Genomic DNA, 54,585 nt, shown 5'->3' with positions numbered 1-54,585 from the left:
CCCTTGTCCAGCACCCTTTCCAGGATGTCGGCGAGGCTGGAGGTGCTCTGCCCGTACGGCGCCGGGGCGGCTCGGGACGGGAAGGATCCGAGTCGGCCGGGTAGTGGCTCAGACACGATGTCGGCCTCGCTTCCCTGTCAGGGAACTGCTGCGTCAAGGAGACTGCTGCGTCAGGGAATCTGCTACGTCAGGGAATCTGCTGGCGGAACTCGGCGATCTCGGTGAGGCGGTCGATCAGCTCGTCCTCGCGGCGGTCGAAGGTGTCCTCGTCGATCTCGCCCTTCTGCAGGCGCCGCTCCAGGTCGGCGAGCTCTCGCCACACCGGGGCCGGGTCGTAGTACTCGTCCTTGGCCTTCTCCTCGACCCGCTGGGCGGCCCAGACGACGGCCCGTACGGGGGCGGTCGGCAGGGTGAGCAGACTGGTCAGCAGTCCCATGGTTGCTCCTTCCTGGGTTGGGGGTCGCACCGGGTTGGAGGTGGCGGCACCGGGTCACGCGACGAAGCTGTACGGGGGCAGAGGGCCGGTGAGCCGGAAATCCACCCCGCCCTGGATCCGGCCGGCGAGGCCGGCCTGCGCCGCCAGGAAGTCCTCCGTACGGTCATGGGGCACGAGCAGCGACAGATTGAGGAAGTCGGGGCTGGAGGGCGGATGAGTGGTGTGCTCCCGGCCGTAGGGGATCAGCGTCTCAGCGATGTCCGCCGCCAGCGCGTCCTGGCGTTCCTGCACCTCGCGGGCGACCAGTTCCCCGAGGGCGAGAGGCAGCTGCGGGTCCTGCGCGCCTGCCCGGATCCGCTCGTTGAGGTCGCTCGCTTCGGGGGAATCCCGCAGGATCTGGCGCAACAGCTCGTCCTCGTCGGCCTGGGACGCCCGCACGTGGTACTCGGCGCAGCCGTCGAGTCGCTCGAGAGTCGCCAGGTAGCGGTCGACGTTCGCTTCCAGTGCCTGGTGGACGGCCTGGTCGTCGGGGGCGAAGTAGCCGAACTGGAGCGGCAGTATCACGGCGTCGGACATGAGCCTTTCCAGTACCTCCTGATGCGCCTGGAGGTCCCTGCGCTTGGGGCGGATCTCCTCGGAGATCTCGCTGACCACCGCGCACAGGGGGCCCGCGGTGACCGTACGCAGGGGCGCGGGGTGGGAGCCCACACCCGTCAGGTCGTCGAGGCGCTGGGGATGGTCCTTGGCCGTGATCGCGTACACGTAGAGTGCCATCGCCTACTCCCTTTCCCGGCGGGCCGGGCGCCGGGCGGGACGCCTCTTCCTGGGCGCCGCTTCTTCCTCGGCTTCCTCCTCGTCGGGTTCGTCGCGCTTGGAGGAGCGGCCGGTGAGGGATTCGGACACGGCGTCGACCGCCCCGCTGAGCGCGCCCTTGGACTTTCCGCGGGCGCCCCCTTCCATCATGTCGCCGACGACCTCGGGGAGCTGGGCGGGTGACTTCCGGCCCGCTTCGAGGTCGAGCCGGTTGCACGCTTCGGCGAAGCGCAGGTAGGTGTCGACGCTGGCCACGACTATGCGGGCGTCGATCTTGATGAGTTCGATGCCCACCACCGAGATACGGACGAAGACGTCGATGACCAGCCCTCGGTCGAGAATGAGCTCCAACACGTCGTAGAGGCTGCTGCCGCCCGTACCGCCTCCACCTCGGCTTACGCTGCCGCCGCTCTGCGGCACCATGGTCATGGCGCCTCCTTTCCCGGACCACCCTCCTCAGGTCGGCCGGTCGATCATGCCTCGGCTGTACCGGCGGGTCCGTTCGTAGGAGACCAGCCGTCCCTGGGCATCCAGGGCGACCCGATAGCTGGCCATCACGCTGGTGGTGTCGGGCACGCGTTCCAGTTCCACCACCTCCACCTGCGCCTCCCAGCCGTCGTCGGTCGGCTTGAGCGACGAGACGGAGTCGGGGGATCTGCCCAGCAGTTGAGCCAGTTGCCCGGCTGCGGAGCGCATCGCCGTGGGCGCGTCCGGAACCTCTGGCCGGCGCTTGGGGGAAGTGCGGCGCGCCGGACGGGACGGTTCTGCTGCGGCCATGTGGTCACTCCCCTGGGGGAACCCCGCTCGCTGACACTACATTTTCATCATATAGGGAGATTTCTCCCGGATTGGGGGTAGCCGGTGTAGCGCGGAACATCCAGCCGCGGCAGGCAAGCGCGCTGGTGAAGGGAGAGCAGCTCATGCAGGACACGACCAAGATCGCGCTTGCGGCCGCCATGGCCGGGGGCTACGTACTGGGACGCGCCAAGAAGGGCCGCCTCGCGTTCACTGCGGCGACATACCTCGCCGGCCGCCGTTTCGGCCTTCAGCCGGGCCAGCTCATGACACAGGGCCTCAGCAAGCTCAAGGAGATGCCCCAGTTCGCAGAGTTCGGCGACCAGCTTCGCGGCGAGGCCCTGGACGCGGGCAAGAAGGCGCTGGGGGCGGCGGCGAATCGCAAGCTCACCGGTCTCGCCGACTCGCTCCACGACCGGACCCTCGAACTGACCGGCGAAAACGAGCGGGAGGACGAGGAGGAGCCGTACGAGGACGAGGAAGAGGACGCGTACGACACGGAAGACGAGGACGAGGAAGGGGGCGAGGAGGGCTCCACGGAGCCGGAGGCCGAGGAGGAGGGGGAAGCGGAGGAAGAGGAGCCGGAGGAGGACGAGGCGGAGGAATCTTACGAGCCGGATGCGGAAGAGGAAGAAGCGGAAGGCGAGGACGACGAGGAGGAGGGCGAGGAGGACCAGGAAGAGGAAAAGCCGCCGTCCCGCAGTCGTGGACGGTCACCGACCCGCTCCCGGACCCGCACTCGTACCCGCACCGCCGCTCCCGCCCGAGGGACTTCCCGGCGATCGAGCACCTCCACATCCAGGACCCCCGCCAAGAAGCCCGCGGCAAAGAAGACGGCGGCGACGAAGCCGGCGGCCAAGAAGGCCGCACCCAAGAAGGCCGCGCCGAAGAAGAGCTCCGCGGGAAGGACCTCGACGCGCTCCGCGGCCGCCAAGAAGGCGCCACCGTCCAGGACCGCCGCCAAGAAGACGGCGAAGAAGGCACCGGCGAAGAAGACCGCCGCGCGTGCCCCCGCACGCAAGACGGCGGCCAGTAAGCCGGCGGCGAAGAAGACGTCGGGCCGCAAGCCGTCCACACGGAGGTAGGTCATGGCACAGTCAAGACGCTCCGGGGCGCAGGACTCGCAGTCGGGACTGGACCAGCTCCTCACCGAGCTGACCTCGTTCCTGCAGGCCCAGGCCGAGCAGCTGGCGGACAAGGCGTCCGACAAACTCGGGGAAGTCACCGATCAGCTCCAGGACGTGGCGCAGGGCGACGGGAAACTCTCCGACGTCGCCGGTATCGGGGGGCGGATGCTGCGCGGCGACTCACCCACCAAGGCGATGGCGGGCCAGGGCCTCAGCAGCCTCAAGGACAAGATCACCGGCGCCGCCTCCCAGATCTTCGGCAAGGGCAAGAAGGGCCGCAAGAGCGGCGGCAAGGTCGTCAACATCGTCGAGTTCATCGATGTGGGCCTGCCGCTGCGGACCGTGTACGACCACTGGACGCAGTACGAGGAGTTCAGCGGCTTCGCCAAGGGTGTTCGTGACGTCTCGCGCGACGACGACACCACCAGCGACTGGAAGGTCAAGGTCGGCCCTTCGACGCGCGGCTGGAAGGCGACCGTTCAGGAGCAGATACCCGACGAGCGGATCATCTGGACCTCCGAGGGTGCCAAGGGAACCACCCGCGGCTGCGTCAGCTTCCACGAACTCGCCTCGACCCTGACCCGTGTCGTGGTCGTGGTGGAGTACTACCCCTCCGGCTTCTTCGAGAAGACCGGCAACCTGTGGCGCGCCCAGGGTCGCCGCCTCCGTCTGGACCTCAAGCACTTCCTGCGGCACGTCTCACTCACCACCGACGAGCCGGAAGGCTGGCGCGGCGAGATCCGGGACGGCGAAGTGGTTCTCAGCCACGAAGAGGCCCTGGAAGAGGAGGGCGAGGACGAAGAGGCGGACGAGTTCGAGGAAGACGAAGAGACCGACGAGGCCGACGAGGATGAGCCCGAGGAGGACGAAGAGGACCCTGACGCGAGGTACGACGACGGCGACGAGGAGTACGCGGAGGAGGACGACCTCGACGATGACGAGGCCGACAGCAGGGACCGTCCGCGCCGCCGGTAGCGACGAGCAGGCGGCCTGAGGGACGGGCCGGTCCCGGAATCCCGGAGGAGGGCGGACGTGTACGTCCGCCCTCCTCCGGCGCTCAGCGCTCAGTTCTCAGTGCTTCAGCGTGTCCTTGGCCTTCTGAGCCGTCTGCTTCGCGTCGCCCGCCATCTGCTCGCGGGCGCCCTTGGCCTGCAGGCTCTCGTTGCCGACAGCTTCGCCGGACGTTTCCTTCACCTTGCCCTTGGCCTTCTTGGCCATGTTCTTGACCTTCTTGCCTGCCGCCATCGATCTCACCTCTCACACCACCGCGCGGCACGGTCCCCCGGACAAACTCGCCTGTCCCGGTTTAGTCGCTAAGCGAATTATCCCCCCATATGGGAATCGCTCACCTGTCGATCCGCACTGTTCAGAACTGCAGGCCCCAGGAGCCCAGCGTGCCTCCGTTGAAGAGGTTCCGGTCGGTCACCCGGAGTGTCCAGGTACCGGCCGCCGCTTCGGCGGAGGCGTCCAGGACATAGGTGGCGTTGACATCGTGGTCACTGCCACCGGTGGTGCGGGCCTTCAGGTCGTAGACGGTGCCGTCCGGCGCGGCCAGCCTGATCTCCAGGTCGGCGACGAAGGTGTGCTGGATGGCCACCTGGACCTGGAGCTGCGAAGGCGCGTTGCCGGGCACCCCGGTGACGGTGATCGGCGACTCGAGGGTGGCGAAGTCCTTGATCGCGTAGTCGGTCGGGTTCTCGAAGCGCGGGCCGGCGGGCGGGGTCACGGCGGTGCCGGGGCCGATGCGCAGGAGCCGGTTGGGCGAGCCGGTGCCCGGGCCGGTGACCACGCCGGTGGTGGCGGTGGAGACCAGGGTGCTCTGCACCTCGGCCGGGGTGGCCGAGGGGTGGTCGGCCAGGTAGAGGGCGGCGGCTCCGGCGACGTGCGGGGTCGCCATCGACGTACCGGAGAGCGCGTTGGCCGCGCTGTCACCGGTGAACCAGTCGGAGACGACGGCGGTGCCCGGTGCGAACAGGTCGAGGACGCTGCCGTAGTTCGAATAGGAGGCTCTGGCGTCGGTGGCGGTGGTGGCGCCGACCGTGAGGGCCTCGGTCACCCGGGCGGGTGAGCGGGTGCCGGCGTCCATCGAGTCGTTGCCGGCGGCCACCGCGTAGGTGACCCCGGAGGCGATGGAGTTGCGCAGGGCGGTGTCCATCGCGGCGTCCCCCGGGCCGACGATGCTCATGTTGGCGACCGCCGGTTTGACGGCGTTCGCGGTCACCCAGTCGATGCCCGCGACGATCTGCGCGGTCGTGCCCGACCCCTGGCTGTTGAGTACCCGTACGGCGACGATCTTCGCTTTCTTGGCGACGCCGTACACGCTGCCCGCGATGGTCCCGGCGACGTGGGTACCGTGACCGTGGGCGTCCTGGGCGATGTTGTCCTTGTCGATGGCGTCGTAGCCGTAGGACGCGCGTCCGGCGAAGTCGGCGTGGGTGATGCGGACGCCGGTGTCCAGGACGTACGCGGTGACACCTTCCCCGTCGGTGTCGTCCCGGGTGTAGCCGCGATCCAGCGGGAGGGTCCCCTGGTCGATGCGGTCCAGCCCCCAGGAGGGCGGAACCGGCTGGGTCGTGGCGATCGTGAAGGTCCGGTTCTGCACCACGGCCGCGACGGCCGGATCGGCGGCGAGCTTCCTTGCCTGCTTCTCGGAAAGGTCGACGGCATAGCCGTTGAGGGCCGCCTGGTACGTCCGCTCGATCTTCGCGCCGTACCCCTCGACGACCTCCCTGCCCGCCGGGGACAAGGACCGGGCGGCGTTCTTGTCGAGGACGACGATGTAACTGCCCGGGACGGCGCCTTCGGCCTCGGCGCCCTGAATGACCCCGTCGGGCGCACCGCCGGCAGTGGCCGGTGCCGCGCCGAGGGAACTCAGCGCGAGCGCCGTCGCGGCGATCACGCCTGCGCCGGTCAGCCCGCGCCTCACCATGTCTGCCGTTCTCCTCGCACGTCTCACCGGCACACCCCTTATTTTCATGCCCATGACAATGTCCGACACGCAGAGGCTGACGCACAGCCACTTGGGGCACAAGAGCACCGCGACGAGATCCGGACAGCGGGCCACGTGGGCAAAACGGATCAGACGCTACGCAATCAAGGGAAACGATCCGCGGATGTGTCGTACAGCGGTCACGACCTGGACGCATCTGCGCAGGAGTGTCACACAGGCTGCACACACCCTTTCGAAAGCCTCGCTACCTTTGCTCGCGGATCGCCTCCTCCGTGCATAAGTGAACACAGGAAGACCGTAGATGGACTACTGCTCCACATGTCGTCGGCATCTCAACGGCGCCCTCATGTGCCCCGGTTGCGGCGCCTACGCCCCCGACATCGCTCCCCTCGCCGACGGCTCGCCCGCACCGGCCGCCATGACGGCCGCGGCAGCGCGGCACGTCCCCGCGCGGCTGTGGAACGACGCGGATTCCGTCGCCGAGGAACTCGGTCGAACGCCGCAGGAACACCCGTACGACGGCCCGGACGCCCCCTCCCCCGCGCCGACGGGCCGGGCGGCGCGCCGTCGCCAACGGGAACGCTGGAAGAAGACGCAGCGCAAGGCACTGGTCGCCACCGCGGTCGCGCTGGTCGGCGGAGGTATGACCGTCGCCTCGCTGAACCGCCAGACCCCGGACCGCACCCAGGCCGCCTCCGCGCCGGACAGGGAAGTCATGGGGATGTCGGAGGAGGAGGTCACGGACCCCACTCCGGTCTCCTCGCCACCTGCGGACACGCGCCGGGCGGAGCACACCTCGTCGGCAACCCGCTCCTCCACCGCTCACACGACGCCCACGACGATCAGGCCGCACGAGCAGCGGGCCGGCACGCCCCTTGCCACGCCCGCGTCCCCGGCAAACCCGGCGAATCAGCAGTACAGCATCACGGTCCCTCTGACGAAGGCGGCGACCCCGGTCGAGGCACAGGTGGCGTCCACCGTCTCCGATGCCACGAACACCACCGCGGACAAACCGGCCTCCCCCGCACCCACGTCCCAGAGCACCGACACCACCAGCACCAGCACGAGTTCGGGTGCAGGCACGGGTACGGACGCGTCAAGCACGGACACCTCAGGCACGGGCACCACGTCGGCGACTCCCGCGCCGTCGGAGTCCGCCACGCCGGCCACGTCGCCGGAGATCTGCGTACTCGGACTGGTCTGCCTCTGACGACACTTCAGCGGGGCAGGGCGGGGCGATCCCGTGCGGCCGGGTCTGCCGCCGGCCACCCAGAGGCGAGGCCTCACCCGACGATGAGGTTCGTCGACCGACCCCGCGGCGGTCGATCAGCTGCCGAAGTGCCGGCGTGCGCCCTCGATGTGGCCGAGATAGCGGTTGGTCCATTCGCACAGGGCGTCGACCGTGGCACGCAGGGCGCGGCCCGGCTCGGTGAGGGTGTACTCCACTCGTGGCGGCACAGTGGGATACACCTTCCGGTCGACGAGGCCGTTGCGCTCCAGCATCCGCAGGTTCTGGGTGAGCATCTTGTGGCTGACGCCCTCGACCTCGTTCCGCAGCTCGCTGAAGCGCAGGGTGCGCTCTCCGAGCGCCTCGATGATCAGGAGCGCCCACTTGTTGGCGACATCCGAGAAGATCTCCCGCGCCAGGGAGTCGGCGCGCCTCAGGTCCGCGTCCTCGGGCAGGCCTTCGAGCAGTTGCTTGGTCGCCATCAGTTCCCCAGTCACCGAAAAGGCCGCGTTCTTCGAGGTTGACGTTCACTCTCCTACAGTTCCTGAGTAACCACAAGAGAGTCAGTCGCTCGTTCCAGCTTGCTTCGCGACGGCAGGCCTAGCCCACCTTGCGGCCCCGCAGGGGTTCCGTGTTCGCGCCGGCTCCCTGGCGCATGCCCTGCAGAAACTCCTCCAGCACCTCCACGGCCGTCCGCTCCGGTCGCCAGCGCAGTTCCGTGCGGGCTCTCGAGCAGTCCATGATCGGCAGTCGCAGCACGGCGTCGAAGAGATGCGGCGAGGCAGGCAGCAGGTGCAGGCCCCAGGCGGCGGCGATCGCCGTCCGGGCGGCGGGGCGCGGCAACGGCACCGGGCGCGCGCCGAGCATCTCGCCCAGCGTCTGTGCGTCGACGGGTGGCTCGCCCGCCAGGTTGAAGGCGCCGCGGACGTCGCTGTGCAGCGCGAGTTGGTACGCCCTGGCCGCGTCGTCGGTGTGCAGTGCCTGCACGCGCAGACCGGGGATGTCGGGCAGGACGGGCAGCAGTTCCGGGCGAGCCAGCGGTCCCGGGAGAAAACGGCCGCCGAATATCCGGCGCTGTTCGCTCGCCGACTCCCGCTTGAAGAGGAACGCGGGCCGCATCCGCACCACCCGGACACCGGGGTGCTCGTGTTCGAAAGCGTCCAGTGACCGCTCCAGGTAGGCCTTCTCCCGGCAGTACGCGGCATCGGGCCAGCCATGGGTCGGCCAGGACTCGTCAACGGCGTGTTCCTTGGGCCCCGGCGAGTACGCGCCGACCGACGAGGCGTGCACCAGTGCGGGAACCTTCGCGGCGGCCACCGCCTCGAACACCCGGATGCCGCCCAGGACGTTGGTGCGCCACGTAGCGACCGGGTCGTGCGTGGGCTGGAACGCCCAGGCCAGATGCACGACGGCGTCGGCCCCCTCGAACTCCTCGATCAGGTCCGAGTTCTCGTCCGCCAGATCCACCGCGGACCACTCGGTCCTGGCCGGCGACCAGTCGGGGATCCGCCGGGCCAGTCCACGCACCGAGCCCACCCCGGCATCCTCGGCCAGCAGCCGCACCAGACTGGTGCCCACATTGCCGGTGGCTCCCGTGACGACGATCCTGACGCCGGATTCACTGCTCACTGTCGGCTCCTCCAGGAGGGGTCTGACCCACGCTCGTAGCAGGGGGGGTGTGCGATGGCCGGGTACCCAGTGCCTGCGGATGCACGCGGACACACCGGCGCCGTACGCCGCCCCGAGAGCGGCCATGCCGTGCCGCCGGAATCGCTCGGACAGCGACCCCGAAGGGTCGTTCACATTTTCGATGGCTACCGAGGTCCGGCACCCCGGTTTGCCAGGCCTGAGCGGAGGCGAGGCTGGATTCATCAGGAAACGGGGCAGTCGGGAAGCACGGACACCGCCAACCGGGCCGTGCCGCGAGCAGTCAGGGAGATCAGGCAATGGCAGGACCAGCGCATACGGAGACCCACGGGAAACGGCCCGTGGCAACGCCACCGGCCGCCGGGCTCACCGAGGCACTGGAAGCCATCGGGACCGGGGCGTACCTCGTGGACGAGCAGGGTCGCATCGTCGCCGTCAACTCCCGCGCCGAGAAGTATCTGGACAGGCCGGCCAGGGATCTCTACGGCCATGACGCGCACGACCTGCTGCACCGCGACGGCCACGGCCAGCCCCTGCCGAGGACCCGCTGCCGTATGCGGCAGGCCTTCCACGCCGGGTACGCGGCCATGGGCGAGGAGGAGTTCTTCGCCCGCGGTGACGGCTCGCTGCTGCCCGTCTCGTGGCTGATAGCCCCGTTCAGCCCCAGTGGGCACGACCCAAGCACGCTCGTCCTCTTCCACGCCGCCCGGCCCGCGCGGGAAACGGATCCGCTGCCCGATCCGGAAGCCACGCTGCTGCCGGAGATCGAGCGGCTCGCGCTGCTGGCCGCGACCACCTCGCAGCTGACCTCCACTCTCGATGTGGACGAGGCCCTGCGGCGGCTGGTGACCCTGGTGGTGCCCCGGCTGGCGGACTGGGCCATCATCGACCTGATCACCGAGCGGGACGAGGTGTGGCGCACTGTCGTCGTCGAGGCGAACGACGACGGTCTGCTGCACCACGAAGAGCTGCAGGGCCCCATGCCACCGGTCCCCGAGGGATCCCCCATGCCCCTGTCCAGGGCGCTGCGTGGGGTCGCCTCGACACTGGCCGGCCCGCAGACCTACCAGGGGCCTCCCGATTCCGGCATCGCGGTCGAACAGCGACGCCTGTTCGACGCCACCGGCATCCACTCCGCGGCCATCGCTCCCATCCGCAGCACACGAGCGGTCCTCGGGGCCATGACCCTGGGGCGCGCCAAACAGCCCGGCGACTTCGGCGCCGCCGATCTCCCCCTGATCGAGGACATCGCCCGCCGGGCCGGCCTCGCGCTGGACAACGCTCGCCTCTACCAGCGCCAGCGCAAGGTCGCGGAGACCATGCAGAACCATCTGCTGCCCCAGATGCCGCGCGTGCCGCGGCTGCAGATGGCGGTCCGCTATCTGCCCGCGCCCGACGCCTCACAGGTCGGGGGCGACTGGTACGACGCCTTCTCCCTGTCCGACGGCGCCACCGCGCTGGCCATCGGTGATGTCGTCGGCCACGACCTGGAGGCGGCGGCCGGCATGGCGCAGGTGCGCAACATGCTCCGCGCCTACGCCTGGGCCCTGCAGTCGCCGCCCAGCCGGATCGTCGAACGCCTGGACGAGGCGGTGCTGCACATCACGGACGTCGCCATGGCGACCATGATCCTCGCGCGGATCGAAGAGGCCCACGACGGCCACTGGAAACTGACCTGGACCAACGCCGGCCATCCGCCGCCCCTGTTGATCAGCCACGACGGCCTGGCCGACTATCTCACCGAGGGCCACGGCATACTCCTGGGCACCGGAGCCCAGAAGCCCCGGACCGACGCCGCCACCCTGCTGCCGCCGGGATCCACCCTGCTCCTCTACACCGACGGTCTGATCGAGGAACCGGGCCACACCCTCGACGAGGGTCTCCACCGACTGCGCCGGCACGCCGCCGCCCTGGCTCATCGCCCTCTGGACTCCTTCACCGACCAGTTGCTGGGGCGGGTCAGGCCCGGCGCCAACGACGACGACGTCGCCCTCCTCGCCCTGCGGATGCCGAAGACCACATAGGCCCGGCGCAACGACGGCCCGGCGACGACGGCCTACCGGTCGTGGTGGGGCGGCGGCGGGGCGGTCGAGCCGCGGACGACGAGTTCGATCGGCGGTTCGCTCGCCGCGGGCAGGTCGGTATCGGGCGCCTCGATGGCCTGTACGAGGAGCCTGATACCTTCCCGTGCCGCCTCGTCGAAGGGCTGGCGCACGGTGGTCAAAGGAGGGTGGACGTAGGCGAAGACGGGGTTGCCGTCGAAGCCCACCACGCTGATGTCCTCCGGTACCCGGCGGCCCGCTTCCCGCAGGGCGTGGACGAGGCCGATGGCCATTTCGTCGCCCGCGGCGAATACCCCGGTCACGGAGGGGTCCGCGGCCAGCGTGCGGCCCGCCTCGAAGCCGGACTCGGGTGACCAGTCCCCCTCGATCACCGGAGGTTCGTACGCCCCCCGTGCCGCCAGCGCCGCACGCCAGCCCTCGGTACGGTCCTTCGAGGCGTACCACTGGCGCGGACCGGCGAGGTGATGGACCGTGGTGTGGCCCAGATCCAGCAGGTGATCGGTGGCCGCCCTCGCCAGTTCGAACGCGCCCACGCCCGCGGTCAGGGTCCGGGCGGAGGTGAAGGCCGGGGGTGCGCCCAGGAAGAGGAGCGGCACGTCGATCCGGACGGAGACCTCGCCCTCCACGATGGGTTCGGAGACGACGATGCCGTCCACGCCCTGCTCGACGAGTGAGTTCACGGCGCCGGCGATGCCTTCGGGCTGGCCGTCCGCCGTGTTGACCATGCGGAGCGCGTATCCGGCGTCGCGTACGGCTCTTTCGATGCCGACGAGAAGGGAGGCGGTGCCGTATCCGGCGGTGCCGAGGGCGACGACGCCGATGGACCGGCTGCGGCCTGAGGCCAGCGCCCGGGCGGCGTGGTTCAGCCGGTAGCCGAGTTGCTCCGCGGCTTCCAGGACGCGTCGACGAGCCTCTTCGGAGACGTACGGCTCGTTGTTGAGGACCCGCGACACCGTCTTGCGCGACACGCCGGCGACTCGGGCCACATCCGCGCTGCGCGGCGCCGCCGGAGCCGTACCGTGCGCCACTGCTCGTGTCATCGAATCTCCCGACCGACGCATGCCTCTGCTGAACGAGGCCCATGATATGACCGCGCGATCACCGACCGCGCGGCCATCTCTACGTAGCCGAAGGGGCGTGCGTCAAGTGCGTGGGGAGGATTTTCGACCTTCTGCGGTCTTCTCCGTGGTCGTTTCCGGAGTCTTCTCGGCGGTCGTTCCCGCGTTCCTCTCCGCGAGGTACGAGGACTCGATCGCGGCCAGGTTCGCGCGGAGTTCCTTCGGGGTGCCGGTCATGGTGACGCGGCCGCGGTGCAGGACGTACACGCGGTCCGCGATGTCCAGCACCTTGCGCACGTGCTGTTCCACCAGCAGCGCGCCCAGGCCGCCGTCCGCCGCCTCGCGGACGGCGCGCAGCAGGCGGTCGACCACGAGCGGGGCGAGGCCGAGCGACAGTTCGTCCGCGAGGAGCAGTTTGGGCGCCCGGCAGAGGGCGCGGGCCAGCGACAGCATCTGCTGTTCGCCGCCGGACAGCATGCCCGCGCCGACCTTCAAACGTTTGCCGAGTTCCGGGAAGAGGTCGACGGCCCGGTCCGGTGTCACCCGGCCGACCCGGAGGTTGTCCGTGGTGTCGAGCCGGGTGAAGATCGCCCGCTCACCGACGTAGGCGAGGCCTTCGCGGGCGCGCCGGTGCAGGGGGGCGTGGCCGGTGGTGCCCAGCCAGCTCACCTCACCGCCCATCGGCGGCAGGTCGCCGGACAGCGCCCTGAGCGTCGTGGTCTTCCCCGCGCCATTGGGGCCGAGCAGGGCGACGACCTCACCCGGCCGGACCTCGATGTCGAGGTCGCGGACGACTGGTCGGGTGCCGTATCCGGCGGACAGGGCGCGGGTCGCGATCAGGGGCGCGTCGGTGTCGTGCACGGGCAATCTCCTCGGGCCGGACGAGCCGGATCTGCCAAATCTGCCGGGCCTGCCGGATCTACCGGGCCTGCCGGATCTACCGGATCTACCGGGCCTGCCGGGTCTACCGGATCTGCCGGGCCTGCCGGGTCTACCGGATCTACCGGACCTGCCGGGCCTGCCGGATCTGCCGGGCCTGCCGGGCCTGCCGGGCCTGCCGGATCTACCGGATCTACCGGATCTACCGGATCTACCGGATCTACCGGATCTATCGGGCCTGCCGGGCCTGCCGGATCTTTCGGATCAGCGGCATCTGTTGGATCAGCGGGATCAGCCGGACGCCATGGCTGTGAGCATCTGGCGGACGTCGACGAAGGTCGAGCCGGGCTTGGCCCACTCGATCTTGCCGTCGCGGATGGTCAGTTCGGTGGCCGTGGTGCTGTGGATGCGGTCGAGTCCCTTGACGGGCAGGGCCGTCGAAGCGTTCCAGGTCAGCGGCGGGGTCAAGCCGCCGGTGTCGATGCCCGAGGTGGTGTCGAGTTCCTGCACCAACGCCTTGGCCGAGACGGCCGGGAGCTTCTTCGCCGCCTCGGTGAAGACCTTGAACGCCACCCAGGTGGTGCCGTTGGCGCCGTTGGTGGGGTCGATGTCCTTGTTGCCCTTGGTGGCTTCGAGGAAGTCTTTCCAGGCGGGGTCGGAGATCGGCGGGTAGTAGCCGGTGATCGGGGCCCCCTCCAGAGGGCTGCCGGCACCGCCGGTGCTCTCGGCCAGTTGCGGGGTGAGGTTGCCGACGACTCCGGCAAGCCTCGTCTTGGCGCCGGACTGCACGTACGACTTCACGAACAGGCCCGAGGCGGTACCCATGATGACGCTCACGCAGTCGCTGCCCTTGGTGGCGGCGGCCACCTGCGGAGCGAGGTCGGTGGCGGTGAGCGGCACCTTGATGTCCTTGGGCGCCGACCCTCCGGCGGAGACCACGCCAAGGGTGAGGAACTGCGAGACGACAGCGGCGGCGGCCACGTCGTAGCGCACGCCTGAGATCTTCTTGCAGCCCGCCCGCACCAGCTGTTGGCCGTGCGCGGCGAACACGACCGGGGTACCGCCGTTGACGGGGAACGACAGCGGGTTGGAGAACTCCGCGGCGGAGACGCCGGTCCCGCCGAGGTAGGGGATGCCGGCCTTCTGCAGGACGGGCATGTAGCGGTCGCCCGCGAGGCTGTAGGAGCCGACGACCGCGACCACCTTCTCGGCGACCGCCTGCTGGGCGCACTTCTCGGCCTCGTCGGGGTTGTTCTTCTCGTTGCAGGTGAGGACCTTCAGCGGGCCGCCCTTGATCCCGCCGTTGGCGTTGATCCACTTCTCGTAGGCCTGGGCGGTGAGCCGGACGCCGGGCTGGGCGCTGCCCTGGGTGTCCTCCGGCGTCCAGACCATCACCTTGACCGGCGCGCCCTTCAGGGAGGAGGTGCTCTCCGTGGAGCTGCCGGCGGCCTCTCCTCCGCAGCCCGCCGCGAGCAGAGCTCCGGTCACCGCGAGGCAGGTCGCTGCGGCGGTTCTGCGTCTGCGTGGGTCGTTCATGGTTCCTCCGCGGTGCTCGTCGTCGAGATGCGAACAGCATGGGGTGCGTTTTCGAGTTAGTGAAGTACTCTCGGCACAATTATTTAACTGAATACGCTGTCTCGTCTGATCTCGTCTGCTCTCGTCCTGTCTTTGGGAGGTTCCCCCGATGGACGACATCCTCAGGTTCGCGCTGCTCGGCCTGGGTCTGGGCGCGCTCTACACACTCACCGCGCACGGCATCGTGCTGGTCTACCGGGGCTCCGGGGTACTGAACCTCGCGCACGGCGCGATCGGGATGGCCGGCGCCTACGTTCAGTGGGAGCTGTCCGTACAGCACGGCGTGCCGTACTGGCCGGCCGTAGCCTGCGGGGTGTTCGCCTCCGCGCTGCTGGGGGTGCTCACCCATCTGCTGGTGCTCCGCCCGCTGCGCCGGGCGTCCACCCTGGCCCGGCTGGTCGGCACCCTCGCGGTGTTCATCGTGCTCACCGCGATCGCCGTCGAACGGTACGGCGACAGCCTGCAACTGGTGCCCGGCAAGCTGCCGACCCGGCTGCTGACGATCGCCGGGGCGACGGTGACCGAGGACCGCGTCTGGCTGCTCGCCATCGCGGTCGTCGTGACCGCGCTCCTCCATCTCCTCTACAAGCGCACCCTGTTCGGCCTGGGCACCACGGCGGTGGCGGAGAACGAGGGGGCCGCCGCCTCACTCGGCTGGTCCCCGGACCTGATCGCGACCGGCAACTGGGCCCTGGGCTCGGCGCTCGCGGGACTGACGGGCATCCTGATCGTGCCGGTCATCGGCCTGTCGGTGACCGGCCTGACCACCCTGCTGCTGAGCGCGCTGGCCGCCGCCCTGGTCGGCAGGTTCTCGTCGTTCCCCGTCACCCTGGCGGGCGGACTCGTCATCGGCGTCGTCCAGTCCGAACTGACCCGCTTCGGCTCCGACGTCACCGGGCTCGCCTCGTCGGTGCCGTTCCTCTTCATCGCACTGGTGCTGGTCGCGCGCGGTAAGGCGCTGCCGTTGCGCGGCACGTTCCTCGACCGGCTGCCCGCCCTCGGCTCCGGCAGGGTCCGCCCGCTGCCACTGGCTCTCGCCGTCGCGGTGGGGCTGCTGCTGGTGAGCCTGTCGACTCCGCTGTGGGCGGACGCGATCACCACCACCCTGGTGATGGCGTTGATCATCCTGTCGATCGTCGTGGTCACCGGTTACGCGGGACAGGTGTCCCTCGCCGCCTACGCCCTCGCCGGGACCGGCGCCTTCATCGCCGGGCACACGGCTGCAGACTGGGGCTGGCCCTTCGAACTCGCCCTCCTGGCAGGCGTGTTGGGTACCGTACCGATCGGCCTGCTGTTCGCTCTTCCGGCGGTCCGCACCCGGGGCGTCAACCTCGCCATCATCACGCTCGGGCTCGGCACCACCCTGGAGGCGATGGTCTTCCAGAACACCGACCTGTCGACGACGCCCGGCAGCGACGGCATCACCGTGGGCAAGCAGTCCCTCTTCGGGATCAGCGTCTCCGGCGTCGACCATCCGCAGCGGTACGCGGGCGTGGTGCTCCTGATGTTCGTCGCCGCCACGCTCGTGGTGGCCAACGTGCGGCGCAGCCGAACCGGCCGCCGCCTCATCGCCGTACGGGCCAACGAGCGGGCCGCCGCAGCCCTCGGCATCGACGTCCGCGCGGCCAAGCTCTACGTCTTCGGCCTCTCCGCCGCGATCGCCGCCCTCGCCGGAGTCCTCACCGGCTTCCGCTCGACCTCGGTGGTCTTCTCCGACTTCACCGGCTTCGAGTCCGTCACCGCGCTCGGGCTCGCCGTCATCGGGGGTGTCGGATTCCTCGTGGGGCCGCTGTTCGGCGCGACCTTCGCGGCCGGCACGGTAGGGGCCCGGTTCGGCGACCTGGTGGTTCCGGGGCTCAGCGAGTGGATGCCGCTGATCGGCGGGATCATCCTGGTGCTGACGCTGGTGGGCAACCAGGACGGTATCGGCAAGGAGCTCGGCAGACGGGCGGCGGGCGTGCACCGTGGACTGTCCGCCGGGCGCGGTGCGAGCATGCCGGAGGCCGCGCGGGAGGAGGCTGGACAGGCGGTGCGCCGCGCGACGCCACTCCCCCTCCACGTACGGGATCTGACCGTGCGTTACGGCGGTGTCGTGGCCGTCGACGGGCTCTCGCTGGACGTCGAGCCGGGCCGGGTCGTCGGTCTCATCGGGCCCAACGGGGCCGGCAAGACCTCCGCGATCGACGCGGTCACCGGCTTCACCAGGGCCGCGTCCGGCAGTGTGCGCCTGGGCGACCGGGACGCGACACGTCTGCCGGTGCATCGACGGGCCGCCGCCGGGCTCAGCCGGTCCTTCCAGTCACTGGAACTGTTCGAGGACATGACCGTCCTGGACAACCTGTACGCGGCCTGCGACCGGCCCGGCCGATGGACGTACCTCACGGACCTGATCCGCCCCGGCAGCCGCCCCCTGCCCGCCCAAGTACTGGTCGCCGTACGGGAGTTCGGTCTCCAGGACAGTCTGGACCGGCCGGTCGGCGACCTGTCGTACGGGGAGCGGCGGCTGCTGGCCATCGCCCGCGCGGTGGCCGCCTCGCCCTCCGTGCTGCTCCTCGACGAGCCGGCGGCAGGACTCTCGGACGACGAGACGCGGGAGCTGGCCCACCTGGTGCGGCGGCTCGCCGAGGACTGGGGCATGGGTGTGCTGCTCGTCGAGCATGACGTCGACATGGTCATGAGCGTCTGCGACCAGGTCGTCGTCCTGGACTTCGGACGCCGGATCTGTGCGGGTACGCCGGAGGAGGTGCGCCGCGATCCGGCGGTCCGGGCGGCCTATCTGGGCGACCTGGAGCCGGAGGCGTCGGCCTGAGACGCGTCGGAGGCGCTTCCCTGTGCGGGGAAGCGCCTCCGGCTCTCGCGACAAAACGTCCCGCCTGAAAACGTCCCGCTCAGGCGTCCCGCAGATCCGCGACGTATGGCTGATGCGACAGCAGCCCGCCGTCCACCCGCAGGGTGTGGCCGGTGATGAAGGCTGACTCGTCGGAGGCGAGGAAGACGACCGCCGACGCGACGTCCTCCGGGAGCCCCAGGCGCGGGGTGAGGTGATGGCGCAGCATCGCCTCCCTGATCGCCCCGTGCGCCGAGCCGGAACTGGCCGGCGTGACGATGAACCCCGGCGCGACGGCGTTGCAGCGCACGCCCTGTTTGCCGTACTGGGTGGCGACGTACTGCGTGAGGTTGATCAGGGCGGCCTTGGACGCGCCGTACGCGGGGTTGCGCAGATCGCCCGCGAGGCCGGACCCGGACGAGGTGTTGACGATCGAGCCGCCGCCTCGGGCGATCATGTGCGGTACGGCGGCCTGGATGGCGACCATCGTGCCGCGCAGGTTGATGCGCATCGTGTCGTCCCAGACCGCCGGGTCGGCCTCCACCACGGCGAGGTCCTGGCGGGCGGCGAGATGCGTGGCCGCCGCGTTGTTGTGCAGGACGTCGAGGCCGCCGTACGTCTCGACCGCCGTGGCCACCATGGCCCGTACGCTCTCCACGTCCCCCAGGTCGACCGGAACCGCCGTCGCGTCGCCCCCGGCGGCACGGATCTCCTCCGTGACCGCCTTGGCGCCGTCGAGGTTCAGGTCGGCTACCACCGTGTGCGTGCCCTCGGCGGCCAGGCGTCGTGCGGTGGCGGCGCCGATCCCGGACGCGGCTCCGGTGACGATCGCGATCTTTCCCTCGAGTCGCCCCATGGCCGAACCGCCTTCCCTACTTGGTGAGTTGACTGCCGACGATCGACACGAAGGAGACGCATTCGCCGGGTCCGCCGCCGAGGTTGTGCGTCAGGGCGAGCGAGCGCCCCTCGGCCACGGACCTGGCGGTCCGCTCGGGCGGTGCCTCGCCGCGCAGTTGGAGCCAGGCCTCGAACATCATGCGCAGGCCCGAGGCGCCGATGGGGTGGCCGAAGGCCTTCAGGCCGCCGTCCGGGTTGACCGGCAGCGTGCCGTCCAGGTCGAACGCCCCGCTGGTGACGTCCTTCCAGCCCTGGCCGCGCGCGGAGAAGCCCAGGTCCTCCATCAGCACCAGCTCGGTCGGTGTGAAGCAGTCGTGGACCTCCGCGAGCGCGAGTTCGGCGCGCGGGTCGGTGACGCCGGCCTGGCGGTAGGCCTCCTGCGCGGAGGCGACGACTTCGGGGAAGGTGGTGAAGTCGTAGGCCGGGTCGAGGAGTCCGTCCGCCGGACCGGCGACGAAGGACAGCGCCTTCACGAAGATCGGCCTGTCGGTGTACCGGTAGGCGTCCTCGGCGCGTACGACGATCGCCGCCGCCGAGCCGTCCGAGACTCCCGAGCAGTCGAACACGCCGAGCATGCCCGCGACGATCGGCGCCGACCGGATGCGCTCCGGGGAGACCTCCTTGCGGAACTGGGCGCGGGGGTTGCGGGCCCCGTTGACATGGTTCTTCCAGGCGATCCGGGTGATGACGTCCTTCATCTCCTCCTCCCCCAGGCCGTACTTCGCGGCATAGGCGGGGGCGAGCAGGGAGAAGTTGGCGGGGGCCGTGACCTCGCCGCGGCTGTCGTCGCCTGCGCCGGGGATGGCGGTGCCGGACAGCCCGGACATGCCGGAGTCCTTGAGTTTCTCCACGCCGACCGCCATGGCCATGTCGTACGCGCCGGAGGCGACGGCGTAGCAGGCGTTGCGCAGGGCCTCGGAGCCGGTCGCGCACATGTTCTCGACGCGGGTCACCGGCTTGTTGGGCAGATGGAGCGCCCGGCTCAGGGTCAGCCCGGACACGCCGGAGGCCTGGGTGCCGAACCAGAACGCGTCGATGTCGTCGAGGGTGACGCCGGCCGAGGTGACCGCCTCGCCGACGGCGTCGATCAGGAGGTCGTCCGCCGAGCGGTTCCAGTGTTCGCCGAAGGGCGTGCAGCCCATGCCGACGATCGCGACCCGGTCCCGGATTCCGTGTGAGCTCATCCGTGTGTCTCCTCGGTCTCGTCAGTACGGTCGGTGGCGCCGGTCTCGTCGACGCGCACCGGCCGGGCTTTCCAGAAGTAGTTGTGGATGCCGGCGGCGGTGACCGTGCGGCGGAACGTCATCTCCACCCGGGCGCCGATGACGGCGTCCGCCTCCGTCGCGTCGGTGAGCTGGCAGCGGAACCGGCCGCCGCCGTCGTAGTCGACGACCACGACGAGCATCGGCGGGCTCGGAGTGTGGGCCAGCCGGTCCACGGTGAACGTGGCGACCGTGCCGCGTACGTGTTCCATCGGCTCGCCGGTCATCGCGTCGACGCTTCGGCAGGAGGTGCACACCCGGTCGGGCGGCAGATGCCGGGTGCCGCACTTCTCGCAACGGGAGGCGACGAAGCCGTACTTCCAGGCGGTGCGGCGGTGGGCGGGCGGCGCGTAGGGCGGTTCGGGGTCGGGGCGGCGGGGTGGTTCGCGGTCGAGGAGGCCGCGCCAGGTGAGGTAGGTGGCGTACGGGATGGGGTCGCTGCCCGCAGCGATCTGCGCGGCGACCGGGCGGGCGCTGCGGTGGGCCGGGAGTGCGTCGGTGGTGCGCAGCAGAAGGACTCCGGCGCCGTCGCCGAGGACGAGCAGCGCGATGACCTCGCCGGGGCGGGCACGGTCCAGGACGTCGGCGAGGAGCAGGCCGGGCTGGGCGGTGCCGGCGTTGCCGATCGCCTCGGCGAGGTCCGGGGTCGCCGCCTCGGGGCGTACGCCCGCTGTCCGGCGTACCGTCGCGCACGCGCGTGCGTGCAGGCCCGCGACCACGAAGTGGTCGATCGCCCCGATGTCGAGGGCTGCGTGGTCGAGGGCGGCGGTGAGCGCCTTGTCGGCCAGGGAGATGTAGATCTCCTCGGCGAAGCGCTCCTCCCAGACCCGGGAGGTGGCGGCGGCGGGCAGGCGCCAGCGGTCGAGGAGTTCGTCGCTGACCGTGTCGTGGGCGAGCAGTTCGGCGATCACGGGAGCGCCGTTGCGGTGCCCGCCGAAGACGAAGGCCGCCGCGCCGTCACCACCGGCGGTCTCGTCGGCGCCGCCGGGCAGGCCGGTGCGCAGGTCGGACAGGACCGCGAGGGTCGGGACCGGGGAGCGCGCGGCGGTGACGAGTGCGCCGAGTCCGGAGCGGACGGAGCCGGCCATGTCGGCGGCGAGGACGTGTTCGTCGAGGCCGAGCGCCGCGTGGACGGCGGTCGCGTTCGTCTTGTCGAGGTAGGCGGGCGCGGCGGTGGCCAGGAAGAGCTGCCCGATGCGGGCGCGCAGGCCGTCGCGGGCGAGGGCGGTGCGGGACGCCTCGACGGCCAGCGACGTGGTGTCCTCGTCGTAGCCAGCGACCGCGCGGGTTCCCTTGCCTCCCTTGTCGCCGAGTACGGCGGCCACGTCCGCGCGGGCCAGGCGGTGGTACGGCACATAGGCGCCGTAGGCGATCAGTCCGGCCATGTCAGCGTCCTCCAGGAGTGTTGGTGCCGTCGGTCGGCCTTTCGAAGACGGCGGCCAGGCCCTGGCCGCCGCCGAGGCACATGGTTTCGAGGCCGTAGCGGGCCTGGCGTCGGTCCAGCTCGCGCAGCAGGGTGGCGAGGATGCGGCCGCCGGTGGCGCCGACGGGGTGGCCCAGGGAGATGCCGGAGCCGTTGACGTTGAACCGCTCGAAGTCGGTCTCGGCCAGGCCCCATTCGCGGGTGCAGGCCAGTACCTGGGCGGCGAAGGCCTCGTTGAGTTCAATCAGGTCGATGTCGGCGAGCTTCAGTCCCGCCCGCTCCAGGGCTCTGGCCGTGGCGGGCACCGGGCCGATACCCATCGTCTCGGGCGGTACGCCGACGACGGCCCAGGAGACCAGGCGGCCCAGCGGGCGCAGGCCGAGTTCGGCGGCGCGCTCGGGGTGGGTCACGACGCACAGGGCGGCGCCGTCGTTCTGTCCACTGGCGTTGCCGGCCGTGACGGTCGCGTCCCGGTCCTGCCGGCCGAGGACGGGACGCAGCTTCCCCAGCTTCTCCAACGAGGAGTCCGGGCGCGGGTGTTCGTCCGTGTCGACGACGGTCTCGCCCTTCCGCGTGCGCACGGTGACGGGCACGATCTCGTCGGCGAACCGGCCCTCGCGCTGGGCCGCAACCGCCTTCTCGTGCGAGCGCAGGGCGAGCAGGTCCTGTTCCTCGCGGGGGATGGCGTACGCGCGGCGCAGGTTCTCGGCGGTCTCCAGCATGCCCCCGGCGACGGGGTGGTTGACGCCGCCGGACGTGACGCGGCCGCGGGCCAGCCGGTCGTGCAGCGTCGTACCGGCGCCTCGCACCCCCCAGCGCACGTCGGTGGTGTAGAACTCGGCCTGGCTCATGGACTCGACACCCCCGGCCAGGACGAGGTCGCTCGCGCCGGTCTGCACCTGCATCGCCGCGGTAATGATCGCCTGGAGTCCGGAACCGCAGCGGCGGTCGATCTGCAGTCCCGGCACCTCCACGGGCAGTCCGGCGTCCAGGGCGGCGACGCGGCCGATGGCGGGGGCCTCGCCGTTGGGATAGCACTGGCCCAGGAGGATGTCGTCGACTGCGGCGGGCGGTATGCCCGTACGGTCGAGTACGGCGCGTACGAGCGTGGCGGCGAGCTCGGTCGCCGGCACGTCGCGGAAGACGCCTCCGTAGCCACCGACAGGTGTACGCACGGGTTCGCAGATCACCGCGTCACGCAGGAGGGCGGGCATCAGGCATGCCTTTCGTGAGTAATCACATGTACCGTCCGCCGGTCACCTCGACGACGGCTCCAGTGACGTAGCCGGCCATGTCGGAGGCGAGGAAGAGGACGACCTGGGCGACTTCGGCGGGTTCGCCCGCGCGGCCCATGGGGATCTCGGCGAGCTTCGCGTCCCAGGCGGCCTGGGGCATCGCCTCGGTCATGGCGGTGCGGATCAGACCGGGCTGTACGGCGTTGACGCGGATGCCCGCCTTCGCGAGCTCCTTGGCGGAGGACTTGGTGAGGCCGACGAGTCCGGCCTTGGCCGCGCTGTAGTTCGTCTGGCCGAAGTTGCCGACCTTGCCGGCGATGGAGGAGATGTTGACGATGCTGCCACCCTGTCCGTGCGCGCGCATCGCCTCGGCCGCGTACCGGGTGCCGTTCCAGGCGCCGGTGAGGTGGACGTCGACCACGGCGCGGAAGTCGGCGAGTGCCATCTTGCGCAGGGTCGCGTCCCGGGTGATTCCGGCGTTGTTGACCATGACGCCGACCGGCCCGAAGGTGTCAGCGCAGTGGGCCACGAGGGCGGCGACCTCGTTCTCGTCGGTGACGTCGCAGCGCAGCGAGGTGGCGGCCACGCCGTTTTCGGCCAGGACTTCGGCGGCCTTGGCCGCCGCGTCGGCGTCGATGTCGCCGAGGACCACGGACGCGCCCTCGGCGCCGAGGACTCCGGCGATCTCGAAGCCGATGCCCTGTGCGCCGCCGGTGATCACCGCGGCCCGGCCGTCCAGCAGTCCCATGTCAGCCCGCCCCTGGCTCGACGCTTCTATTCCTCTCAAATAGATAACCTATTATGCTGAAACAATCAATACAGCGATGAGCTGTGCGGGCGGGGCCGGACGAGGAGAGAAGCCAGGTGGACATCAGTTATCCCCCGGAGGCCGAGGCGTTCCGCACGGAGGTCAGGGAGTTCCTCGCCGAGACGCTGCCGCCGGACTGGAAGGGCATCGGCGCCCTGGACGAGGACGCGGCCTGGGCCTTCGCCCGCGACTGGCGCCGACTGCTCGCCGAACGCCGGTATCTCTCGCTCACCTGGCCCGAGCAGTACGGCGGACGCGGCCTGTCCAAGCTCCACCAGGTCGTCCTGATGGAGGAACTCGCCCTGGCCGGTGTGCCGTTCGGGCTGCCGCAGGACACCTTCGGCGTGAAGATGCTGGCGAACACACTTCTGCGGTGGGGCACCGACGAGCAGAAGGCGTACTTCCTCCCCCGGATCCTCAGCGGCGAGGACACCTGGTGCCAGGGCTACTCCGAGCCGGACGCGGGGTCGGACCTCGCGTCGCTCACGACGCGCGCCGACAGGGATGGCGACGAGTGGGTGATCGACGGCCAGAAGGTGTGGACCTCCGGCGCCCACCACTGCGACTGGATCTTCGTCCTGGCCCGCACGAACCGGGAGGCGTCCCGGCACCGGGGCATCTCGTTCCTCCTCGTACCGCTGAAGCAGCCCGGTGTCGAGGTGCGGCCGTTCCGCATGATGAGCGGGCAGCTGCACTTCAACGAGGTGTTCTTCAGCGGCGCCCGCACCCGCGCCGATCTCGTCGTCGGGGGCGTCGACAACGGCTGGACCGTCGCCCAGAGCCTGCTGGGCGTGGAGCGCGGGGAGGAGGCGGCGACAAATCCCGTCCTCTTCAAGGCGGAGGTCGAACGTCTCGTCGAGCTGGCCCGCCTCCACGGCAAGGACACCGACCCCGTCATCCGCCAGCGCATCGCCTGGTGCTGGTCCAAGGTCGAGATCATGCGCTACCTCGGGTACCGGATCCTCACCGGCTGGCTCAAGGGCGCCGAGCCGGGCCCGGAGTCGTCGATCGCCAAGCTGTACTGGAGCGAGTACCACACCGTGGTCACCGATCTGGCGATGGACATCATGGGCCTGCACGGCCAGGTGCCGGTCGGCCGCCCGCCCCTGCGCACCTACCGCGCCGACGACCCGGGCGCCGCGAACTCCTCGGCGTCCTGGTCGACGACGTACCTGATCGCCCGCTCGGGCACCATCTACGCGGGCACGTCACAGGTGCAGCGGAACATCCTCGCGGAGAAGGTGCTGGGCCTGCCGCGTGAGCCGAGAGCCTGAGCACCGGCCGCACGCGGCAGGATCAGCGTAGGGCCCCCTTCGTCGCGTCGGCGATGAACCCGCGGGCGAAGAAGGTGAACACCAGCACCAGCGGGATGACCGACAGCAGCACCCCCGACATCACCATGCTGTAGTCGGTGGAGTGGCCGGCGTACAGCTGGGCCAGCGCCACCTGGAGGGTGAGGCGGTCCGGGTTGACCAGCATCACCAACGGCAGGATGTAGTCGTTCCAGGCGGCGATGAAGGTGTAGATGCCGAGGAACGCCAGGGCCGGGCGGACGCACGGCAGTACGACGTGCCAGTACAGCCGGAAGAACCCGGCGCCCTCGATGCGCGCGGCGTCCAGCAGTTCGTCGGGGACGCTGGTGGTGGTGTACTGGCGCATCCAGAAGATGCCGAAGGCATTGGCCGCGGCCGGCACGATGAGTGCCTTGAGGGTGCCCAGCCAGCCCAGCTGCACCATGATCTCGTACTGCGGGATGATCGCCAGCTGCGTCGGTAGCAGGTACATCGACAACAGCACGCCGAAGAAGAACTTCTTGCCGGGGAAGTCGTACTTGGCGAAGGCGAAGGCCGCCAGCGAGTCGAAGAACAGCACCAGCGCCGTCGTACAGACCGCGACGGTCACCGTGTTGAACAGCGATCCGAAGAAGTCCATCCTGTCGAAGAGGTGCTGGATGTTGGTCACCAGGTTGCCGCCGAACCACAGCTTCGGCGGGTAGCTGTAGATGTCCTGCGAGGTGTTCGTCGCCATGACGACGATCCAGTAGAACGGGAACACCGAGATGACCACGCCGAGCATCAGGATGACGTGGACGCTCAGTCCCCGGACGCGCTTGCGGTTGATGCCGTTCACGATCGTCGCTCCTTACGCTGCACCAGACGCCAGTTGACGAGGACGATGAGCAGGATCAGCAGGAAGAAGGCCCAGACGATGGCGGCGCCGTAGCCGAAGTCGTTGTTGTCGAAGGCCTGGTGGTAGAAGTACAGCAACGTGGTCAGACCGGCCTGGCCCGGGCCGCCGGAGTTGGGGTTGGTGGCCGCCTCGCTGCCGAACAGCACCTGGGGTTCGGTGAAGCTCTGCAGACCGGTGACGGTGGAGACCACCACGGTGAACAGGATGATGGGCCGCAGCAGCGGGATCGTGATGGAGAAGAAGATCCGGGCCGGTCCGGCGCCGTCCATCCGGGCGGCCTCGTAGACCTCCGAGGGGATCGCCTGCAGGCCGGCCAGATAGATGATGGCGTTGTACCCGGTCCACTGCCAGGTCATCAGCGCCGCGATCACCAGTTTGATGGTCCACTCGTTGCTCATCCACGGCACGGCCGAGATGTGCAGCGACCTGAGGATGGCGTTGATGAGGCCGAAGTTGTTGCTGAAGATCGCTCCGAAGAAGATCGCGATGGCCACCAGCGAGGTGATGCTGGGGATGAACAGGGCGACCCGGTAGAAGGCCGTGAAGCGCTTGGTGGAGTTCACCAGCACGGCGAGCACGAGCGCCAGGAAGAGCATCGGCACGGTCGACAGCACCCAGATGACGAGGGTGTTGCGCACGGACAGCCAGAAGATCGGGTCGTCCCAGAGGAAGCGGAACTGCTGGAACCCGACGAAGTGCATGTCTCCGATGCCGTCCCACTTCTGGAACGCCAGGTACACGGTGTAGAGCACCGGGAACAGCATGAAGACCGAGAAGATCAGGTAGTACGGCGAGATGGCCAGGTACTGGGGCCAGTGCCTGGCGACCCGCCGCGGCGGGCCCTGCCGGGGCCCGGCCGACACCGGCCGGATCCGGCGGCCCGGCCGGCCCGGACCGCCGCGCGGGCGGTCCGGAGCCGGTCGGCGGGCGCGGCCGGTGTCGGATCCGGAGGTCGGTCCGGTGGGTGCCGGGCCGGCTACCGGGGTTGACGACATGTCACTTCACTCCCTGACGCTCGGCGATCTGCTTGGCCTGGCTCACCGCGTCCTTCCAGGCCTCGTCGGGGTCCTTGCCCTTGGCCTCGATGCTGGTCAGCTCACTGAAGTAGGGCGCGGAGACCGCCGCGTCGGCCGGTGCCTCGTAGGCCGCGGGGATCTTCTCGGCCGCCGGACCGAAGATCTCGATGGTCTTCTGGCCGCCGAAGAAGGCGTCGCCGCCGGTCAGCGCCGGCAGTTTGTACGCGGCCGGGGCGGTCGGGAACAGGGCCGCGTCGGTGAAGCCGCGAGCCTGGTTCTCCGGGCTGAGGATCCAGCTGATGATCTTGAAGGCCTCTTCGGGGTTGCCGCTGGTCGCGGGTATCGCCAGGAAGGACCCGCCGAGGTTGGACGGCCCTCCCGGCAGGTTCGCCACCCGCCAGTTGCCCTTGGTGCCCGGGGCGGCGTTGCTGATGTCGAGGGCGTGCCAGGCGGCGCCGATCTCGGTGCCCAGGGCGCCGTTGCTGATCGCGGCGTTCCAGGTGTTGTCGTTGATCTTGGCGTCGATACCGAGGGTGTAGGGCTTCACGGCGGTGGTCCAGGCGGTGCGGATGTGGTCCTGGTCGCCGATGAACTTGTTGTCGGCGTCGATGAACCGCTGGGTGCCCTGGCCGATCATCATCGAGAACACCGAGCCGATGTTGTTGATCAGGAAGGTCTTCGGGAGCGCCCTGTGCAGTTCGACGCCGGCCTTGAAGTAGTCGTCCCAGGTGGACAGTTCGGCGGAGACCTTGGCGGGGTCGGTGGGCAGACCCGCCTTCGCGAAGAGGTCCTCGCGGTAGAAGGTGGCGCAGGGGCCGATGTCGATCGGGAAGCCGATGAGCTTGCCGTCCTGCGTGGTGGCCTGCTTCAGCTTCCACGCCAGGTACTGCGGAACCAGCTTGTCCGCGCCGACGGTCTTCAGGTCGATGAAGCGGTCGGCGTTCGGCAGGAAGGAGGCGATGTCCTCGCCCTTGACGCCGGTGATGTCGGGCGCGGACTGGGCGGCCCGCAGGCCGGTGAGCAGCTTGGTCTTGAAGTCGCCGCCGACCACGGACGTCTTGAGGGTGATGTCGGAGAAGTGCTTCTTGGCGTCCGCGACGACCTTGTCGCTCAGGCCGCCCGACCAGTACCAGAGGGCCAGGTTCTTGCTGTCCTTGCTGCCGCTCGATCCGGAGCCGCCGCCGCACGCTGCGGTGGCCCCTGCAGTGGCGGCCGTCAGTACGGCGGCCTGAAGGAATCGTCTGCGGGAAAGGTCCACGTTCTTCTCCTGGCTTCGGTGTGCTCGGTGGGTTCGGGGTGTCCGGAGGGACCTGCGTGTCAGAGCCGCGGTGGGGGGCGCGGCGGAAGGCCGGGTGGCTGAAGAGCATCGGCGTGGGTGGTTAACCCTTCAGCCACCCGGGGTGTGCGACCTGGTCCTCTCAGACGGTGCCGACGCGTCCATGACGGCGGAATATGCCGTTCGTCCGCTTCGGCCGACCGGAGTGGGGTCCGGACCTGGGCTCCGAATTACGCAAGAGAGTGCACCCGGTGCGCGGGTTTGACAAGGGTCAAGCGAGTATCGAGACATTCATGCGCGACTTTGCTTGAGTTTGGAGAGTTCGCGAGTATGGTCTGCCGCATGCTCCCTGACCGAAGACATCTGCTGATCCTGCGTGCCCTGCGCGCGGACGGGCCCACGTCGGTGGTCTCCCTCGCCGAGAAGATCGGGGCGAGCGAGGCCACGATCCGGCGCGATCTCGCGCAACTGGAGGACGAGGGACTACTGAAGAGGGTCTACGGCGGTGCCGCGCCCGTCGTGGGCGAGGACGACCCGTTCGCCGACGTGGCCGGGGAACGGGTCGAGGCGAAGGACGCGCTGGCCGCGTGGTGCGCAAACCTCGTCAGGGACGGCGAGACCGTGCTGCTCGACATTGGCACCACCGCTCACCGGGTGGCCCGCCAGCTGCACGGCCGGTCCCTGACCGTGATCACCAGCAACCTGGCCGTCTACGAGGAGCTCCAGGACGACAAGGAGATCCAGCTGATCCTGCTGGGCGGTGTGGTGCGGCGCGACTACCGCTCGCTGGTCGGTTTTCTCACCGAGGACAATCTGCGCCAGGTCCACGCCGACCGGCTGTTCCTGGGCACCAGCGGGGTGCGCCCCGACGGGCAGGTGCTGGACACCACCGCCGTGGAGGTGCCCGTCAAGCGGGCGATGATCGCCGCCAGCGCACAGGTGGTCCTGGTCGCCGACGCGGGCAAGTTCCCCGGCACCGGAATGGCCCGGGTGTGCGGTCCGGAGGAGCTGGACATCGTGGTGACCAACGCCCCGGGGGACGAGAAGACCTGTACGCGCCTGCGTGAGGCGGGAGTCGAGGTGGTCGAAATATGAGACTCACGATCCTCGGCGGGGGCGGCTTCCGGGTCCCGCTGGTCTACCGGGCGCTGCTCGGCGACCACGGCGAAGGACGCGTCACCGACGTGACCCTGTACGACCTGGACGCCTCCCGGCTGACGGCCATCCGCAAGGTCCTCGCCGACCAGGCGGCCGGGCATCCCGACCCGCCGGCCGTCACCGCCACCACCGACCTGGACGAGGCGGTCACCGGAGCGGACTTCGTGTTCTCCGCGATCCGCGTCGGCGGGCTCGCCGGCCGGGCGGCGGACGAACGCATCGCGCTCGCCGAAGGCGTACTGGGCCAGGAGACCGTCGGTGCGGGCGGCATCTCCTTCGGGCTGCGCACCGTCCCGGTGGCGGTCGCGATCGCCCGCCGCGTCGCCGCCCTGGCACCCGACGCCTGGGTCATCAACTTCACCAATCCGGCCGGCCTGGTGACAGAGGCGATGACCGCTCACCTGGGCGACCGGGTGATCGGCATCTGCGACTCCCCGGTGGGCCTGGGCCGGCGCGCGGCCGGGGCGCTGGGCGTAGATCCGGCGCGCGTGCGGCTGGACTACGTGGGGCTGAACCATCTGGGCTGGCTGCGCGGTCTGTACGCCGAGGGCCGGGACCTGCTGCCGTCCCTGCTGGCGGACGAGGCCGCGCTGACCTCCTTCGAGGAGGGCAAGCTCTTCGGCGCCGACCTGCTGCGGACGCTGGGCGCGCTGCCCAACGAGTACCTGCACTACTACTACTTCGGCCGCGAGTCGGTGCGCTCGGCGGGGGCCGCCGAGCAGACCCGGGGTGCCTTCCTCCACTCCCAGCAGCAGCGCTTCTACGACTCCCTGGACACCGTCGGCTCCGCCGTGCCGGAACCCCGTACGGCCTGGAAGGCCTGGGACGCCACCCGGCTGGAGCGCGAGGTCACGTACATGGCGGAGAACCGCGACGCGGTCGGCATGGGGGAACGTGACTCCTGCGATCTGGAGTCCGGCGGCTATGAACAGGTGGCTCTCGCGCTGATGCGGGCCATCGCCCTGGACGAGCGGGCGACGCTCATCCTCAACGTCCGCAATCGCGGCCGGATCCCCGTCCTCGACGACGACGCCGTCATCGAGGTCCCCTGCCATGTGGACGGCAACGGCGCCCATCCCATCGCCGGTGCCCCGCTGCCCGAGCACGGCACGGGGCTGGTGTGCTCGGTCAAGGCCGTCGAACGCGCGGTGATCCGGGCGGCCACCACCCGGGAACGCGCGGACGCCGTCAGGGCCCTGACCATCCACCCCCTCGTCGACTCGTACACCGTCGCGAGGCGTCTGCTGGACGCCTACCAGCGGCACTTCCCCGAGCTCGCCTACCTGGGCCGCTGACGCTCCAGGGTCTCCAGCGGCGGGACCGGACGTGGCCCGGTCCCCGGGCGCCAGCCCGCGTCGAGCTTGCGCAGGCCCACTCCGTCCGGCGCCCAGATGTGGCAGCTGTTCAGTACACCCGCGACGGGGCTCGGGCCGGCGGCGTCACCCCCGTCACGGCGCCTGACGAAGGCGGAAAGGGAAGCCTGGACGACCGCGGGGCCGAGCACCCGCGCAAGTTCGTACAGGTGCGTGCACCCGGAGATCCCCCGGAACCGCTCCTGGATCGCCCGGTTGTACCCGGCGGCGACACAGAGTCCGACGAGAGAGTCGAAGACCGGCGTGATGCGCGGGCACTCGGCGTGCGGGAAGCTCCGCATGTCCGCCTCGGCGGCCACGATCACCATGTCCGCGAGACGGACACGCACCGCCAGCACCATCCGGTGCACCACGGCGGCCGACGGATCGGCCCACGGCCGCTCGTCGCACAGCTCCGCCTCGACCGAGAGTTCGTCGCCGCCCTCCTCCGCGTAGGCGGTGACAGCGACGGTACGGCGGTGCAGCGGGAGTTCGGCGCGGGTCATGACGAGGCCTCCGCCAGCTCCGGCACCGTCGCGCCGAGTCCCGCGAACTCCGGCGGCCGGCGCTCGATGAAGCTGAGCACGCCCTCGCGGTAGTCGGGGGCGCGTTTCGCCGTGGCCAGGAGGGCGGCGGCATGGTCGCGGCTGTCGGTGAAGGTCCTCGCCTGGTCGTCGGCGAGCTGCCGCTTGATGAGGGACATCGCGTACGGGCTGGCCGAGCGGGCCAGTTCGGTCGCGTACGCGAGCGCCGCCGGGAGAAGGTCCTCCGGTTCGGCCAGGCGGTTGACCAGGCCCATCGCCAGCGCCTCCGTCCCCGTGAACCGACGCGAGGACAGCAGCAGGTCGGCGGCGTTGCCGTAGCCGACCAGGCGGGGCAGGAGCCAGGAAACGCCGTCCTCGGCCACCAGACCGCGTGCGCTGAAGGCGGCGGCGAACTTGGCGCCCGGCACGGCGAACCGGACGTCGCACATCAGCGCCTGGTTGAACCCGATGCCCGCGCAGGCACCGTTGACGGCCGCCACGACCGGCTTGGGGAAGGACATGGGACGGGTACGCGGGGGCAGTTGGTCCGTCGGCCACGGGCGGGCGCCGGAGGACGCCCCGTCCAGCACGCTCATGTCCATCCCCGGGCAGAAACTGCGTCCGGCGCCGGTGAGCACCACGGCCCGGACGCCCGGGTCGTTCTCCGCCCGGTCGAACAACTCGTTGTAGAGCAGCTCCATCTCCAGCGTCCAGGCGTTGTGCCGCTCGGGCCGGTTCAGCGTGAGCAGCATGACCCCGTCGTCGGTGAGTTCGGTGAGGATCACCGGGGGCGAGGTCGGATTCTCGGTCATCGAGTGTCACTCCCACGGGCCCGTTGGCCTGACAGCCAGGTTTATAGCTAGATGAATCATCTATATCTCACGGATGCCCCGGACACCAGAGCGGCCCCTCGCAAAGAGAAGATCACCCAACCCTTGACCTGGTATCCTCCATGCACTAAGCCTATTCATTTTGCTATATCCCGGGACAAGGAGCACCCATCGTGGCCGAGGCAGCCCGTGCAGCAGAAACGGCGGCCGCGCCCGCCCTCTCCCGTGCCCGTGTCGGACGCCAGGTGCGGGTACCGAAGACCGCCGAACTGGTCGCCGCCCACCTGCGCCGCCAGATCGTGCGGGGCGAGATCAACCCCGGCGACGCGCTGCCGCCGGAGTCGGGCCTGATGGAGCAGTTCGGGATCTCGCGTCCGACCCTGCGCGAGGCGTTCCGCGTCCTGGAGTCGGAGTCCCTGATCACGGTGCGCCGCGGCGCCCACGGCGGCGCCCGGGTGAGCGCACCGGACGCGGATGTCGCCGCCCGCTACGCCGGCCTGATCCTCGAGTACCGCGGCGCCACCCTGGGCGACATCTACCGCGCGGCGGCCCTCATCGAGCCGCCGTGCGCCGCCCAGCTCGCCACCAAGCACACCGCGGACGACATCGCGCGACTGCGCGAGGCGGTGGCGGCCGAGAAGTCCGCCCTGGACGACCCGCTCGCCCTCGTCGACGCGCAGGACGCCTTCCACGCGCTTCTGGTCGAGCTCACCGGCAACCAGACGCTGATCCTGCTGTGCAGCATGCTCCGCAACATCATCGACCGGGCCAACGCCGCGTACACCGCGGGCGCCGCCGACGCCAAGACCCAGAAGGCCCAGGCCCTCAAGGGGCACCGCGCGCATGTGCGGCTGGTCGGCCTCATCGAGTCCGGCAAGGCGGACGAGGCCGAGAAGCTCTGGCAGCGGCACATCTCCAGCGCGGACGACGTCGTGAACGCCGCCGGGCCCAAGACGGTCCTCGAACTGATCGACTGACCTGCCCTTCGCCATCATTCCGAACCCACCCCTTGCCTCCTGGAAACAGTTAGATAATTATAGGAGGCGTACTGAATAGATCCTTGGGGTCCGGAGGCGACGGCCATGGCCGAACAGCGCAAGCGCATCTTCGACTGCGACCAGCACATGTACGAGGAACGGGACTCCTTCACCCGCTACCTCCCGAAGGAGTTCCTCGGTTCGGCCGTCGCACCGGTGACGCTGCCGGACGGACGGGAGGTGATCCTCGCCGGGGACCGCATCGTCGTATGCCTCGAACCGGAGTTCGGGCAGGTCTACCGTCCCGGCTCACTGAAGGAGATGCTCAAGGCGATGGCCTCGGGCAACCCGGACGAGACCTACCAGTTCGAGCCGATGCACGAGTCGTACCAGAACCGTGACGCCCGGCTGCGGGTCATGGACGAGCAGGGCCTGGACCAGACGATCATGTATCCCGGCGGCTGGGCACTGGTCGCCGAGGAGTATGTGAAGGGCGTCGAACCGCTCTACGCCAACTACCACTCGTTCAACCGGTACATGAACGAGGTGTGGGGCTTCAACCACCAGGAACGCATCTACGCCCCCGCCCTGCTCTCACTGCGCGATCTGCCCAGCGCGGTCAAGGAGCTGGAGTTCGTCCTGGAACAGGGCGCCCGCTTCATCCTGCTGCCCACCGGGCCTGTCTACGGCCGCTCGCCGGGCGACCCGTACTTCGACCCGTTCTGGAAACTGGTCAACGAGGCCAAGGCGAGCGTCTGTTACCACATCAGCGAGTTCTACTACAACTCGCAGGTGGCACCGGCCTGGGGCTTCGACCCGAACCCCATCCACTTCCGGATGTCGGCCTGGCAGTGGCAGAACACCTACGGCCAGCGCCCCATCGAGGAGACGCTGTCCGCGCTGATCTTCGACAACCTCTTCGGCCGGTTCCCCGACATCAACGTCCTGGTGTCCGAGTTCGGCGCCGAGTGGGTGCCGCACTTCGTGCGCCACATGGACAAGAGCCGGGGCATGGGCCGCAACGGGCCCTGGGCGGGCGGGCAGTTGGACGAGCGGCCCAGCCAGGTCTTCCGCAAGCACGTCCGCGTGGTGCCCTACCCCGAGGACGACACCGTGGCCCTCGTCAAGCGGCTGGGCTACCACGAGTCGATCGTCATGGGCTCCGACTTCCCGCACGCGGAGGGCCTGGCCAACCCGGCCGACTTCCGCAAGCTCATCTCGGAGCTCGACGAGTCCGTCCAGGACGACATCATGTACAACAACGCTCAGCAGCTGATCAGCCGCTGAGCGTCGCAACCCCGCCTGGCGGCGGGCCTGGTCAGCCGACCAGGCCCGCCGCCAGGTTCGCGATGTCGGAGAGCAGGGCGGTTCCGCGCGGCGAGTGGTCGTAGCCGGCGAGCGGGTAGCCGTTGCTCAGACAGGCGAAGGACAGGCCCGACTCCGGGTCCATGAAGCCCAGTTGGTAGGCGGCGCCGGCACTGCCGAAGAGCGCGGGTGACCCCGTGGACGGCAGGTTGCTCCCCGCGTCGGGTCCGGCCACGGTGACGAACAGCCCCATGCTGGTACGGCGTTCACCGCCACCGCCGTAGATCTGCTCGCCGTACGGGTACTCCGTGAACCGGATCCGGGTGCCCTCGGCCACCGCGCCCGGCTTCCACAGGCCCGAGTGCTCCAGTGCCTGGAAATACAGTGCGACGTCGGCGGCGGTGGCGACCAGGGCATGGCTGGGTTCTCCGGCCGCCAGGACCCTCGGATCGGACAGGTACCACGGTCCCCACGGATCGGGTTCCTGCTCGTCGCTGGTGCGGTCGGTGGCGAGCATCGGGGCGACCGTGCCCGGTTGACGCTCCACGGGGACCCCGAGTTCGATCGACGTCAGTCCCAGTGGTTCCGTGATCGCCTGGCGCAGATGGTCGGCGAAGGCCAGGCCCGTGCGCCGCTCGACGATCTCGGCGATCAGCCAGGCGGCCGAGGTGAGGTGGTACTGGAAGCGGGTGCCCGGCGGCGAGTCCAGCCGCCAGCGGCCGAACGCGGCGAGGCGCTGCTCTCGGTCCAGCATCTTGGGCAGGCCGAGGGGTGCGAAGGGGAATCCGGCGGTGTGCGTGAGCACCTGCTCGACCGTCACCGCTTCCTTCCCGTTCGGCGCGAACTCGGGGATGATCGCGGCGACTTGCTCACCGACGTCCAGCAGCCCGTCGCCGATGAGCTTCCACACCACGCCCGCGACGATCGACCGTCCGACCGACTGCAGCACGTACCGGGTGCCGGGGCCTGCGTCACCGTAGGTCTCGAAGGCGAGCAGCCGGCCGCCGCGGGCGACGGCGACCTGAGCGGACGGCAGGGGGCCGCGTTCGACCTCCCGGCGGATCCGGTTCAGGAGCGTGTCGAGTCGCTGCGGGTCCACCTCGTCGACGTGGTCGGGCACTGGTTCCTCCTCAGTACGGCTCCCGCAGCAGGCGGCGGACGACCTTGCCGTTCGCGTTGCGCGGCAGGTCGTCCACGAACCACCAGCGGACGGGAACCTTGAACCCGGACAGCCGGGCGCGGGTGTGGTGCCGGAGCGCCTCGGGCTCCGGTGGGGCGGTGGGGTCGGCCGGTACGACGAAGGCGACGACGGTCTGACCGAGCCGCTCGTCGGGTACGCCGACGACGGCCACGTCCGCCACCTCCGGGTGGGCCGCGAGAATCGTCTCGACCTCCAGCGGGTGGACGTTCTCACCACCACGGATGATCATGTCGGTGCGTCGGCCGAGGAGGTAGAGACAGCCGTCGGGCGCCACCCGGCCGAGGTCGCCGCTGTGCAGCCAGCCCTCGGCGTCGATCCTGAAGAAATGGTCGGCGCGGGCGTGGATCTCGCCGACACCGTCCGCACCGGGCTCGTCGACCCTGACCTCGACGCCGGGGGCGGGACGCCCCACCGACCGCAGCAGTTCGGGGCGTCCCGCCACGGCCTCCCGGTGGTCCTCGGGGGTGAGCACGCTGATCGGTGACCCCTCGGTCTGGCCGAACATGTTGAGCATGCGGACGCCGGGCATCGCCTCGTACGTACGGCGCAGGGTGCCGGGGCGGATCGGCGCACCCCCGTACTGAAGGGTTCGCAGCGTCTCGTGACCGGCCCGGCCGGCGGCCAGCAGGGTCTCCAGCATCGCCGGGACCATGCTGGTGTGGGTGGTGCCGAGCTCCCGCAGCAGGGCCCAGCCCTCGACGGTGAAGCGGGGCAGGCCGGTGACCAGGGCGCCCGCGGCGAGGGCGACAGCGATGTTGCCGAGGCCGGCGATGTGGTGGAAGGGCGCGCTGCCGCCGTAGAAGCTTTCCGGGTCGAGTGCGCACAGGCTCCCGTTGACGCGTGCCCGGGCGGCCAGGCGTCGTTGGGCCATGGGGACGGGTTTGGGCAGGCCGGTGGTCCCTGAGGTGTGAAGGACCGCAGCGAGTTCTTCCGGGGCGGCCATCAACTCCCGTGCGCTGCAGTGCAGTTCGGGAAGGACGGCGACCCGGCGGCCGGACAGTCCGGCGACCTGCCGGCCGAGGTCCGCGAACTCCGGCTGTGCCAACAGGACTTCGGAGGTCGTGGCGCTCACCACCGACGCGATCTCATGTGCGGTCATCCGGACGCCGAGCGGAGCGAGCGGATGACCGGACCCGGCCGCACCGATCACCAGGGCGAGCGCGTCGGCGGATGTGGCCGCCAACGCCGGTACCGGTGCGCCGGGTTCGAGGCCGAGCGTGTCCAGCCAGTCGGCCGCGCCGGCCGACCGGTCGAGGAGTTCGCGTCCGGTCCAGGTCAGGTCGCCGAACCGGACGGCGGGCCGGGTGTGGTCGTAGGCGCGGTTCACCATGGCGGTCCAGGTGGCGGCGGGTGCCTCCGGTGCGGCGCCCATCGGCTCAGGGCTCCAGGCGGGCCGCCGCGGTGCCGGTGACCACCTCGGCGCCGTCCTGGTTGAGGGTGCGCAGCGTGAAGTGGGCGACCGGGCCGTCCGGGGTGTCCTCGATCGACTCGACGGTTGCCGTCGCGGTGAGGGTGTCGCCGGGCCAGACCTGGGCCTTGAAGCGCACACCGAACCGGAGCAGTGACTCGGTACCGACCCAGTCGGTCAGGACGCGGCCGCTCATGCCCATCGTCAGCATCCCGTGGGCGAAGACCCCGGGATATCCGGCGGCCTCGACGGCGAACCGCTCGTCGGTGTGCAGCGGGTTGAAGTCTCCGGACGCGCCCGCGTACTGCACGATCCGGGTGCGCTTGAGGTCGTCGACGAGGACGCTCTCGCGGATCTCGCCGACCTTGATGTCGTCCCTGGTCAGGCTCATCGGGCGTCGTCCTTTCGGGTGGCGGGGCCCTCCGGCACGACGGCCACGGTCTTGGCGCTGACGACGGGCTCACCGGCCGCGTCCCGGTACTCGGTGATGCGTTCGCTGAAGAGCAGCCGGCCGCTGCGGCCCTGCTTCTCCCAGCTGCGGCCGAGGTGGAAGTGCGCGTAGAGGGTCTCGCCGGCGCGTACCGGGCGGTGGTACTCGAAGTGCTGCTCGGCGTGCAGCCCGCCGCCGCCCTCGGTCATCACGCCGGGATCCGCGCCCGACCCGAACCACTCCTCGCCGGGCTTCGGCCGCAGGTGATAGTCGGGGTCGTAGTGGGCGCTCGCCATGGTGAAGGTGGGCGGCGCGAGCGGGGCCTCGCCCTGGAAGGCGGGGTTCTCGTCGCCGATGGCCCGGGCGAACATCATGATGTGCCCGGCCTCTACGGGGAACGGCTGCCCTGTCATGTTCGTGTGCTCCTAGGTCAGTACGGCAGGAACGCGTCGCGGGTGGCCTCGTCCGGGTCGAAGTCCGGCGGGAGTCCCTCGAACTTCGGCTCGCGCTTCTCCACGAAGCTCGCGACGCCCTCGCGGAAGTCCGGGGAGCCCGCGAAGAACTCCATCGCGGAGTAGGAGCGGGCGAGGGCGTCGGTGAAGGCGCGGTCGAGGTCGCCGTACACCTGGTGGCGTACGACGGCCATGGCGCGCGGGGAGCAGTTGCGGGCGATGTCCCGGGCGTAGGCGCGGGCGGCGTCGAGCAGGTCGCCGGGCTCCACGACGCGGCTGACCAGACCGAGGTCCTTGGCCTCGTCGGCGTCGAACACCCGGCCGGACAACAGCAGGTCGAGCGCGTTCTCCAGGCCGATGACGCGTGGCAGGACATACGGCAGGTTGTACTCACCGGCCAGGCCCCGGCGGGTGAAGGCGGTGGTGAAGCGGGCCCCCCGGGCGGCGAAGCGGACGTCGCAGATGAGCGCCTGGACCAGGCCGATGCCCGCGCAGGCGCCGTTGACGGCGGCGATCATCGGCTTCGGCATGTCGCGCCTGCTGTACATGGGCACGCGGGCCTGGAGGTTGAGGGACTGTCCGGGCTGGGAGTTCTGCTCCAGGCGCTGGACGTCCATTCCGGGACAGAAGGCCCTGCCCGCGCCCGTGACGATCACCACGCGGACGGCCGGGTCGTGCGCGGCCTCGTCCAGGAGCGCGAAGAAGCGGCGCTCCATGGGGATGCTCCACGCGTTCTTGCGCTCGGGCCGGTTCAGGGTGACGGTGGCGACGCCGTCCTCGTCGACCTCGTACAGCACCAGGTCCCGGTCCTCGGCGGACACCACCGGTTCCACGGATTCCACGGGCATCACGTCACTCCTCGTCCAGCGGTTCGATGTCCAGTGCTTCGATCGGGTCGCCGACGCCCGGTCGCTCCCCGGAGATGGTCACCACCACCTGCCCCCGCGCACAGATGCGGCCGTCGGTCATCACGTCGACATCGGCGAAGTGCAGCCTGCCCCCGCGTCGTACGCAACGTGCGTAGGCGACGGCCTGACGGCCTCGCGCCGGCGCGAGGAACTGCACCGACATCGACACGGTGCTGAGCAGACTCCCTTTCGCGAAGTCGTGCCCGGCGATGACGGCTCCGGCGCCCGCGGTGTCGATGAGCGCCGAGACGACTCCGCCGTGGAAGACGCCCTCGTGGGCGGAGAGCGACTCGGCGTAGGGAAGCTCGATCTCCACGGCGTCCGGGTCCCAGCGGGTCACGCGGATGCGGCAGAGGCGGTTGAAGGCGACCCCGCGTTCCCAGCGAGCCCTGAACCATGTACGGCGTTCACGCTGCTCCTGGTCGGTGAGGGTTCTCGCCGCGACGGTCATCAGCACGCCCTCCGGTCCTGGCCTGTCGGCCGATCGATATAGTTACATGAATCAGCTAGTTGAGGCAATGATACGGACTGGAGACAGGCGCTGGATGTATCATTTATCTAACTCATTCGACTGTTAGTCGTTCAGGGAGGCACCTCGATGCCGTCGACCGCGCTGGCCGGGATCCGTGTCCTCGATCTGTCCCGCATCCTCGCCGCACCGCTCGCCACCCAGATGCTGGCCGACCTGGGCGCCGAGGTGATCAAGGTCGAGCGGCCCGGAGCCGGCGACGACTCACGCACCTACGGCCCGCCCTTCGCACCCGGTCCCGAGGGCGACCGGACGGACACCGCCGCCTTCTACCTCGCCTGCAACCGCAACAAACGGTCGGTCACCGTCAACCACGCCACCCCCGAGGGACAGGAACTCATCCGGGCGCTCGCCGCCCGGTCGGACGTGGTCGTCGAGAACTTCCGGGCGGGGACACTGGCGAAGTACGGGCTCGACCAGGAAAGCCTGCGGCAGCTCAACCCGCGGCTGGTGTACCTGTCGGTGACCGGCTTCGGACAGACCGGGCCGTACGCCGAACGCCCCGGCTACGACGGTGTCTTCCAGGCCATGTCCGGGATGATGAGCGTCTCCGGGCACCCCGACGAACCGATGAAGGTCGGCGTCAGCATGGTCGACATCCTCACCGGGCTGTACGCCTCCACGGCCCTGCTCGCGGCCCTGCGGCACCGGGACGCCACCGGCGAGGGCCAGTACATCGACCTCTCCCTGCTGGACTGCGGCCTGGCCTCGCTGTCGCACTTCGCGATGAACTACCTGGTCTCCGGTGAGGTTCCGCAGCGGCGTGGCAACGGCGGATACGGCGGGATTCCGTCCCAGGCGTTCCAGTGCGCGGACAAGCAGCTCTTCCTTGTCGCGGGCAACGACAAGCAGTTCGCCGCGTTCTGCGCGGCGGCCGGCCGCACCGATCTGCTCCAGGATCCGCGGTTCGCCACGACGTCCGCGCGGATCACGCATCGCGAGGAGATCCTGCCGGTGCTGGCGGATGTCCTGCGGACCCGGACGCGGGACGAGTGGCTCGCTGTACTGGACGAACACGGTGTCCCTGCGGGGCCGTTCAACGAGATGCCCGAGGTGTTCGACGACCCGCAGATACGGCATCGGGGGATGCTGGTCGAGGTCGAGGACGCGGTGTCCGGGCGGCTGCCGATGCTGGCGAATCCGATTCGGTTCGGGGGGACTCCTGTGGAGGGGTATGTGGCGCCGCCGGCGCTGGGGGAGCATACGGGGGAGGTGCTGGGTCGGCTGGCCGGGGTGACGGAGGAGCGGTTGCGGGAGTTGCGGGGGCGAGAGAAAGGCCGGATCAGCCGAGCAGTGTTCGGCCGCCCTCCAGCATCAGCGTCGCCCCCGTCAAGTACGCCATGTCCTCGCTGACGAGCGCGACCACCGCCCGGCCGATGTCCCTCTCCGGATCACCCATCCGGCCGAGGGGGATACCGGCGAGCACCGTCTCCGCCCTCTCCGGGTGCCCTGCGAAGTACGCCTCCGCCGCCGGACTCAGCGCGGCCGGGCAGACGACGTTCACACGGATCCCGTACGCCCCCCACTCCCGCGCGGCCACCTTCGTCAGCCCCCGGACCGCCTCCTTGGCCATCGCGTACGCCGCGAAGGTCGCCTCGCCCTGCACGGCGGCCGACGACCCGAGATTCACCACGCTGCCTCGGCTCGCCTTCAGGTGTGGCAGCGCCGCCTGCATCGCGTGGAACGTGGCCAACGGGCCGCTGCGGTAGGTGAGTTCGAGGTCGGCGTACGACGTCTGCTCCAGCCGGCGCTGGACGGAGGACTGGGCGTTGTTGACGAGCACGTCCAGGCCGCCGAACTCCCGTACCGTCTCGGCCACCATGCGGTCCACGTCGTCCCGCTCCCCCACGTCCCCGACGACGCGATGCGCCCGGCCGCCGCGCCCGGTGATCTCGTCGGCCGTGTCCTTCAGTGTGGTCTCGGTGCGGCCGGTGATCACCACGGCCGCGCCCTCGGCGGCCAGGGCGAGTGCGATGCCGCGTCCCACTCCCTGTCCTCCCCCGGTGACCAGCGCCGTTTTCCCGGACAACCGTGCCATCACGTCTCCTTCCAGAAGGGCGCCCAGGAGGGGAAGGCCTCGGGCAGTGCCGGTTTCCCTGATCCCTCCCAGCCGTCGAAGTCCACCGACTGGGGGCGCTCCGTCACGTCGGCCGCGTACCAGTGCTGTTCACGGCGCCGGGAGAAGTACCACTCGCCGTCCACACGCGCGTACTCGTCCCGGTAGCAGATCGCCATCACGATCCACCGGTCCCCCACCTCGTGCTCGGCCCTGCAGTAGACCGCGCCGGTCGCCGTGTCACGGCCGGTGAACTCGACGCGGTGGCCGCAGATCTGGTGCACGGAGCGGCGGAAGCCACGGACCAGGGGGTCGATGTGGCGGCGCAGGGCCTGCCGTCCGTGGCCGTGGCGGCCCATGTCGACGTCGGGGCGAAAGCAGCCGGCCCAGGCGTCGAGGTCCCGGGCGTCGACGGCGAGCGCGTAGCGGATGGGAAGTTGCTGGATGGCCAGGTGCGATTCGATGCGGTCGATACGGTCGAGGAAGTCGATGCGCTCCTCGGCAGTCGTCATGGGCGGGGTTCCTTCGGCAGCCCGAGGAGTTGCTCGCCGATGATGTTGCGCTGGATCTCGCTCGACCCGCCGTAGATCGTCTCCGCCAGGGAGAGCAGGAAGGAGCGCTGCCGGGTGTCCAGGCGGTAGTCCTCGGCGACGATCTGGCCGGCGGGACCCGCCAACTCCGTTGCCAGGTGGCCGAGTTGCTGGTGGCGGGTCGAGGCGTACAGCTTCGCGGTGGTGGCCTGCGCTCCCGGGGCCCGGCCGGTGGTGAGTTCGGCGAGGGTCCGCAGGTTGGTCGTCCGCATGATGCGTACGGAGATCCAGGCGTCCACGATCCGCCGGCGCAGCATCCGATCGTCGAGTGCTCCCCGTTCACGGGCCAGGTCGATCAACGCCTCGGCCTCCCGCTCGAAGGTGAGCTGCTGGGGCAGGAGCGTGGTGCCGCGTTCGATGCCGAGGGTGCCCATCGCCGTGCGCCAGCCCTGACCGACCTCGCCCACGACCATGTCGGCGGCGGTGCGCGCGTCGGAGAGGAACACCTCGGCGAACTCGTCCTGGCCGGCGAGGTTGCGGATGGGGCGGATCTCCACGCCCGGCTGGTCCGTGGGCAGGAGCAGCAGGGTCAGGCCCTTGTGCCGGAGGGAATCCGGGTCGGTGCGGGCGAGGACGTACAGCCAGTCCGCGTGGACACCGAAGGACGTCCACACCTTCTGTCCGCTCACCACCCACTCGTCGCCGTCGCGTTCCGCCCGGGTGCGGACCGAGGCGAGGTCGGAGCCGGCTCCCGGTTCGCTGAAGCCCTGTCCCCACAGTTCCCGGACGGCGAGGATGGGCGGCAGGAAGCGTCTCTGCTGTGCCTCGCTGCCCATTTGGAGCAGCATCGGGCCCAGGAGGTCGAGGGCGTTGACCGTTGCCCGGTAGGGGGCGTTGGCGCGGGCGTACTCGTACTCGAAGACGATCTCCTCCAGGAGGCCGAGGCCTCTGCCTCCGAACTCCTGCGGCCAGCCCACGCCCAGCCAGCGCCCGGCGGACAGTTCGCGGTCCCAGGCGAGGCGGACCTCCCAGGCCTCCCCGTCGGTGGGGCCGCCCACGCCGCGGTGCTCGGCGAACTCCCCCACCAGGTGTGCGGCGAGCCAGTCCCGCACTTCGTCGCGGAGTTCGCGTACCGCGGGCCCGAAGTCCAGCTCCATGTCGGTGTCTCTCTTTCTCCCGGGGTCTCAGATGCCGAGCCGGGCCGCGAGCAGTTCCCGGTGGTAGGACGGTGTGCCGAGCAGTACCTCGCAGCTCTTGGCGCGCTTGAAGTACAGGTGCGCGGGGTGTTCCCAGGTGAAGCCGATCCCGCCGTGGACCTGGATGTTGTCGCCGGCGACCTTGGTGAACGCCTCCGAGCAGAAGGTCTGGGCGAGGGCCGCCGCGACCGCGATCTCCGTCTCGTCATCGGCGTCCAGGGCCCACAGTCCGCCGTAGGCGGCCGAGCGGGCAGACTCGATCTCCATCAGCATGTCGGCGCACTTGTGCTTGATCCCCTGGAACGAGCCGATGGGGCGTCCGTACTGCTCGCGGATTTTCGCGTACTCCACCGCCGCGTCAAGTGCGGCGGCGGCTCCGCCGACCTGTTCGGTGGCGAGGAGGACCGAGGCCGTGGCGAGAGTGCGTTCGAGGCCCGGCCAGGCCGCGCCCTCGGCGCCGAGCAGTCGGGCCGGGGTGTCCGCGAACTCCAGCGCCGTCTGTTTGCGGGTCTGGTCGAGCGTGGGGAGAGGGGTGCGGGTGAGGCCCGGCGCGTCGGTGGCGTCGACCGCGAAGAGGCTGACGCCGGAGGGGGTGCGGGCGGCGACCAGGAGCAGGTCGGCGACATGTCCGTCCGGGACGTAGGTCTTCGCACCGGTCAGCCGCCATCCGTACGGTGTCTCCCGCGCGGTGAGGCGGATGCCCCGCTCGTCCCAGCGGCCGTCCTCCTCGGTGAGCGCGAGGGTGGCGACGGTGTCGCCGGAGGCGATGCCCGGGAGAAGATCCGTGCGGGCACTCTCGTCGTCGCAGCGCAGCAGGGCCTCGGCGGCCAGGGCGACCGTGGAGAAGTACGGGCCGCACAGCAGGGCGCGGCCCGCCTCCTCGAAGACGACGCCGAGGTCGACGTAGCCGAAGCCGGAGCCGCCGTACTTCTCCGGTACGGCGAGTCCCTGCAGTCCGAGTTCGCCGGCCATGCGTCGCCAGACCGCGGGGTCGTGGCCGACCTGGTCGGCTGCCAGGCGGCGTACCTGAGCCTCGTCGGAGTGCTTGGCGAGGAACGATCGTACGACCTTGCGCAGTTCGTCCTGTTCCTCGCTGAAGGTGAGGTCCATGCGGGCTTCCCGTCCTCGGTGCGGTGTTCTGCGGTGCGGTGTTCTGCGGGGCGGTGTTCTGCGGGGCGGTGTTCGTGGGTGCGATGTCACGTGCGGCCCGCTTGCCGCCCAGCCACTCGATACAGTTAGATAATTATAGTATCCGCACTGAATACACCAGGAGCGCGACGTGACCGATATCTACGCCCCGTTCACGAGCCTGACCTTCGAGCGGCCCGCACCCGGTGTGCTCCGTATCGTGCTCGACGCCCCGAACCTCAACGCCGTGGATCCCCGGATGCACGGTGAGCTGGCCGACATCTGGCCGGTCGTCGACCGGGACGAGCAGACCCGTGCGGTGCTGGTCCAGGGAGCCGGCCGGGCGTTCTCGGCGGGCGGCACCTTCGACTCCATCGAGGCGATGACCGAGGACTACGCGGTGCGCGCCCGGGTGATGCGCGAGGCCCGGGACATGGTCTACGGCGTCCTCAACTGTTCCAAGCCGGTCGTCTCGGCGATCCACGGCCCGGCGGTCGGCGCGGGCCTGGTCATCGGCATGCTCGCGGACATCTCCATCGCGGCCCGCACGGCGAAGATCGTCGACGGACACACCCGCCTCGGCGTCGCGGCCGGCGACCATGCCGCCATCTGCTGGCCGCTGCTGTGCGGCATGGCCAAGGCCAAGTACTACCTCCTCACCTGCGAGGCGCTCACCGGCGAGGAGGCCGAGCGGATCGGTCTGGTGTCAAAGTGTGTGGACGACGAGAACGTCCACGCCGAGGGCCTGCGCGTGGCGACCGCTCTGGCCGCCGGGCCGGTCAGCGCCATCAGCTGGACCAAGCGGTCCCTCAACCACTGGTACCGCACCGCGCAGCCGATCTTCGAGGCCTCGCTCGGGCTGGAGTTCTTCGGTTTCGGGGGCCACGAGGTCGTCGAGGGCCTGGCCGCCCATCGCGACAAGCGCGCACCGGACTTCGAGGGCGTGGCCGGAAAGCACCCGCTCGGTCTGTGACCATGTGCGATCACCTGTGACCGCCGTACGAAAGGAATGGACATGTCGTCGCAGCAGACCACCTCTGAAGTGCGCCCGCTGGTACGGGGGTTGACCTACGAGGAGATGCCGGTGGGCCAGGTCTTCCGGACCGCCCGCCGTACCGTCACCGAGACGGATCTCGTCAACTTCGTCACCTGGGGCGGCTTCAACGAGCCGCTCTTCTGGGACGCCTCGCATGCCGCGGACGGTGGTTACAGCGGGCGGCTGGTTCCGGGGGCGTTGACGTACTGCCTGGCCGAAGGGCTCGTCCTGCAGACGAATGTGCTGCACGGGACGGGGCTTGCCTTCCTGCACATGGAGCTCACGGTTCAGGGGCCGGTGTATGTCGGCGACACGTTGTACGCCGTCGTCGAGACCACTGGCTGCCGGCCCTCCAGCAAGCCCGGGAGGGGTGTCGTGACCAGCCGGATCACCGTACGCAATCAGCGGGACGAGGTCGTGCTCGTCTACACCCCGGTTCGGTTGATCCGCGGCAGGGACTACGAGGTGCCGGCGGGGTGAGTTCTCGCCCCCGCCGCCCCTACCCGTCCCATCCCTGGGGGCTGCGCCCCCAGACCCCCGCTACGGCCCTGAACGGGCCTCGTCCTCAAACGCCGGACGGGCTGAAGGGGCGGGCCGGTGCTCTCAGCCGCCCGACTGACAGGGATGCGGGCCGGTGCTCTCGGAAGCCCGACGGGGTGGCTACTGGGGCTCGGACGGCTCCTCAAACGCCGGACGGGCTGAAGGGGCGGGCCGGTGCTCTCAGCCGCCCGGCGGGCTGGACATGCGGGGCGGTGCTTTCGGGAGCGCGACGGGGTGGCTACTGGGGCTCGGACGGTACCAGGCGTAGGCCGTCCGTGGGGGTGCCTTCGGGTGCGGTCGCGTTGGCGAAGGCTCCCCGGTGGAGCCAGTCGGCCGGGTCCGGGGGGCAGGCGTCGGGTTCATGGTCCGGGACCGCCATCGCGTACAGGCGGGTGTAGCGGAACTTGGCCTCCAGGTTGTCGAGGACCGACCAGTACTCGTAGCCGCACACGTCCACACCGGCCGCGACCAGGCCCGCGAGCCAGGTGAGCCGGGCGCACAGCAGGGCCCGGCGCCGGGTGTCGTCGCTGTGGCCCGTGTCGTCGACCAGGTCGAGGTCACCCATGCCGTTGTCCACCACGGACAGGGGTGGGAGCAGCTCTCCGTACAATTCGTAGAGGCCGGCGACTGCGTCGGCCAGCCCCTCGGGGATGATCGGCCAGCCGAAGGCGGTGGTCTCCACGTCCTCGAAGGGGACGATCGCGAAGCCGAGGCCCACGAGAAGGCGGTTGACCTCGTTGAGGGCGCGCCGGCAGTTGGCGGTCCGCACCACGCGGGGCAGGTTCTCCGGCGCGGTGACGCGGAACGGGGTGTGCCAGGACAGGCACACCAGGTCCTGTCCGGTGGCGATCACTTCCAGGTCACCGGGGCGTACGCAGCCGGTGACCGCGACCGGTGAGACGTCGTCCTCGGTCACCGTGTGCTCGCCGAGCAGCAGGGGGTCGAGGAAGAGGCGGTTGGTCCAGCTCTCCAGCCGCTCCAGGGCGAGGCGGTCGTAGGGGTCGTCGGTGGCCGCGTAGCCGCCGACGAGGGTGATCGTGGTGCCGATCCGGCCGTCCGCGCCGGCAGCGCGGAGGGCCTGGGTCGCGAGTCCGTTGCCGAGCAGGATGTGGTGGACCGCGGGGAGTCCGGCCCGGCCGGCGCCCCGGCCCGGTGAGTACATTCCGGCGACGTGGTCCGCGATCGTGGGACCGGCCAGGTCGGTCGAGGTGATCCAGCGTTCCACCCGGTCGCCGAAGCGCCGGCCCAGCTCGGCGGCGTACTCGGCGAAGTGCTCGGCGGTGTCGCGGGCGAGCCAGCCTCCCGCCGCGTCCAGCCATGGCGGCAGCGACCGGTCGAGGAGCGTGAGGCTCGGACGTGTTGCGTGGGCGAGCAGGGAGTCGAGCGCGCGGTCGCAGCGGTCCAGGGCGTCGTGGTCCCAGCTGCCGGGGCCGTCGGGCTGGAGCTGCGGCCATCCGGCGACCATGCGGTGCGTGTCCGCGGTGATGCCGGTCAACTGCCGGAGGTCGTCCGTCCACTGCTGGAAGTGACCGCCGCGCTCGGGCAGGGGCGGCGGCGCCGACGCGACCGTGTCGGCGGTGGCGACTCCCCAGTCGACACCGTGGAGGGATTCGTGCGGAAAACCATCGCTCATGGCTACCGTCCAGCGGTGAAATGGTTCAGCGCATTCAACTGAATGCCAGCCGACCGGACGCTAACACTTCGCGGAAACTACGACAATGTTTCAACCAGATCTCGTCGGCTACGGCCCGAGCGGCCTGAACTCCTCCTCCGGCCACCAGGGATAGACGGGCGGCATGTCCTCGCTGACCCGGCCCGGGAAGGCGGGCGGCCGCTTGGCGAGGAACGACTCGACGCCCTCCACGGGGTCGGGACCCCCGCCGATCTGGCTCATGATCCGCGAGTCGAGACGGTGCGCGGTCATCGGGTGGGACTCCCCGAGCATCCGCCACATCATCTGGCGGGAGAGGGCGACCGAGATCGCCGAGGTGTTCTCGGCGATCTCCCGGGCGAGTTCGTACGCGGCGGGGAGCAGTTCCTCCGGGGGGTGCACGGAGCGGACCAGGCCGGCCGCCAGCGCCTCGTCGGGTCCGAAGACGCGGCCGGTCGCCACCCATTCCATGGCCCGCTGCATGCCCACGGCCCGTGGCAGGAACCAGCTCGCCGCGGACTCCGGGACGATGCCGCGGCGCGCGAAGACGAAACCGAACTTCGCCGAGGTCGACGCCAGCCGGATGTCCATGGGCAGGGTCATGCTGGCACCCACCCCCGCCGCCGGGCCGTTGATCGCCGCGATGACCGGTTTGACGCTGGAGAAGACACGCAGCGCGACCCGGCCGCCGGTGTCCCGGTGCCAGGCGCCCGCCTTGCGGTGGTCGAAGGACGAGCCGCCGGAGCTGACGTCGGCACCCGCGCAGAATCCGCGCCCGGCGCCGGTCACCACGATCACCCGTACGCCGTCGTCGGCGTCCGCCGCGTCCAGGATGTCGAGCAGGTCTGCCATCATCCGGGGGTTGAAGGCGTTCAGCTTCTCGGGGCGGTTCAGTGTGACGGTGAGGATCCGGTCCGCCACCTCGGCCCGCACGGTCTCGTACTCCTGCTCCCATGTATCCATAGGTGTCCTTCGTTGACGTTCCCAGCAAGCTTAATTAGTTATACCATTCAACTCTACTGACTCATTCTGGATTGCGGCGGTGGATGTGGACATGGCTGATCTGGTGGTGACGTCCCGTGGGCCGGTTCGGCTGGTCGAGCTGAACCGGCCGGAGCAGCTCAACGCGATGAGCGAGGAGCTGCACTCCGGTCTCGCGACGGTCTGGGAGGAGCTCGCCGAAGACCCCGAGGCGCGGGTGGTCGTACTCACCGGGCGCGGCCGGGCGTTCAGCGCGGGGGGCAACTTCGACATCATGACCCGGGTCCAGCGCGAGCGCGCGTTCCGGCAGCAGAACGTCGACGAGGCCCGGCGGATCATCACCGGCATGGTCCGCTGTCCACTGCCGGTGATCGCGGCGGTCAACGGGCCCGCCGTCGGCCTCGGCTGCAGCCTCGCCCTGCTCAGCGACCTCGTGCTGATCGCCGACGACGCCTACGTGGCCGATCCGCATGTCCAGGTGGGGCTCGTCGCGGGTGACGGAGGCGCTCTCGTGCTGCCGCTCCTTGTCGGTCTGACCCGGGCGAAGGAACTGCTGTTCCTCGGCGACCGGGTGAGCGCCGAGGACGCGGTCCGGCTGGGCATCGCCAACCGGGCCGTGCCGAAGGACAAGCTCCTGGACGAGGCCATGGACCTCGCCGTACGGCTGGCCGCCCTGCCCGTGCGGGCACTGCGCGAGACCAAGCGCGCGGTGAACCTCCATCTGGAACAGGCGCTCGCGACGGTGCTGGAACCGGCCCTGCTCGCCGAGCGCGACAGCATGCACTCGCCGGACCACATCGCCGTCGTCGAGAAGATCATCGCGGACCGCGGTGGCCGCCGGGCCGCCCGGGAGGGCTGAGGCATGGACTTCGCGTTCAGCGAGGAGCAGGCGGAACTGGGGCGCACGGTACGGGCGTTCCTGGCGGACACCTCACCGGAGACCGAAGTGCGGCGGCTGATGGAGACCCCGGCGGGCTTCGACAGGGCGCTGTGGCGCAGGATGGGGTCGGAACTCGGCCTTCAGGGGCTGGCGGTGCCGGAGGAGTACGGCGGCGCCGGGTGCGGGCCGGTCGAAGTGGGCGTGGTCATGGAGGAGGCGGGCCGTGCGCTGCTGTGCGCGCCGTTTCTGTCCTCGGCCGTGCTCGCGACGACCACGCTGCTGCGCTGTGCCGACGAGGACGCCCGCAAACGGCTGCTGCCCGGCCTGGCCTCCGGCGATCTCGTCGGGACGCTGGCCCTGACCGAGGACACCGCCCGCTGGGATGCGGCGGGGGTCCGCCTCACCGCCCGTGAGAGTCAAGGGAGTTGGCTGCTCACCGGGCACAAGAGGTTCGTCCTCGACGGCGCCACCGCCGACGTGGTTCTCACCGTCGCGCGAACCGACGACGGCATCGGCGTCTTCTGCGTGGACGGCGACGCGGTCGGCCTGACCCGTGAGCCTCTGCCCACGATGGACCCGACCCGGCGCCAGGCGCGCCTCGACTACCACGACGTGCCGGCCACCCGGCTGCGTACCCATGCCGGCGGCTGGGACCTGGTGGCCGAGGTGCTCGACCGGGCCGCGGTGGCACTGGCCGCCGAGCAGGTCGGGGTGGCCTCCCGCGCGCTGGACATGGCGGTCGAGTACGCCAAGGTGCGGCACCAGTTCGGACGGCCCATCGGCTCCTTCCAGGCGGTCAAGCACCTCCTGGCGGACGTCCTGCTGGAGGTGGAGTCGGCGCGCGCCGCCGCACACTACGCGCTGCTCGCCGCCCAGAACGAGGATCCGGAACTGCCCGCCGTGGCGAGCCTGGCCAAGGCGTTCTGCTCCGAGGCCTGTCTGCGCGCGGCGGAGCAGAACATCCAGGTCCACGGTGGTATCGGCTTCACCTGGGAGCACCCGGCCCACTTGTATCTGAAGCGGGCCAAGACGGCACAGTTGCTGTTCGGCGATCCGGCACACCACCGGGAACTGCTGGCCCGACGCATCGGCTTGAACACAGGAGAGGGAGCGGCATGAAGGTGGACGGCAAGCTCAGTGTCTGGGGCACCGCCGAGGTGGTCGAGGAGGCGCGGCACCACGAGAAGGCCGGTTACGACGGTCTGTGGGCGTCGGAGTCGAAGCACGACCCCTTCCTGCCGCTGATGCTCGCGGCCGAGCACACCGAGCGTCTGGAGGTCGGCACGGCCATCGCGGTGGCGTTCGCCCGCTCCCCCATGCAACTGGCGTACACCGCGCACGACTTGCAGACCTATGCCGGCGGACGGTTCTCGCTCGGCCTCGGCAGCCAGATCAAGCCGCACATCGAGCGGCGCTTCGACATGCCGTGGAGCCGTCCCGCGGCCCGTATGCGGGAGTACGTGAGCGCGCTGCGCGCCATCTGGGCGGCCTGGAACGAGGGCGAGAGGCTCAATTTCCGGGGCGACTTCTACTCGCACACCCTGATGTCCCCGTTCTTCTCTCCCCCGCCCGCGCCCGGCGGCCCGCCCAAGGTGTTCGTGGCCGCGGTCGGCGAGGCGATGACCCGGGTGGCGGGCGAGGTCGCCGACGGGCTCCTCGCGCACGGGTTCACGACCGAGCGTTACCTGCGGGAGGTCACCCTGCCGACCGTGGGCGCGGGGCTCGCCGCGACCGGCCGCACCCGTGACGACTTCTCCGTGTCCCATCTGCTGCTGACCGCGACCGGCCGTACGGAGGAGGAGATGACCCGCGCGATCGACGGCACCCGTGCCCAAGTCGCCTTCTACGGCAGCACTCCCGCCTATCGCGGGGTGCTGGAGCTGCACGGCTGGGGTGAACTCGGCGACGAGCTGCACGCGTTGTCGACGTCCCGGCGCGAGGACAAGTGGGAGGCGATGAGCGGGCTCGTCGACGACGAGGTGCTGCACACCTTCGCGGTCGTGGCGGAGCCGGACCGGGTCGCGGGCGAGATCCGGCGCCGGTACGGGTCGCTGGTCGACCGGGTGTCCTTCTACACCGCGTACGAGATCGACGCCGAGGTGTGGGAGCCCGTCGTGCGGGAGCTTCGGGACAACTGAACAACGATTCAACCTGTTCGTCCTCAACAGCACGGTAAATTGCCTGCGTTCACCGACGATCTCCGTCGTACGCTGACCTCCGATGTCTGCTGAGGAAGGACGACGCATGGGGATCCGAAGCCTGACCCGTACCGAGGCCGAACGCCGGGCAGGGCTGTTGGCGGTCGAGCGATACGACGTGGACATCGATCTCGCCGGGCTGGCGGAAGGAGCGGAGGTCCGGAGCGTCTCCACGGTGACGTTCACCTGTCACGAGCCGGGCGCGGAGACCTTCGTGGACTGCGCGGCCGAGGTGATCAGCGCCACGCTGAACGGAGTCGCCCTCGCCACCGCCAATGACGACGGCCGCATCCCCCTCCCCGCCCTGGCCGGGCACAACGTGCTGCGCGTGGAGAGCGTCCAGGCCGACACGGCCACGGGCGAGGGCGTGCACCGGGCGGTCGACCCCGCGGACGGCGAGGTCTACGTGTGGATGAGCTTCGAACCGGACGAGGCCCGGTTCGTGTGGGCGTGCTTCGACCAGCCCGACCTGAAGGCCCCGCACGCGTTCACGGTCACGGCCCCGGCCGCGTGGACCGTCACCAGCAACTCGGGGAACGCGCGTCTGGAGGACCTGGACGGAGCCCGTCGCTGGACCTTTCCGGACACCCCGCCCCTGTCGGTGTACAACACGGTCGTCAACGCGGGCCCCTTCCACGAGATCCGCCGCGAGGTGGACGGCCACGACCTCGGCCTGTACGCCCGCCGCTCGCTGGCCGAGGTCCTCGACCGGGACGCCGACGAGATCTTCACCGTCACCCGCCAGGGCCTCGCCTTCTACGGCGAGGCCTTCGCGATGCCGTTCCCGCAGCGCCGCTACGACCAGGTCTTCGTGCCCGAGTTCGGCGGGGCGATGGAGAACTACGGCTGTGTGACCTGGTCGGACGCCTTCCTGCGGCGGGCCGTGCCGACGCCCGCCGAGAGCGAGCTGTTCGCCAAGGTGCTGCTGCACGAGATGGCGCACATGTGGTTCGGCAACATCGTCACCATGCGCTGGTGGGACGACCTCTGGCTGAACGAGGCGTTCGCCGAGTTCGCCTGCCACTGGGCCGCGGAGAGCGCCACCCGGTACACCGACGCCTGGGCGGGCCATCTGGTGGGCGACAAGCTCACGGCGTACCTGGCCGACCAGGGCCCGGTGTCCCACCCGATCCACCAGCCCATTCACGATGTCGCCCAGGCCGCGTCGATCTTCGACAACATCACCTACCCCAAGGGCGCCTCCGTCCTCCAGCAGCTGATGACATACGTCGGCGAGGAGCGGTTCCGGGCCGGCATGGCCGCCTACTTCGCCCGTCACGCATGGGGCAACACCACGCTCCAGGACCTGATCGTGGCTCTCTCCGAGGCCGGCGGGCGCGATCTGGACGCCTGGCGAGCGGCCTGGCTCGCAACGGCGGGCACCGACCGCTTCCTGCTGGAGCGGGACGGCGAGTCCGTCACCCTGGTGGCCGTCGGCACGCCGCGTCCGCAGGTGCTGGCGGTGGGCGCGTACGACAGGAACGGCGATGCGCTCGAGCGCACGGCGCTGGTGCGGGTCGAGGTGACGCAGCCCCGCACCCCTGTCCTCGGCCTTCCGGCGACGGCGGACCTTCTGCTCGTGAACGACGACGACCTGACCTTCGCCACGACCCGGCCGGATCCCACCACCCGGGACGCGCTGTTCGGCGCGGCCGCGCGGCTGCCCACGGCCATCTCCCGGGGCGCGGCCGCGGCCACGGTGTGGGACATGCTGACGACCGGGGAGGCCACGGCGGCCGAGGCCGGGCGGTGCATGACCGCGGTGCTGGCGGCCGAGACCTCCGACGCCGTCATCGAGCCGTATCTGAACCTCGCCGCGAACATCGCCGAGCTGTGGGCGCCGCCCGCCGAACGCGCCGGTCTGACGGCCTCGGTGGCGGAGGTCTGCCGGCGCCTCGCCGCGGATCCCGGCCGCCGTCAGGTCGCGCTGCGCGGCCTTGCCCGTACCGCGACGGACGCGGACAATCTGGCCTGGCTCCGTGAGCAGGCGGGCGACGACGTGGACCTGCGCTGGCGTGCGCTGGTCCGTGGGGCGGAGCTGGGCGAGGACGTCTCGGCCGAGGCCGACCGCCTGCTCGAACGCGACCCGGACCCGGATGCCTGGGTCCGCGTCCTCACCGTACGGGCCGCCCTGCCCGACGCCGCGACGAAGGCGGAGGTCTGGCAGCGGCTGGCCGTCGACCGTGCGGTGCCCGTCAGCGCGGTCCGCCACGTGGCGACGGCGTTCTGGCGGCCCGACCAGGACAGCCTGCTGGCGCCCTACGCGCAGGAGTACCTGGGGATGATCGGCAAGCTGGACCGGGGCGGAATGATCCACGCGATGCACTACACCGGCAACCTCTTCCCACGGCACGCCATCGACCAGGCGTACATCGAGACGGCCCAGAAGGCGTCCCAGGAGGCGACCCCGGTCGTCCGGTCCACGCTGCTGGAATGCTCGGACGCGGTCAGCCGTATGCTCCGCGCCCGCGCGCTGGGTTCCTGACGGGCGGTCGCGGGCCTAGGGCCTGTCGTCAAATTCCCGTCGTCCGCCCGAAGGGCGGGCCTCGCGGCGGCAGGTGCGTGCTCTCGGCGTGCCGGGCACAGGCCCTCGTACTGGTTGTACGTGGGCCTGTGCCCGGTGCGGCGAGAGTGCGTGCATGTCGTCGCGAGGCAGGCGGGAATTTGACGACAGGCCCTAGGGCGGCTCAGCCGAGCAGGTCCAGGACGGTGGTCATGGACCTGTTCTGCAGCAGATAGTCCTCGGCCTCCTGGAGGTGCAGCCGCCACAGCTCCTCGGCGGCCTCGGTGCGGCGCGCGGCCACCAGGTCGACGAGTGCGCGGTGAGCGCGGAAGCCCCGGCGGTTGGCGCGTACGTTCTCGGGGCTGCCGGCGTCGAGGTCGACATGGGACCAGTTCGCCTGGTCGATGATGTGCCGGACCATGCCGTTGAGGACGGCGAGTGTCTCGTTGCCCGCCAGTTCGACGACGAGGGCGTGGAACTCCATGTGGGCGCGGATGAACGCCGACGGGTCGTCCATGAGTGCCTCGGCCTCGGCGACGGCCTCCCGCAGCCGCTCCAGGTCGTCGTCCGTGCGCCGCTCGGCCAGCAGACCGGCGCACGGAGCCTCGATCACCGTACGGGCGTCGTACACGTCCTTGAGGGTCGTGCCCCGGTATTCGAGGACCACTCCGGCGTAGCGGGCGGCGACGGTGCCTTCCGGGGTCTGTACCCGCGCTCCGCCCCGGGCGCCCCTGCGCACGCTGATCAGCGACTCCGACTCCAGTACCCGGAACGCCTCACGCAGCGTCGGCCGGGACACGGCGAACTCCGCCATCAGCGCCGTCTCGGCGGGCAGTGCCTCTCCCTCGGCCAGTTCCCCGCGCACGATCTTGCGGCGCAGCTGTGCCGCCACCAGCTCCGCCATCTTGGGGACCCGTACCGGTGTGTTCGCCACGGCGTCCATCTCCCTCAGTCACCAGCGTCCGGTACGAAGTACGGCAGCGTGATCTCGTCGGTGAGTGCCCGGAAGTCCACTCGGACGCGCAGGCCGATGGTCACCCGGTCCGGTTCACCCGCGTCGACGTGGGACAGCAGGGTGCCTCCGTCGTCGAGATCGATCACCGCCAGCGCGAAGGGCGTGTCGAATCCGGGCCCCGGCGCGCGGTGCACCACGGTCACCGAGTAGACGGTCCCCCGGCCCACGCTGGGCACGTATGTCCAGTCGCGTGCCATGCACCCGGGGCAGGCCGGCTCGGGGACGAAGAAGCGCAGGTCGCAGTTCGGGCAGTACGGAACGACCAGGTCACCGCGCCGGGCCGCGTCCCAGA

53 protein-coding genes (2 of these 53 running past the window's edge) are annotated in these 54,585 nt (G+C 70.2%); 17 read left to right on the top strand and 36 right to left on the bottom strand.

The window, feature by feature from the left end:
• From ABZ855_RS35075 to ABZ855_RS35055, 5 genes are all read right to left on the bottom strand, one after another.
• On the bottom strand, nt 1-116 hold the beginning of the coding sequence (locus ABZ855_RS35075; RefSeq protein WP_360813781.1) for a gas vesicle protein. Its footprint begins 307 nt before the window's first position; only the first 116 of its 423 coding nucleotides appear in the window; its start codon is at nt 114-116; its stop codon lies beyond the left edge, outside the window.
• 71 nt (nt 117-187) lie between these two features.
• Nucleotides 188-436: a gas vesicle protein GvpG gene (locus tag ABZ855_RS35070; RefSeq protein ID WP_360813779.1), complete on the bottom strand. Its 249-nt coding sequence runs from the start codon at nt 434-436 to the stop codon at nt 188-190.
• 54 nt (nt 437-490) lie between these two features.
• Nucleotides 491-1,210, bottom strand: a complete 720-nt coding sequence (locus tag ABZ855_RS35065) for a GvpL/GvpF family gas vesicle protein (RefSeq protein ID WP_360813777.1) — start codon at nt 1,208-1,210, stop codon at nt 491-493.
• Nucleotides 1,211-1,213: 3 nt separating this feature from the next.
• A complete protein-coding gene (gene gvpJ, locus ABZ855_RS35060) occupies nt 1,214-1,678 on the bottom strand; it encodes a gas vesicle protein GvpJ (protein ID WP_319202481.1) in 465 nt (154 codons plus the stop codon).
• Nucleotides 1,679-1,705: 27 nt separating this feature from the next.
• Nucleotides 1,706-2,026, bottom strand: a complete 321-nt coding sequence (locus tag ABZ855_RS35055) for a gas vesicle protein (RefSeq protein WP_360813775.1) — start codon at nt 2,024-2,026, stop codon at nt 1,706-1,708.
• A gap of 143 nt (nt 2,027-2,169) precedes the next feature.
• On the opposite strand from ABZ855_RS35055, the gene ABZ855_RS35050 reads away from it, so the two are divergent.
• Both ABZ855_RS35050 and ABZ855_RS35045 read left to right on the top strand, forming a co-directional pair.
• Nucleotides 2,170-3,129: a histone protein gene (locus tag ABZ855_RS35050; RefSeq protein ID WP_360813773.1), complete on the top strand. Its 960-nt coding sequence runs from the start codon at nt 2,170-2,172 to the stop codon at nt 3,127-3,129.
• Between the two features lie 3 nt (nt 3,130-3,132).
• Nucleotides 3,133-4,146: an SRPBCC family protein gene (locus ABZ855_RS35045; protein WP_360813771.1), complete on the top strand. Its 1,014-nt coding sequence runs from the start codon at nt 3,133-3,135 to the stop codon at nt 4,144-4,146.
• 96 nt (nt 4,147-4,242) lie between these two features.
• Here the strand turns inward: ABZ855_RS35045 and ABZ855_RS35040 are convergent, their stop codons facing one another.
• Nucleotides 4,243-4,416 carry a CsbD family protein gene (locus ABZ855_RS35040; RefSeq protein WP_360813769.1) on the bottom strand — a complete coding sequence of 58 codons (174 nt, stop codon included), beginning with the start codon at nt 4,414-4,416 and terminating at the stop codon, nt 4,243-4,245.
• 121 nt (nt 4,417-4,537) lie between these two features.
• Complete coding sequence (locus ABZ855_RS35035) at nt 4,538-6,100, bottom strand: S8 family serine peptidase (RefSeq protein ID WP_360813767.1); 1,563 nt, start codon at nt 6,098-6,100, stop codon at nt 4,538-4,540.
• Between the two features lie 322 nt (nt 6,101-6,422).
• On the opposite strand from ABZ855_RS35035, the gene ABZ855_RS35030 reads away from it, so the two are divergent.
• Nucleotides 6,423-7,331 carry a hypothetical protein gene (locus tag ABZ855_RS35030; RefSeq protein WP_360813765.1) on the top strand — a complete coding sequence of 303 codons (909 nt, stop codon included), beginning with the start codon at nt 6,423-6,425 and terminating at the stop codon, nt 7,329-7,331.
• A 116-nt stretch (nt 7,332-7,447) separates the two neighbouring features.
• Here ABZ855_RS35030 and ABZ855_RS35025 read toward each other — a convergent pair whose 3' ends face one another.
• Together ABZ855_RS35025 and ABZ855_RS35020 are read right to left on the bottom strand one after the other, a co-directional pair.
• Complete coding sequence (locus ABZ855_RS35025; protein ID WP_319202499.1) at nt 7,448-7,831, bottom strand: helix-turn-helix domain-containing protein; 384 nt, start codon at nt 7,829-7,831, stop codon at nt 7,448-7,450.
• A gap of 118 nt (nt 7,832-7,949) precedes the next feature.
• On the bottom strand, nt 7,950-8,978 hold the full coding sequence (locus ABZ855_RS35020; protein ID WP_360813762.1) for an SDR family oxidoreductase: 1,029 nt from the start codon (nt 8,976-8,978) through the stop codon (nt 7,950-7,952).
• 317 nt (nt 8,979-9,295) lie between these two features.
• On the opposite strand from ABZ855_RS35020, the gene ABZ855_RS35015 reads away from it, so the two are divergent.
• A complete protein-coding gene (locus ABZ855_RS35015) occupies nt 9,296-11,020 on the top strand; it encodes a SpoIIE family protein phosphatase (protein WP_360813760.1) in 1,725 nt (574 codons plus the stop codon).
• 32 nt (nt 11,021-11,052) lie between these two features.
• Here the strand turns inward: ABZ855_RS35015 and ABZ855_RS35010 are convergent, their stop codons facing one another.
• From ABZ855_RS35010 to ABZ855_RS35000, 3 genes are all read right to left on the bottom strand, one after another.
• A complete protein-coding gene (locus ABZ855_RS35010) occupies nt 11,053-12,099 on the bottom strand; it encodes a LacI family DNA-binding transcriptional regulator (protein ID WP_360813758.1) in 1,047 nt (348 codons plus the stop codon).
• A 102-nt stretch (nt 12,100-12,201) separates the two neighbouring features.
• The gene (locus ABZ855_RS35005) at nt 12,202-12,978 is read right to left on the bottom strand and encodes an ABC transporter ATP-binding protein (protein WP_360813756.1); all 777 of its coding nucleotides are present in this window, start codon (nt 12,976-12,978) and stop codon (nt 12,202-12,204) included.
• 309 nt (nt 12,979-13,287) lie between these two features.
• On the bottom strand, nt 13,288-14,532 hold the full coding sequence (locus ABZ855_RS35000; RefSeq protein ID WP_360813754.1) for an ABC transporter substrate-binding protein: 1,245 nt from the start codon (nt 14,530-14,532) through the stop codon (nt 13,288-13,290).
• A 148-nt stretch (nt 14,533-14,680) separates the two neighbouring features.
• Between ABZ855_RS35000 and ABZ855_RS34995 the strand changes: the two genes are divergently transcribed.
• The gene (locus tag ABZ855_RS34995) at nt 14,681-17,380 is read left to right on the top strand and encodes a branched-chain amino acid ABC transporter permease/ATP-binding protein (protein ID WP_360813752.1); all 2,700 of its coding nucleotides are present in this window, start codon (nt 14,681-14,683) and stop codon (nt 17,378-17,380) included.
• 79 nt (nt 17,381-17,459) lie between these two features.
• Here ABZ855_RS34995 and ABZ855_RS34990 read toward each other — a convergent pair whose 3' ends face one another.
• The 5 genes from ABZ855_RS34990 to fabG are packed head-to-tail and all read right to left on the bottom strand — an operon-like array spanning nt 17,460 to nt 22,963.
• A complete protein-coding gene (locus tag ABZ855_RS34990; protein ID WP_360813750.1) occupies nt 17,460-18,254 on the bottom strand; it encodes a glucose 1-dehydrogenase in 795 nt (264 codons plus the stop codon).
• A 16-nt stretch (nt 18,255-18,270) separates the two neighbouring features.
• Nucleotides 18,271-19,479 carry an acetyl-CoA acetyltransferase gene (locus tag ABZ855_RS34985; protein ID WP_360813748.1) on the bottom strand — a complete coding sequence of 403 codons (1,209 nt, stop codon included), beginning with the start codon at nt 19,477-19,479 and terminating at the stop codon, nt 18,271-18,273.
• Nucleotides 19,476-20,942, bottom strand: a complete 1,467-nt coding sequence (locus tag ABZ855_RS34980) for an OB-fold domain-containing protein (RefSeq protein WP_360813746.1) — start codon at nt 20,940-20,942, stop codon at nt 19,476-19,478. The genes ABZ855_RS34985 and ABZ855_RS34980 overlap by 4 nt, the downstream gene beginning before the upstream one ends.
• Nucleotide 20,943: 1 nt before the next feature.
• Nucleotides 20,944-22,194, bottom strand: a complete 1,251-nt coding sequence (locus ABZ855_RS34975) for an acetyl-CoA C-acetyltransferase (protein ID WP_360813744.1) — start codon at nt 22,192-22,194, stop codon at nt 20,944-20,946.
• Between the two features lie 22 nt (nt 22,195-22,216).
• The gene (fabG, locus tag ABZ855_RS34970; RefSeq protein ID WP_360813742.1) at nt 22,217-22,963 is read right to left on the bottom strand and encodes a 3-oxoacyl-ACP reductase FabG; all 747 of its coding nucleotides are present in this window, start codon (nt 22,961-22,963) and stop codon (nt 22,217-22,219) included.
• A gap of 116 nt (nt 22,964-23,079) precedes the next feature.
• On the opposite strand from fabG, the gene ABZ855_RS34965 reads away from it, so the two are divergent.
• Complete coding sequence (locus ABZ855_RS34965; protein WP_360813740.1) at nt 23,080-24,297, top strand: acyl-CoA dehydrogenase family protein; 1,218 nt, start codon at nt 23,080-23,082, stop codon at nt 24,295-24,297.
• A gap of 22 nt (nt 24,298-24,319) precedes the next feature.
• On the opposite strand, the gene ABZ855_RS34960 is transcribed toward ABZ855_RS34965, so the two are convergent.
• The 3 genes from ABZ855_RS34960 to ABZ855_RS34950 are packed head-to-tail and all read right to left on the bottom strand — an operon-like array spanning nt 24,320 to nt 27,487.
• A complete protein-coding gene (locus tag ABZ855_RS34960; protein ID WP_360813801.1) occupies nt 24,320-25,099 on the bottom strand; it encodes a carbohydrate ABC transporter permease in 780 nt (259 codons plus the stop codon).
• A 50-nt stretch (nt 25,100-25,149) separates the two neighbouring features.
• On the bottom strand, nt 25,150-26,208 hold the full coding sequence (locus ABZ855_RS34955) for a sugar ABC transporter permease (protein WP_360813738.1): 1,059 nt from the start codon (nt 26,206-26,208) through the stop codon (nt 25,150-25,152).
• A gap of 1 nt (nt 26,209) precedes the next feature.
• A complete protein-coding gene (locus ABZ855_RS34950; RefSeq protein ID WP_360813736.1) occupies nt 26,210-27,487 on the bottom strand; it encodes an extracellular solute-binding protein in 1,278 nt (425 codons plus the stop codon).
• Nucleotides 27,488-27,847: 360 nt separating this feature from the next.
• On the opposite strand from ABZ855_RS34950, the gene ABZ855_RS34945 reads away from it, so the two are divergent.
• Nucleotides 27,848-28,600, top strand: a complete 753-nt coding sequence (locus tag ABZ855_RS34945; RefSeq protein WP_360813734.1) for a DeoR/GlpR family DNA-binding transcription regulator — start codon at nt 27,848-27,850, stop codon at nt 28,598-28,600.
• Nucleotides 28,597-29,958 carry a 6-phospho-beta-glucosidase gene (locus ABZ855_RS34940; protein ID WP_360813732.1) on the top strand — a complete coding sequence of 454 codons (1,362 nt, stop codon included), beginning with the start codon at nt 28,597-28,599 and terminating at the stop codon, nt 29,956-29,958. Before ABZ855_RS34945 ends, ABZ855_RS34940 begins: the two co-directional genes overlap by 4 nt.
• Here ABZ855_RS34940 and ABZ855_RS34935 read toward each other — a convergent pair.
• Together ABZ855_RS34935 and ABZ855_RS34930 are read right to left on the bottom strand one after the other, a co-directional pair.
• Complete coding sequence (locus ABZ855_RS34935) at nt 29,943-30,521, bottom strand: DUF2889 domain-containing protein (protein ID WP_360813730.1); 579 nt, start codon at nt 30,519-30,521, stop codon at nt 29,943-29,945. The genes ABZ855_RS34940 and ABZ855_RS34935 overlap by 16 nt on opposite strands.
• The gene (locus tag ABZ855_RS34930; RefSeq protein ID WP_360813728.1) at nt 30,518-31,351 is read right to left on the bottom strand and encodes an enoyl-CoA hydratase-related protein; all 834 of its coding nucleotides are present in this window, start codon (nt 31,349-31,351) and stop codon (nt 30,518-30,520) included. The genes ABZ855_RS34935 and ABZ855_RS34930 overlap by 4 nt, the downstream gene beginning before the upstream one ends.
• 191 nt (nt 31,352-31,542) lie before the next feature.
• On the opposite strand from ABZ855_RS34930, the gene ABZ855_RS34925 reads away from it, so the two are divergent.
• The gene (locus ABZ855_RS34925; protein WP_360813726.1) at nt 31,543-32,346 is read left to right on the top strand and encodes an FCD domain-containing protein; all 804 of its coding nucleotides are present in this window, start codon (nt 31,543-31,545) and stop codon (nt 32,344-32,346) included.
• 105 nt (nt 32,347-32,451) lie between these two features.
• Nucleotides 32,452-33,633, top strand: coding sequence for an amidohydrolase family protein (locus ABZ855_RS34920; protein WP_360813724.1), 1,182 nt, complete (start codon nt 32,452-32,454; stop codon nt 33,631-33,633).
• A 31-nt stretch (nt 33,634-33,664) separates the two neighbouring features.
• On the opposite strand, the gene ABZ855_RS34915 is transcribed toward ABZ855_RS34920, so the two are convergent.
• From ABZ855_RS34915 to ABZ855_RS34890, 6 genes are read right to left on the bottom strand one after another with little or no spacing between them, the layout of a single operon-like run.
• Nucleotides 33,665-34,771: a serine hydrolase domain-containing protein gene (locus ABZ855_RS34915; RefSeq protein WP_360813722.1), complete on the bottom strand. Its 1,107-nt coding sequence runs from the start codon at nt 34,769-34,771 to the stop codon at nt 33,665-33,667.
• A gap of 10 nt (nt 34,772-34,781) precedes the next feature.
• The gene (locus ABZ855_RS34910; RefSeq protein ID WP_360813720.1) at nt 34,782-36,224 is read right to left on the bottom strand and encodes a class I adenylate-forming enzyme family protein; all 1,443 of its coding nucleotides are present in this window, start codon (nt 36,222-36,224) and stop codon (nt 34,782-34,784) included.
• Between the two features lie 4 nt (nt 36,225-36,228).
• Complete coding sequence (locus tag ABZ855_RS34905) at nt 36,229-36,651, bottom strand: MaoC/PaaZ C-terminal domain-containing protein (protein WP_360813718.1); 423 nt, start codon at nt 36,649-36,651, stop codon at nt 36,229-36,231.
• Nucleotides 36,648-37,103, bottom strand: a complete 456-nt coding sequence (locus ABZ855_RS34900) for a MaoC family dehydratase N-terminal domain-containing protein (RefSeq protein WP_360813716.1) — start codon at nt 37,101-37,103, stop codon at nt 36,648-36,650. Before ABZ855_RS34900 ends, ABZ855_RS34905 begins: the two co-directional genes overlap by 4 nt.
• A gap of 17 nt (nt 37,104-37,120) precedes the next feature.
• Complete coding sequence (locus ABZ855_RS34895) at nt 37,121-37,990, bottom strand: enoyl-CoA hydratase-related protein (protein WP_360813714.1); 870 nt, start codon at nt 37,988-37,990, stop codon at nt 37,121-37,123.
• A 4-nt stretch (nt 37,991-37,994) separates the two neighbouring features.
• The gene (locus ABZ855_RS34890) at nt 37,995-38,501 is read right to left on the bottom strand and encodes a PaaI family thioesterase (RefSeq protein WP_360813799.1); all 507 of its coding nucleotides are present in this window, start codon (nt 38,499-38,501) and stop codon (nt 37,995-37,997) included.
• A gap of 147 nt (nt 38,502-38,648) precedes the next feature.
• Here ABZ855_RS34890 and ABZ855_RS34885 point away from each other — a divergent pair, with 147 nt between their 5' ends.
• The gene (locus ABZ855_RS34885; protein WP_360813712.1) at nt 38,649-39,932 is read left to right on the top strand and encodes a CoA transferase; all 1,284 of its coding nucleotides are present in this window, start codon (nt 38,649-38,651) and stop codon (nt 39,930-39,932) included.
• Here the strand turns inward: ABZ855_RS34885 and ABZ855_RS34880 are convergent.
• Genes ABZ855_RS34880 through ABZ855_RS34865 form a run of 4 tightly spaced genes read right to left on the bottom strand, consistent with a single transcriptional unit; the run spans nt 39,862 to nt 43,471 of the window.
• Nucleotides 39,862-40,617, bottom strand: coding sequence for an SDR family oxidoreductase (locus tag ABZ855_RS34880; protein ID WP_360813710.1), 756 nt, complete (start codon nt 40,615-40,617; stop codon nt 39,862-39,864). The two genes, ABZ855_RS34885 and ABZ855_RS34880, sit on opposite strands and share 71 nt — an antisense overlap.
• A complete protein-coding gene (locus tag ABZ855_RS34875; protein WP_360813708.1) occupies nt 40,617-41,147 on the bottom strand; it encodes a nuclear transport factor 2 family protein in 531 nt (176 codons plus the stop codon). The genes ABZ855_RS34880 and ABZ855_RS34875 overlap by 1 nt, the downstream gene beginning before the upstream one ends.
• On the bottom strand, nt 41,144-42,322 hold the full coding sequence (locus tag ABZ855_RS34870) for an acyl-CoA dehydrogenase family protein (RefSeq protein ID WP_360813706.1): 1,179 nt from the start codon (nt 42,320-42,322) through the stop codon (nt 41,144-41,146). The genes ABZ855_RS34875 and ABZ855_RS34870 overlap by 4 nt, the downstream gene beginning before the upstream one ends.
• A gap of 27 nt (nt 42,323-42,349) precedes the next feature.
• The gene (locus tag ABZ855_RS34865) at nt 42,350-43,471 is read right to left on the bottom strand and encodes an acyl-CoA dehydrogenase family protein (protein ID WP_360813704.1); all 1,122 of its coding nucleotides are present in this window, start codon (nt 43,469-43,471) and stop codon (nt 42,350-42,352) included.
• 169 nt (nt 43,472-43,640) lie between these two features.
• Here ABZ855_RS34865 and ABZ855_RS34860 point away from each other — a divergent pair, with 169 nt between their 5' ends.
• A complete protein-coding gene (locus ABZ855_RS34860; protein WP_360813702.1) occupies nt 43,641-44,462 on the top strand; it encodes an enoyl-CoA hydratase/isomerase family protein in 822 nt (273 codons plus the stop codon).
• A 42-nt stretch (nt 44,463-44,504) separates the two neighbouring features.
• A complete protein-coding gene (locus tag ABZ855_RS34855) occupies nt 44,505-45,005 on the top strand; it encodes a MaoC/PaaZ C-terminal domain-containing protein (protein ID WP_360813700.1) in 501 nt (166 codons plus the stop codon).
• Between the two features lie 298 nt (nt 45,006-45,303).
• On the opposite strand, the gene ABZ855_RS34850 is transcribed toward ABZ855_RS34855, so the two are convergent.
• Together ABZ855_RS34850 and ABZ855_RS34845 are read right to left on the bottom strand one after the other, a co-directional pair.
• Nucleotides 45,304-46,698 (bottom strand): family 1 glycosylhydrolase, encoded by a 1,395-nt coding sequence (locus ABZ855_RS34850; RefSeq protein WP_360813698.1) that lies wholly within the window; start codon nt 46,696-46,698, stop codon nt 45,304-45,306.
• A 108-nt stretch (nt 46,699-46,806) separates the two neighbouring features.
• Nucleotides 46,807-47,679 carry a crotonase/enoyl-CoA hydratase family protein gene (locus ABZ855_RS34845; RefSeq protein ID WP_360813696.1) on the bottom strand — a complete coding sequence of 291 codons (873 nt, stop codon included), beginning with the start codon at nt 47,677-47,679 and terminating at the stop codon, nt 46,807-46,809.
• A gap of 91 nt (nt 47,680-47,770) precedes the next feature.
• On the opposite strand from ABZ855_RS34845, the gene ABZ855_RS34840 reads away from it, so the two are divergent.
• From ABZ855_RS34840 to pepN, 4 genes are all read left to right on the top strand, one after another.
• On the top strand, nt 47,771-48,556 hold the full coding sequence (locus tag ABZ855_RS34840) for an enoyl-CoA hydratase/isomerase family protein (protein WP_360813694.1): 786 nt from the start codon (nt 47,771-47,773) through the stop codon (nt 48,554-48,556).
• Between the two features lie 3 nt (nt 48,557-48,559).
• Nucleotides 48,560-49,696, top strand: coding sequence for an acyl-CoA dehydrogenase family protein (locus tag ABZ855_RS34835; protein WP_360813692.1), 1,137 nt, complete (start codon nt 48,560-48,562; stop codon nt 49,694-49,696).
• On the top strand, nt 49,693-50,715 hold the full coding sequence (locus ABZ855_RS34830; RefSeq protein WP_360813690.1) for a TIGR03617 family F420-dependent LLM class oxidoreductase: 1,023 nt from the start codon (nt 49,693-49,695) through the stop codon (nt 50,713-50,715). Before ABZ855_RS34835 ends, ABZ855_RS34830 begins: the two co-directional genes overlap by 4 nt.
• A 106-nt stretch (nt 50,716-50,821) precedes the next feature.
• The gene (gene pepN, locus ABZ855_RS34825; RefSeq protein ID WP_360813688.1) at nt 50,822-53,260 is read left to right on the top strand and encodes an aminopeptidase N; all 2,439 of its coding nucleotides are present in this window, start codon (nt 50,822-50,824) and stop codon (nt 53,258-53,260) included.
• Nucleotides 53,261-53,462: 202 nt separating this feature from the next.
• Here pepN and ABZ855_RS34820 read toward each other — a convergent pair whose 3' ends face one another.
• Nucleotides 53,463-54,221, bottom strand: coding sequence for a FadR/GntR family transcriptional regulator (locus ABZ855_RS34820; RefSeq protein ID WP_360813687.1), 759 nt, complete (start codon nt 54,219-54,221; stop codon nt 53,463-53,465).
• A 5-nt stretch (nt 54,222-54,226) separates the two neighbouring features.
• Nucleotides 54,227-54,585, bottom strand: the 3' portion of a protein-coding gene (locus tag ABZ855_RS34815; protein ID WP_360813685.1) for an OB-fold domain-containing protein. The gene runs 43 nt beyond the window's last position; the window shows 359 of its 402 coding nt (coding positions 44-402); its start codon lies off the right edge, out of view; the stop codon is at nt 54,227-54,229.

Origin of the sequence: Streptomyces sp. NPDC047042 (assembly GCF_040644035.1) — a bacterium.
Lineage (GTDB): Bacteria > Actinomycetota > Actinomycetes > Streptomycetales > Streptomycetaceae > Streptomyces.
The sequence above is the reverse complement of the archived record's forward strand: the minus strand, read 5'-3'. Positions and strand labels throughout refer to the sequence as shown.

Coding starts and splice junctions, on each gene's coding strand:
- ABZ855_RS35070 (WP_360813779.1), bottom strand. CDS start 436: ATGGGACTGCTGACCAGTCTGCTCACCCTGCCGACCGCCCCCGTACGG.
- ABZ855_RS35065 (WP_360813777.1), bottom strand. CDS start 1,210: ATGGCACTCTACGTGTACGCGATCACGGCCAAGGACCATCCCCAGCGC.
- gvpJ (WP_319202481.1), bottom strand. CDS start 1,678: ATGACCATGGTGCCGCAGAGCGGCGGCAGCGTAAGCCGAGGTGGAGGC.
- ABZ855_RS35055 (WP_360813775.1), bottom strand. CDS start 2,026: ATGGCCGCAGCAGAACCGTCCCGTCCGGCGCGCCGCACTTCCCCCAAG.
- ABZ855_RS35050 (WP_360813773.1), top strand. CDS start 2,170: ATGCAGGACACGACCAAGATCGCGCTTGCGGCCGCCATGGCCGGGGGC.
- ABZ855_RS35045 (WP_360813771.1), top strand. CDS start 3,133: ATGGCACAGTCAAGACGCTCCGGGGCGCAGGACTCGCAGTCGGGACTG.
- ABZ855_RS35040 (WP_360813769.1), bottom strand. CDS start 4,416: ATGGCGGCAGGCAAGAAGGTCAAGAACATGGCCAAGAAGGCCAAGGGC.
- ABZ855_RS35035 (WP_360813767.1), bottom strand. CDS start 6,100: ATGGTGAGGCGCGGGCTGACCGGCGCAGGCGTGATCGCCGCGACGGCG.
- ABZ855_RS35030 (WP_360813765.1), top strand. CDS start 6,423: ATGGACTACTGCTCCACATGTCGTCGGCATCTCAACGGCGCCCTCATG.
- ABZ855_RS35025 (WP_319202499.1), bottom strand. CDS start 7,831: ATGGCGACCAAGCAACTGCTCGAAGGCCTGCCCGAGGACGCGGACCTG.
- ABZ855_RS35015 (WP_360813760.1), top strand. CDS start 9,296: ATGGCAGGACCAGCGCATACGGAGACCCACGGGAAACGGCCCGTGGCA.
- ABZ855_RS35010 (WP_360813758.1), bottom strand. CDS start 12,099: ATGACACGAGCAGTGGCGCACGGTACGGCTCCGGCGGCGCCGCGCAGC.
- ABZ855_RS35000 (WP_360813754.1), bottom strand. CDS start 14,532: ATGAACGACCCACGCAGACGCAGAACCGCCGCAGCGACCTGCCTCGCG.
- ABZ855_RS34995 (WP_360813752.1), top strand. CDS start 14,681: ATGGACGACATCCTCAGGTTCGCGCTGCTCGGCCTGGGTCTGGGCGCG.
- ABZ855_RS34990 (WP_360813750.1), bottom strand. CDS start 18,254: ATGGGGCGACTCGAGGGAAAGATCGCGATCGTCACCGGAGCCGCGTCC.
- ABZ855_RS34985 (WP_360813748.1), bottom strand. CDS start 19,479: ATGAGCTCACACGGAATCCGGGACCGGGTCGCGATCGTCGGCATGGGC.
- ABZ855_RS34980 (WP_360813746.1), bottom strand. CDS start 20,942: ATGGCCGGACTGATCGCCTACGGCGCCTATGTGCCGTACCACCGCCTG.
- ABZ855_RS34975 (WP_360813744.1), bottom strand. CDS start 22,194: ATGCCCGCCCTCCTGCGTGACGCGGTGATCTGCGAACCCGTGCGTACA.
- fabG (WP_360813742.1), bottom strand. CDS start 22,963: ATGGGACTGCTGGACGGCCGGGCCGCGGTGATCACCGGCGGCGCACAG.
- ABZ855_RS34960 (WP_360813801.1), bottom strand. CDS start 25,099: ATGCTCGGCGTGGTCATCTCGGTGTTCCCGTTCTACTGGATCGTCGTC.
- ABZ855_RS34955 (WP_360813738.1), bottom strand. CDS start 26,208: ATGTCGTCAACCCCGGTAGCCGGCCCGGCACCCACCGGACCGACCTCC.
- ABZ855_RS34945 (WP_360813734.1), top strand. CDS start 27,848: ATGCTCCCTGACCGAAGACATCTGCTGATCCTGCGTGCCCTGCGCGCG.
- ABZ855_RS34940 (WP_360813732.1), top strand. CDS start 28,597: ATGAGACTCACGATCCTCGGCGGGGGCGGCTTCCGGGTCCCGCTGGTC.
- ABZ855_RS34935 (WP_360813730.1), bottom strand. CDS start 30,521: ATGACCCGCGCCGAACTCCCGCTGCACCGCCGTACCGTCGCTGTCACC.
- ABZ855_RS34930 (WP_360813728.1), bottom strand. CDS start 31,351: ATGACCGAGAATCCGACCTCGCCCCCGGTGATCCTCACCGAACTCACC.
- ABZ855_RS34920 (WP_360813724.1), top strand. CDS start 32,452: ATGGCCGAACAGCGCAAGCGCATCTTCGACTGCGACCAGCACATGTAC.
- ABZ855_RS34910 (WP_360813720.1), bottom strand. CDS start 36,224: ATGGGCGCCGCACCGGAGGCACCCGCCGCCACCTGGACCGCCATGGTG.
- ABZ855_RS34905 (WP_360813718.1), bottom strand. CDS start 36,651: ATGAGCCTGACCAGGGACGACATCAAGGTCGGCGAGATCCGCGAGAGC.
- ABZ855_RS34900 (WP_360813716.1), bottom strand. CDS start 37,103: ATGACAGGGCAGCCGTTCCCCGTAGAGGCCGGGCACATCATGATGTTC.
- ABZ855_RS34895 (WP_360813714.1), bottom strand. CDS start 37,990: ATGCCCGTGGAATCCGTGGAACCGGTGGTGTCCGCCGAGGACCGGGAC.
- ABZ855_RS34890 (WP_360813799.1), bottom strand. CDS start 38,501: ATGACCGTCGCGGCGAGAACCCTCACCGACCAGGAGCAGCGTGAACGC.
- ABZ855_RS34885 (WP_360813712.1), top strand. CDS start 38,649: ATGCCGTCGACCGCGCTGGCCGGGATCCGTGTCCTCGATCTGTCCCGC.
- ABZ855_RS34880 (WP_360813710.1), bottom strand. CDS start 40,617: ATGGCACGGTTGTCCGGGAAAACGGCGCTGGTCACCGGGGGAGGACAG.
- ABZ855_RS34875 (WP_360813708.1), bottom strand. CDS start 41,147: ATGACGACTGCCGAGGAGCGCATCGACTTCCTCGACCGTATCGACCGC.
- ABZ855_RS34870 (WP_360813706.1), bottom strand. CDS start 42,322: ATGGAGCTGGACTTCGGGCCCGCGGTACGCGAACTCCGCGACGAAGTG.
- ABZ855_RS34865 (WP_360813704.1), bottom strand. CDS start 43,471: ATGGACCTCACCTTCAGCGAGGAACAGGACGAACTGCGCAAGGTCGTA.
- ABZ855_RS34855 (WP_360813700.1), top strand. CDS start 44,505: ATGTCGTCGCAGCAGACCACCTCTGAAGTGCGCCCGCTGGTACGGGGG.
- ABZ855_RS34850 (WP_360813698.1), bottom strand. CDS start 46,698: ATGAGCGATGGTTTTCCGCACGAATCCCTCCACGGTGTCGACTGGGGA.
- ABZ855_RS34845 (WP_360813696.1), bottom strand. CDS start 47,679: ATGGATACATGGGAGCAGGAGTACGAGACCGTGCGGGCCGAGGTGGCG.
- ABZ855_RS34840 (WP_360813694.1), top strand. CDS start 47,771: ATGGCTGATCTGGTGGTGACGTCCCGTGGGCCGGTTCGGCTGGTCGAG.
- ABZ855_RS34835 (WP_360813692.1), top strand. CDS start 48,560: ATGGACTTCGCGTTCAGCGAGGAGCAGGCGGAACTGGGGCGCACGGTA.
- ABZ855_RS34830 (WP_360813690.1), top strand. CDS start 49,693: ATGAAGGTGGACGGCAAGCTCAGTGTCTGGGGCACCGCCGAGGTGGTC.
- pepN (WP_360813688.1), top strand. CDS start 50,822: ATGGGGATCCGAAGCCTGACCCGTACCGAGGCCGAACGCCGGGCAGGG.
- ABZ855_RS34820 (WP_360813687.1), bottom strand. CDS start 54,221: ATGGACGCCGTGGCGAACACACCGGTACGGGTCCCCAAGATGGCGGAG.